Source organism: Acinetobacter sp. Root1280 (assembly GCF_001425285.1).
GTDB lineage: Bacteria > Pseudomonadota > Gammaproteobacteria > Pseudomonadales > Moraxellaceae > Acinetobacter > Acinetobacter guillouiae.
Window position 1 is genome coordinate 57672 of record NZ_LMED01000002.1, and the last position, 57671, is coordinate 115342.

49 protein-coding genes and 2 pseudogenes (2 of these 51 cut by a window edge) are annotated in these 57671 nt (G+C 37.7%); 14 read left to right on the forward strand and 37 right to left on the reverse strand.

Features of this window, described 5'->3' with window-relative positions; genetic code table 11:
* On the forward strand, positions 1-396 hold the 3' portion of the coding sequence (locus ASC84_RS04030; RefSeq protein WP_056512004.1) for a DUF2147 domain-containing protein. Its footprint begins 48 nt before the window's first position; only the last 396 of its 444 coding nucleotides appear in the window; its start codon lies beyond the left edge, outside the window; the stop codon is at positions 394-396.
* 86 nt (positions 397-482) lie between these two features.
* On the opposite strand, the gene ASC84_RS04035 is transcribed toward ASC84_RS04030, so the two are convergent.
* The 4 genes from ASC84_RS04035 to pheA all read right to left on the reverse strand — a co-directional run bounded on the left by ASC84_RS04035 (position 483) and on the right by pheA (position 4971).
* Positions 483-1040, reverse strand: coding sequence for a GAD-like domain-containing protein (locus tag ASC84_RS04035; protein WP_227515088.1), 558 nt, complete (start codon positions 1038-1040; stop codon positions 483-485).
* Between the two features lie 46 nt (positions 1041-1086).
* Positions 1087-1467: a hypothetical protein gene (locus ASC84_RS04040; protein WP_056512007.1), complete on the reverse strand. Its 381-nt coding sequence runs from the start codon at positions 1465-1467 to the stop codon at positions 1087-1089.
* 118 nt (positions 1468-1585) lie between these two features.
* Entirely contained in the window at positions 1586-3832 is a 2247-nt protein-coding gene (locus ASC84_RS04045; protein ID WP_056512010.1) for a bifunctional prephenate dehydrogenase/3-phosphoshikimate 1-carboxyvinyltransferase, read from the reverse strand.
* A 32-nt stretch (positions 3833-3864) separates the two neighbouring features.
* Positions 3865-4971: a prephenate dehydratase gene (gene pheA / locus ASC84_RS04050; protein WP_004719240.1), complete on the reverse strand. Its 1107-nt coding sequence runs from the start codon at positions 4969-4971 to the stop codon at positions 3865-3867.
* Between the two features lie 251 nt (positions 4972-5222).
* Here pheA and ASC84_RS04055 point away from each other — a divergent pair, with 251 nt between their 5' ends.
* Positions 5223-5741: a DJ-1/PfpI/YhbO family deglycase/protease gene (locus tag ASC84_RS04055; RefSeq protein WP_056512014.1), complete on the forward strand. Its 519-nt coding sequence runs from the start codon at positions 5223-5225 to the stop codon at positions 5739-5741.
* Positions 5742-5826: 85 nt separating this feature from the next.
* Here the strand turns inward: ASC84_RS04055 and ASC84_RS04060 are convergent, their stop codons facing one another.
* Both ASC84_RS04060 and sohB read right to left on the reverse strand, forming a co-directional pair.
* On the reverse strand, positions 5827-6969 hold the full coding sequence (locus ASC84_RS04060; RefSeq protein ID WP_056512016.1) for an acyl-CoA dehydrogenase family protein: 1143 nt from the start codon (positions 6967-6969) through the stop codon (positions 5827-5829).
* A 194-nt stretch (positions 6970-7163) separates the two neighbouring features.
* Positions 7164-8126: a protease SohB gene (sohB, locus tag ASC84_RS04065; protein ID WP_004822565.1), complete on the reverse strand. Its 963-nt coding sequence runs from the start codon at positions 8124-8126 to the stop codon at positions 7164-7166.
* 629 nt (positions 8127-8755) lie between these two features.
* Here sohB and ASC84_RS04070 point away from each other — a divergent pair.
* Positions 8756-10102 (forward strand): dicarboxylate/amino acid:cation symporter, encoded by a 1347-nt coding sequence (locus ASC84_RS04070; protein ID WP_056512019.1) that lies wholly within the window; start codon positions 8756-8758, stop codon positions 10100-10102.
* A 488-nt stretch (positions 10103-10590) separates the two neighbouring features.
* Here ASC84_RS04070 and pstB read toward each other — a convergent pair whose 3' ends face one another.
* From pstB to ASC84_RS04090, 4 genes are all read right to left on the reverse strand, one after another.
* Positions 10591-11502 carry a phosphate ABC transporter ATP-binding protein PstB gene (gene pstB, locus ASC84_RS04075; protein ID WP_004719228.1) on the reverse strand — a complete coding sequence of 304 codons (912 nt, stop codon included), beginning with the start codon at positions 11500-11502 and terminating at the stop codon, positions 10591-10593.
* Positions 11503-11519: 17 nt separating this feature from the next.
* Positions 11520-12914, reverse strand: coding sequence for a phosphate ABC transporter permease PstA (pstA, locus tag ASC84_RS04080; protein WP_004719227.1), 1395 nt, complete (start codon positions 12912-12914; stop codon positions 11520-11522).
* Positions 12911-14290: a phosphate ABC transporter permease subunit PstC gene (gene pstC, locus ASC84_RS04085; RefSeq protein WP_004719223.1), complete on the reverse strand. Its 1380-nt coding sequence runs from the start codon at positions 14288-14290 to the stop codon at positions 12911-12913. Before pstC ends, pstA begins: the two co-directional genes overlap by 4 nt.
* A gap of 103 nt (positions 14291-14393) precedes the next feature.
* The gene (locus tag ASC84_RS04090; RefSeq protein ID WP_004719220.1) at positions 14394-15401 is read right to left on the reverse strand and encodes a substrate-binding domain-containing protein; all 1008 of its coding nucleotides are present in this window, start codon (positions 15399-15401) and stop codon (positions 14394-14396) included.
* A gap of 859 nt (positions 15402-16260) precedes the next feature.
* Here ASC84_RS04090 and ASC84_RS04100 point away from each other — a divergent pair.
* Together ASC84_RS04100 and ASC84_RS04105 are read left to right on the forward strand one after the other, a co-directional pair.
* A complete protein-coding gene (locus ASC84_RS04100) occupies positions 16261-17313 on the forward strand; it encodes a Rieske 2Fe-2S domain-containing protein (protein WP_056512024.1) in 1053 nt (350 codons plus the stop codon).
* A 199-nt stretch (positions 17314-17512) separates the two neighbouring features.
* On the forward strand, positions 17513-18178 hold the full coding sequence (locus ASC84_RS04105) for an O-methyltransferase (protein ID WP_056512028.1): 666 nt from the start codon (positions 17513-17515) through the stop codon (positions 18176-18178).
* A 382-nt stretch (positions 18179-18560) separates the two neighbouring features.
* On the opposite strand, the gene ASC84_RS04110 is transcribed toward ASC84_RS04105, so the two are convergent.
* The 11 genes and pseudogenes from ASC84_RS04110 to ASC84_RS04155 form a co-directional block, all read right to left on the reverse strand.
* Positions 18561-19403: a universal stress protein gene (locus tag ASC84_RS04110; protein ID WP_004719212.1), complete on the reverse strand. Its 843-nt coding sequence runs from the start codon at positions 19401-19403 to the stop codon at positions 18561-18563.
* 131 nt (positions 19404-19534) lie between these two features.
* Complete coding sequence (locus tag ASC84_RS04115; protein ID WP_004719210.1) at positions 19535-20152, reverse strand: DapH/DapD/GlmU-related protein; 618 nt, start codon at positions 20150-20152, stop codon at positions 19535-19537.
* Positions 20145-20741 carry a YigZ family protein gene (locus ASC84_RS04120; RefSeq protein ID WP_056512032.1) on the reverse strand — a complete coding sequence of 199 codons (597 nt, stop codon included), beginning with the start codon at positions 20739-20741 and terminating at the stop codon, positions 20145-20147. Before ASC84_RS04120 ends, ASC84_RS04115 begins: the two co-directional genes overlap by 8 nt.
* A gap of 114 nt (positions 20742-20855) precedes the next feature.
* A partial coding sequence (locus ASC84_RS04125; RefSeq protein WP_227515087.1) for a type I secretion C-terminal target domain-containing protein occupies positions 20856-24161 on the reverse strand: 3306 nt, incomplete at its 5' end.
* Between the two features lies 1 nt (position 24162).
* Positions 24163-24917 (reverse strand): annotated as a pseudogene (locus ASC84_RS23545) (SwmB domain-containing protein); the annotation flags it as partial.
* Between the two features lie 11 nt (positions 24918-24928).
* Positions 24929-26584, reverse strand: coding sequence for an Ig-like domain-containing protein (locus ASC84_RS04130; protein WP_056512035.1), 1656 nt, complete (start codon positions 26582-26584; stop codon positions 24929-24931).
* Positions 26585-27196: 612 nt separating this feature from the next.
* Complete coding sequence (gene lptB / locus ASC84_RS04135) at positions 27197-27940, reverse strand: LPS export ABC transporter ATP-binding protein (RefSeq protein ID WP_056512038.1); 744 nt, start codon at positions 27938-27940, stop codon at positions 27197-27199.
* Positions 27940-28482, reverse strand: coding sequence for a lipopolysaccharide transport periplasmic protein LptA (lptA, locus tag ASC84_RS04140; protein ID WP_085942773.1), 543 nt, complete (start codon positions 28480-28482; stop codon positions 27940-27942). The genes lptB and lptA overlap by 1 nt, the downstream gene beginning before the upstream one ends.
* A 10-nt stretch (positions 28483-28492) precedes the next feature.
* The gene (gene lptC, locus ASC84_RS04145) at positions 28493-29038 is read right to left on the reverse strand and encodes an LPS export ABC transporter periplasmic protein LptC (RefSeq protein WP_004724340.1); all 546 of its coding nucleotides are present in this window, start codon (positions 29036-29038) and stop codon (positions 28493-28495) included.
* 39 nt (positions 29039-29077) lie between these two features.
* Positions 29078-29617 carry an HAD family hydrolase gene (locus ASC84_RS04150; protein WP_004724342.1) on the reverse strand — a complete coding sequence of 180 codons (540 nt, stop codon included), beginning with the start codon at positions 29615-29617 and terminating at the stop codon, positions 29078-29080.
* Between the two features lie 3 nt (positions 29618-29620).
* Entirely contained in the window at positions 29621-30613 is a 993-nt protein-coding gene (locus ASC84_RS04155; protein ID WP_004822585.1) for a KpsF/GutQ family sugar-phosphate isomerase, read from the reverse strand.
* Between the two features lie 198 nt (positions 30614-30811).
* Between ASC84_RS04155 and cysS the strand changes: the two genes are divergently transcribed.
* Both cysS and ASC84_RS04165 read left to right on the forward strand, forming a co-directional pair.
* Positions 30812-32233 carry a cysteine--tRNA ligase gene (gene cysS / locus ASC84_RS04160; protein WP_056512044.1) on the forward strand — a complete coding sequence of 474 codons (1422 nt, stop codon included), beginning with the start codon at positions 30812-30814 and terminating at the stop codon, positions 32231-32233.
* A gap of 721 nt (positions 32234-32954) precedes the next feature.
* A complete protein-coding gene (locus ASC84_RS04165) occupies positions 32955-33566 on the forward strand; it encodes a TetR/AcrR family transcriptional regulator (RefSeq protein WP_056512047.1) in 612 nt (203 codons plus the stop codon).
* Positions 33567-33621: 55 nt separating this feature from the next.
* On the opposite strand, the gene ASC84_RS04170 is transcribed toward ASC84_RS04165, so the two are convergent.
* The 7 genes and pseudogenes from ASC84_RS04170 to ASC84_RS04200 all read right to left on the reverse strand — a co-directional run bounded on the left by ASC84_RS04170 (position 33622) and on the right by ASC84_RS04200 (position 42056).
* Positions 33622-34572, reverse strand: coding sequence for a LysR family transcriptional regulator (locus ASC84_RS04170; protein ID WP_056512051.1), 951 nt, complete (start codon positions 34570-34572; stop codon positions 33622-33624).
* A 145-nt stretch (positions 34573-34717) separates the two neighbouring features.
* A complete protein-coding gene (locus ASC84_RS04175) occupies positions 34718-35545 on the reverse strand; it encodes an NAD(P)-dependent oxidoreductase (RefSeq protein ID WP_056512053.1) in 828 nt (275 codons plus the stop codon).
* 450 nt (positions 35546-35995) lie between these two features.
* Positions 35996-37252 carry an acyl-CoA dehydrogenase family protein gene (locus ASC84_RS04180; protein ID WP_056512056.1) on the reverse strand — a complete coding sequence of 419 codons (1257 nt, stop codon included), beginning with the start codon at positions 37250-37252 and terminating at the stop codon, positions 35996-35998.
* 32 nt (positions 37253-37284) lie between these two features.
* A pseudogene (locus ASC84_RS04185) lies at positions 37285-38535 on the reverse strand (SfnB family sulfur acquisition oxidoreductase).
* 231 nt (positions 38536-38766) lie between these two features.
* Positions 38767-40158: an LLM class flavin-dependent oxidoreductase gene (locus ASC84_RS04190; RefSeq protein ID WP_056512060.1), complete on the reverse strand. Its 1392-nt coding sequence runs from the start codon at positions 40156-40158 to the stop codon at positions 38767-38769.
* 298 nt (positions 40159-40456) lie between these two features.
* Entirely contained in the window at positions 40457-41365 is a 909-nt protein-coding gene (locus ASC84_RS04195) for a DMT family transporter (protein WP_056512063.1), read from the reverse strand.
* A 190-nt stretch (positions 41366-41555) separates the two neighbouring features.
* Positions 41556-42056, reverse strand: coding sequence for a YaiI/YqxD family protein (locus tag ASC84_RS04200; protein WP_154130113.1), 501 nt, complete (start codon positions 42054-42056; stop codon positions 41556-41558).
* 245 nt (positions 42057-42301) lie between these two features.
* Between ASC84_RS04200 and ASC84_RS04205 the strand changes: the two genes are divergently transcribed.
* The gene (locus ASC84_RS04205) at positions 42302-43231 is read left to right on the forward strand and encodes a hypothetical protein (RefSeq protein ID WP_004724362.1); all 930 of its coding nucleotides are present in this window, start codon (positions 42302-42304) and stop codon (positions 43229-43231) included.
* 869 nt (positions 43232-44100) lie between these two features.
* Here the strand turns inward: ASC84_RS04205 and serC are convergent.
* Positions 44101-45180, reverse strand: a complete 1080-nt coding sequence (serC, locus tag ASC84_RS04210; protein WP_056512066.1) for a 3-phosphoserine/phosphohydroxythreonine transaminase — start codon at positions 45178-45180, stop codon at positions 44101-44103.
* 348 nt (positions 45181-45528) lie between these two features.
* Here serC and ASC84_RS04215 point away from each other — a divergent pair, with 348 nt between their 5' ends.
* Positions 45529-46341 (forward strand): AraC family transcriptional regulator, encoded by an 813-nt coding sequence (locus tag ASC84_RS04215; RefSeq protein ID WP_056512069.1) that lies wholly within the window; start codon positions 45529-45531, stop codon positions 46339-46341.
* 39 nt (positions 46342-46380) lie between these two features.
* On the opposite strand, the gene ASC84_RS04220 is transcribed toward ASC84_RS04215, so the two are convergent.
* Entirely contained in the window at positions 46381-46977 is a 597-nt protein-coding gene (locus ASC84_RS04220) for a LysE family translocator (protein ID WP_056512125.1), read from the reverse strand.
* 85 nt (positions 46978-47062) lie between these two features.
* Positions 47063-47473: an SRPBCC domain-containing protein gene (locus ASC84_RS04225; protein WP_056512074.1), complete on the reverse strand. Its 411-nt coding sequence runs from the start codon at positions 47471-47473 to the stop codon at positions 47063-47065.
* Between the two features lie 198 nt (positions 47474-47671).
* Between ASC84_RS04225 and ASC84_RS04230 the strand changes: the two genes are divergently transcribed.
* The 5 genes from ASC84_RS04230 (at position 47672) to gltP (ending at position 54240) form a co-directional block, all read left to right on the forward strand.
* Positions 47672-49165: a TolC family protein gene (locus ASC84_RS04230; protein WP_056512128.1), complete on the forward strand. Its 1494-nt coding sequence runs from the start codon at positions 47672-47674 to the stop codon at positions 49163-49165.
* Positions 49166-49178: 13 nt separating this feature from the next.
* On the forward strand, positions 49179-50435 hold the full coding sequence (locus tag ASC84_RS04235) for an HlyD family secretion protein (protein ID WP_056512077.1): 1257 nt from the start codon (positions 49179-49181) through the stop codon (positions 50433-50435).
* Between the two features lie 2 nt (positions 50436-50437).
* Positions 50438-51571 (forward strand): ABC transporter permease, encoded by a 1134-nt coding sequence (locus tag ASC84_RS04240; protein ID WP_056512080.1) that lies wholly within the window; start codon positions 50438-50440, stop codon positions 51569-51571.
* On the forward strand, positions 51564-52673 hold the full coding sequence (locus ASC84_RS04245) for an ABC transporter permease (protein ID WP_056512083.1): 1110 nt from the start codon (positions 51564-51566) through the stop codon (positions 52671-52673). Before ASC84_RS04240 ends, ASC84_RS04245 begins: the two co-directional genes overlap by 8 nt.
* 277 nt (positions 52674-52950) lie before the next feature.
* Positions 52951-54240: a glutamate/aspartate:proton symporter GltP gene (gene gltP / locus ASC84_RS04250; RefSeq protein ID WP_004724381.1), complete on the forward strand. Its 1290-nt coding sequence runs from the start codon at positions 52951-52953 to the stop codon at positions 54238-54240.
* 136 nt (positions 54241-54376) lie between these two features.
* On the opposite strand, the gene ASC84_RS04255 is transcribed toward gltP, so the two are convergent.
* From ASC84_RS04255 to purL, 6 genes are all read right to left on the reverse strand, one after another.
* Entirely contained in the window at positions 54377-54790 is a 414-nt protein-coding gene (locus tag ASC84_RS04255) for a hypothetical protein (protein ID WP_056512087.1), read from the reverse strand.
* A 64-nt stretch (positions 54791-54854) separates the two neighbouring features.
* A complete protein-coding gene (locus ASC84_RS04260; protein WP_004724385.1) occupies positions 54855-55265 on the reverse strand; it encodes a hypothetical protein in 411 nt (136 codons plus the stop codon).
* 4 nt (positions 55266-55269) lie between these two features.
* Entirely contained in the window at positions 55270-55800 is a 531-nt protein-coding gene (locus tag ASC84_RS04265; RefSeq protein WP_056512091.1) for a hypothetical protein, read from the reverse strand.
* 330 nt (positions 55801-56130) lie between these two features.
* Entirely contained in the window at positions 56131-56256 is a 126-nt protein-coding gene (locus ASC84_RS23470; protein WP_004724391.1) for a KGW motif small protein, read from the reverse strand.
* Between the two features lie 124 nt (positions 56257-56380).
* Positions 56381-56875: a hypothetical protein gene (locus ASC84_RS04270; protein ID WP_056512132.1), complete on the reverse strand. Its 495-nt coding sequence runs from the start codon at positions 56873-56875 to the stop codon at positions 56381-56383.
* A gap of 85 nt (positions 56876-56960) precedes the next feature.
* Positions 56961-57671, reverse strand: the final stretch of a protein-coding gene (gene purL, locus ASC84_RS04275; RefSeq protein ID WP_056512133.1) for a phosphoribosylformylglycinamidine synthase. It continues 3123 nt past the right edge of the window; 711 of the gene's 3834 nt are visible here — the last part of the coding sequence; the start codon falls outside the window, past its right edge; the stop codon is at positions 56961-56963.

Sequence of the window (57671 nt, forward strand, 5' to 3'; positions counted from 1 at the left end):
ACAGCTTTTGCGGAAGATATCGTGGGAACCTGGCGTTATATCGATGACAAAACTGGTGAAGCAAAGGGACTGGTTAAAATTGAAAAACAAAGTAACGGTAGCTATGCGGGTACAGCATTAAAAGCAACACCACGCCCAGGCTACACCCCAAAAGAATTTTGCACCAATTGCCCTGCACCTTATACCAACAAGCCAATTATTGGCTTACAGGTAATCTCTGGGCTAAAGACAGATGATCATGTGAGTTATACTGATGGGAAAATTATTGACCCAGTTTCAGGTAAAATCTATCGATTAAAAGGTAAAGTCAGCCCAAATGGCAAGAAACTATTTCTTCGTGGATATTTAGGTATTTCAGCGGTAGGTCGTAGCCAAACATGGTTACGTGTCGAGTAATAGCATAATTTAATTCATAATAGACATGACAGTTTTATCTCAATCAAACTGTCATTTCTAAACATCTATTTTGAATGATTTTTAAATCAGTTATTCACAGCAAGTTGATATAAAAAATCTAAATGTGTGGCTGCATCACCTTTATCTAAATTGAGATCACTGGCACGCCCACCCAATCTCAGTGCAGGAAGATAACAATACATTTGATTATCAGATAATTTATCATATTGAGTTTGTGCCTTTGCTAAGGCTGATTTTTCTAAAAATTGCTCAATGATCTCATCACCACAAATCCAGTCATTAAAAAAATCTGTTAATGACCAAGCTGTTACCCCAATATCCGAGTTGTGCGGGTCGATAAAGGATACATCCTCATCGCCATCTTCGCTTAATAAACGATAATAAAACACCAAACCAAATGCCGAAATAGCAATGGGTAATCGGGTCATATCAGGTTGATCTTTCATTAACCATGACCAAAGCACATCTTGATAAAGCTCAGGGTTAATGATCTGTAGCAAACCGTTGCCATAGAAGCCAAAACCATGATTTTGCCAAAGCTCTAAGAGCGCTTCAGGTAAATATGCTTGATATTTTTTTACAGTTTCGGGCTTACTGTATTTCCCGCCTGATCTACTGAAAATTTATCGATAAATGCTTGTAATTGCATAGCTATCCCCTAGGCTCTGCTTATACTTTCGATTCAAATCCACTAAACGCATCATCTTCTTTTAATGTATTTTCTACAGCATTTGCCAATTGCTTAATCATGCTCTGGGTTGCAATCTTCTTAAACCACGCTTGTTCTTCATCAGCATGGGCTGAAATTTCACAAGTTAATAAGCCCTGATCATTTAAATGACAATTAACTCCCAAACCAATTGGATGATTTTCTACGCTGACAGCAAGGTCTTCATCGGAGTGTGTTGTTTCCGCTTTAAAGCCATATTGAGACAGTTGTTTTAACAACAAAGTCGTCACGTATTCCTGAGTGACATAACATACATTTTCACCATGATTGTGACTGTTACTATGATTCTCACAGTTTGCTGTAAATTGTAATGTTCTCATTGCTTCATCCAAAAGGCTTTATAGTTGTATGGTTTTAGAATAAGCAATATAAACAAAACAGCCAAGCATTTGCTTGGCTGTTTTTAATTAATTATACAAATATTAGACAAGGACTGATTTATTCGCTGACTTGAATCTGAAGCCCCGCCTGATTAGTGAGTTCAGTAAATGTTGGGAAACTTGTTGCTACAGTTTCAGTACCGATAATCTTAATCTCGCCAGAGTTACGTAAACCCGCCATCGAAAAACTCATTGCAATACGATGGTCATGGTGCGATTCAATTTCACCGCCAGAAAAAATAGCAGACCAGTCGCCCGATTTACCTTTTCCTTCAATGATGATGCCATCATCAGTTGGCGTACAATCAATCCCCATGGTTTTTAAACCATCTGCCATCACTTGAATACGATCAGACTCTTTAACCCGTAATTCAGCAGCTCCTGTCAACACCGTTTGCCCTTCAGCACATGCAGCAGCAATAAACAAAGATGGAAACTCATCAATTGCCAAAGGTACTTGATCTTCTGGCATATGAATGCCTTTCAATGTACGGGTACCACGGATACGGATATCAGCAATCGGCTCACCGCCTGCAATTCGTTCATTTTCAACAGTTAAGTCTGCACCCATTTGCTTAAGGATTTCGATTACACCTGTACGAGTTGGATTAATCCCAACAGCTTCAAGGGTAATATCTGAACCTTCAGTAATGGCAGCACCCACCATAAAGAATGCAGCAGAAGAAATATCAGAAGGTACTTGAATCTCTGTCCCAACCAACTTACCACCACCGTGTAGTGAAATACGATTACCTTCCGTTTCCACAGCATAACCAAAAGCACGTAACATACGCTCAGTATGGTCACGGGTTGGTTCAGGTTCAGTCACAGAGGTTTCACCCTCTGCCCATAAACCTGCCAATAAAATCCCAGATTTGACTTGCGCAGATGCCATTGGCAAATCGTAGTGAATGCCTTTCAATGCTTGAGCGCCAGTGATTGAAACAGGCGGAGTACCACGTTCACCCGTGGTTTGAATTTGCGCACCCATTTCACGTAAAGGTTTTGCAATACGCTCCATTGGACGCTTAGACAAAGACGCATCACCCGTCATCACAGAGTCAAACTGTTGTGCTGAAAGCATGCCTGAAAGCAAACGCATCGACGTACCAGAGTTACCCATGTACAGTGCCGTTTTTGGCGCTTTTAAACCATGAATACCCACACCATGAATGGTCACTTCACCATTTTTAGGGCCTTCAATACTGACCCCCATATCGCGAAATGCTTGAAGTGTTGCTAAGGCATCTTCACCTTCAAGGAAACCTGTAACGTGGGTTGTACCTTCAGCGATTGCACCAAACATGATGGAACGATGTGACACTGACTTGTCACCCGGCACGGTAAATTTACCTTTAAATGTCTTCTCACCCGGCAAAATGGTAAATTGTTGTGTCACCTTATTTTTCTCCATCAAAGGTTTATTGGCGAGCATATGATTGAAATGCTGTCGTGCCGCTTGTGCATGTCCTAGCAATCCCATCAGGGCTTGTGAATTCTCATCTTCAATCAGTTGACGTAATGTCGCAAGTTGCGTTTCAAAACCATCAACTGCTTTCAATATGGCTGTTTTATTGGCAAAAAATATATCATGCCACATCTGCGGATCACTGGCAGCAATACGTGAGAAGTCACGAAAACCTCCAGCGGCATAACGAAAAATATCTAAGTTATCTTCACGATTTGCAAGCTGTTCGACCAGATTAAATGCCATCAGATGCGGTAAATGACTGGTATGTGCCAACACTTCATCATGTTTATCCACATCCATACAAATGACTTCTGCTTTTGCAGCCTGCCAAAGCTGAATCAGTTTTTCAACTGCCCAATCAGCACTGCTCGGCAACGGCGTTAGAATCACTTTATGATTCACAAACAAGTCAACTTTACCAGCATGGACACCTGTATGTTCTGCACCAGCAATTGGATGACCAGGCACAAAACCTACAGGAAGATTTTCACCATAGACAGCATGTGCTGCTGCCACCACATTCCCTTTGGTACTTCCGACATCGGTAATAATGGCGTTTTCAGAAACATAAGCTTGAATCGTTTCAAGCACTTTCTGTGTCGCGCGAACGGGCAAAGCCAGAACGATTAAATCTGCATCTTTTACAGCTTCGACAGGATCACTAAAACCCGCAGAAATAATTCCTAAAGCTTTGGCATCTTCCAGCGTTTTTTTTGAGCGCGTTGACGCAACAACATTTTCAGCAAGATGTTCGGCTGCAATTACACGGGCTAGACTTGAACCAATCAGTCCAAGTCCAATAAAAGCAACTTTTTTAAATAAAGGTTGTGACATAACGATTTTGAACTACCTATTTCACAACGACATCAAAGCACAGCAATCGGATATGAACCCAGTACACGTACTTCTTTAACCAGTGGGCGAATATCTTCAATCGCCGCTTTAACATTGTCCTGTTCCACATGACCTTCAAGATCAATGAAGAATACATAAGCCCATTTTTCAGGTAATGCAGGACGCGTTTCAATACTGGTCAAACTAATATTGTGTTTTGCAAATGGTGCAAGAATTTCCAATAAAGCCCCTGCACGGTCATGTGCTGAAATCAGTAATGAGGTTTTATCATTACCACTTTGTGGTACCTTTTCACGACCAATGACCAAGAATCGTGTCGTATTTTCAGGATTATCTTCAATATTGCCGTGGAGAACTTCTAAGTCGTAAATACTTGCAGCCACATCAGATGCAATTGCTGCTGAATGCCATTCATTGCGAATACGGCGAGCAGCCTCTGCATTTGAGCTTAAAGCTACACGTTCTACACCCGGATAATGTGCATCCAACCACTTACGACATTGCGCAAGTGTTTGTTGATGTGCATAAATTTGTTTAATACTGTCTTTACGAGTATTTGAAGAAATCAGGAATTGGTGATGAATACGCAATTCAACTTCACCAATCACATTTAAATGCGATGCTTTAAAACAGTCTAAAGTATGGTTGACCACACCTTCAGATGAGTTCTCAACAGGAACTAAACCATAATGTGCACTACCCGCTTCAACCTCACGGAACACTTCATCGATCGTTGGTAATGGGCGAACCACAGCATCCTGACCAAAATGTTTTAATACAGCAGAATGAGTATAAGTGCCGACTGGACCTAAAAATGCAATACTTTGTGGTGCTTCAAGTGCCAAACATGCAGACATAATTTCACGGAATAAACGTGCCATGGTTTGATCTGACAATGGCCCCTCATTGCGCTCCATAACTTGACGTAAAACCTGTGCTTCACGTTCAGGACGATAAAATAACGGATTCTCTTCTGCTGCAAATTTTGCTTTAGCAACTGATTCCGCCAGTTTTGCCCGGCGATTGATAAGTTGTTGGATTTGCTGATCTACAGAGTCAATATCTTCACGGATTTGAGCAAGATCTAGAGAAGTCGTTTTTTGATCATCGTTGATCATTGTTATGTCGCCCTTTAAAGTCGAGAATTACGAGAAGTCTATGTTTTAGACCACTGACAGTATAACAATAGTTCAGTTTAATTTGTTGGGCAATAGTGCATTTTTCAATGTTTCACTTTCAACTTATATATTGAATAAAATGTCATCACTTTATAACTTTTCTGACCACAAAATGAATTACAAAGCAGCTATAGAATTTTAAGCATTGCGCTCTATGATAAAAAGCATAAGCGCATTTCGAGACATAGAATATGAATAAAAAAATCGCTGTTCTCATTACCCATGATTTCGAAGATGCGGAATATCATCATCCCGTTGAAGCTTTTCGAGCTGCAAGCCATTCTGTGAGCAATATTGAAAAGTCTGCGGGGAATATTGTGTATAGCAAACAAAGAAAATCTTCGGTCAGTATAGATTTAGGCATTGATGAAATCTCTGTTCGGGATTTTGATGCGCTAATGATTCCTGGTGGATATTCCCCTTATCATCTTAAAGAAGATGAACGATTTATTGATTTTTTACGTAATTTTGCCAACGCACAAAAACCTATTTTTTTATGTTGTTACAGTAGCCATTTGCTTATCGATGCACAAATTGCCATTGGACGGCGCTTAACTTCGATTGAAGATATCCTCAAAGAACTTAAAGACGCTGGCGCTGTGGTTTTTGATCGCGAAGTGGTAAACGACAACAATTTATATATTTCTTCACGCTCGACTTTTGAACTGCCTATCTTTATTAATGAATGTTTAAATGTATTAAGTGCTTAATCCCTGAACCTTGATAATAAAAAACCTTCTTTAAATAAAGAAGGTTTTTTATTTGAATACTTTATCGTTGCTATTTATTTATGCATTATCGACCAATGATGCCACGTGCCACGATCTCTTTCATGATTTCATTTGTTCCACCATAAATACGTTGAATACGTGCATCTACAAAGAAACGAGAAATTGGATATTCCGTCATATAGCCATAACCACCAAACAGTTGTAGCAAGCTGTCGATGATTTTCATCTGCATATCCGTACTAAAACTTTTTAAAGCCGCTGCTGTTTCAACATCCAATTTACTTTGTTTATATAAAGCTAAATTTTGGTTATAGAATGCTGCTGTTGCCAACTCATCAATTTTTGCTTGAGCCAAAACAAAACGAGTATTTTGGAAGCTGCCAATTTTCTGACCAAACGCTTGACGTTCCTGTACATACTGAGTAGTGATATCGATTGCACCACGAATTGCACCAAGTGCCGTTGCTGCAATTGCAGTACGTTCACGAGGTAACTCCTGCATCAAATAGGCAAAACCTTGACCTGCGCTACCTAACAATTGATTTGCTGGAACTTTAACATTATCAAAGAACAGTTCTGAGGTATCTTGAGAATGCAAACCAATTTTATCGAGGTTGGTACCCTTTTTAAATCCATCTAGATGTGTATCAACCAATAAAAGTGACACACCTTTTGCACGCGCTTGCGGGTCAGTTTTTGCTGCCAATACCACTAAATCTGCATGTTGACCATTTGAAATAAATGTTTTAGAACCATTCAAAACATAATGATCACCATTTAAAATCGCACTACTACGCATGCCCTGTAGGTCTGAACCTGCACCCGGTTCCGTCATCCCAATTGCGCCCACCACTTCACCTGACACCATTTTAGGTAACCAGTATTGTTTTTGTTCTTCGTTGGCAATATGCAAAATATAAGGAGCTGCAATTTCTGAATGGCATGAAATCGCGGTAGACAATGCACCATAGCCTGCACGTGCAGACTCTTCAACCAACATCAATGAATATTCAGTTGGAACGCCGTAACCACCATACGCTTCAGGTACATCAACACAAAGATAGCCATTTTCACCCAATAATGACCATACTGAACGTGGCATTAAACCTTCTTTTTCCCATTGCTCATAAAATGGAGCAACGTTTTCACTCATAAAACGTTTAAAGTTATCACGAAAAAGTTCTAAATCTGCATCATATGCCAACATGTCTTGTATTCCTTTCAATCTGAGTTTTTGATTTTATGATCCCTAGCATGCTAATCATTTTTTGCAGACTTGTCATGACCACATGAGGTCATTTTTTCTGAGCATTTTTGCGAATAAAGAAAAGACTTTTCCATAAAAAAAGAGTAATCGGCTTTCGCCAATTACTCTTCAGGTTGTCAATAAGCAATTAAAACTTAGAATTTATCATCTTTAAACATCGGTAAAGAGGAATTTAGCTTCGTAATCTCACTCATCAATTTATTCACAACTGATGGAATTAAGGCATCTGCCATTTGTGCAGCTTGTAAACCTAACTTCTCGCCAAGTGTTGGCTTACGACGTGTTTGAATCACATATACGTCATGTTGTGGCAATAAGCTCAGCAAATATTCATCTGAAGTTTGCAATTTATCCACTAAATTTAAATTGCGCGCGTCTTCACCATACCAGTGTTCACCTGTTGCAACTTTTTCGACATTGAGTTGCGGGCGATATTTTTCAACAAAATGCTTAAATAGTTGATGCGTTTGTTGTAACTCTTCTTCAAATTTTGCTTTACCTTCTGGGGTGTTTTCACCAAACATCGTCACAGTACGCTTAAACTGACCTGCGGTATATAGCTCAAAATCAACATGATGTTCTTTTAACAGTCGATTAAAATTAGGGACTTGGGCAACAACACCAATCGAACCAACCACAGCAAATGGTGCAGAGACGATTTCACTTGCGATACACGCCATCATATAACCGCCACTCGCAGCCACTTTATCCACACAAATCGTCAGATTAAAGCCTGCATCACGTAAACGAACCAATTGTGCAGCTGCAAGACCATAACCATGCACCATACCACCGGGGCTTTCTAAACGAACAATGACACGATCACGGCCTGCTTTTGCTGTCGCAAGAATCAATGTAATCTCTTCTCTTAAGTTTTCTACAGCTGAAGCCTGTACATCTCCTTTAAAATCTAGGACATAGATTTTTTGATTATTTTTTTTACGTACTCGCGCTTCTTTTACAAACTGTTGAGTCAGTTGAAACAGTTCCAATTTCGATGCAGTAGATTGAGCAATTCTTTTTCTTTGCTCATTTATTCGGGCATTTAAATGACTGATACGAATTTCTGCGGGTACTTTGGGTAAATGAAATAACATAGAATTTATAATCTCTAATATCTAAGGAAATGCTTTTCTAATAAGATGCGGACGGATCAGCTAAATTTCAATACACTTTTTGAAAAATTCGACAAAGCTCAGTCCACTTAGTCTTTATGCATGATAAAAAGCTTTGTCTACACACTTTTAACAAACAACAATAATTAAATTTTAGTTATAGAATACATAGCTTTTTTTTATAGTTAAAAACGAATGAAAATTCGAGTAAAGATACGCGTTTTGAATAAATTATGATTTTATTAATAGTTTTTACATCTAAGTTAAGCCTTGCTGATTTCAGCATATTTAGTGACTTTACCTCGAAAATAACGCAAATGCCACTTAGTAGAACTTTTGCTGGCTTTTCTTATGACAAATTCACATAAAAAAACATAGACATGTTTATATCAAACAGATAATACAAATAAACATATATCACACATTTTTAAAATTTATATTAGGTTATTTACCAACTCTTTTTATCTAAATAACATATTTGTTATTTTGATTAAACTATTTAAAATCAACACGTTAAAAAGAATAATTACATTTTGCAAATTTATGAACATTTATGTGTCATTTTTTTAAAAAATGTTTAATTTTATCAACATCAAGGATAAGGATTGAGTATGGATATCTCCTCACACGATGAACACCTACCCCCTAAAAAACAAAAGTTTTATCAAATCCTCTATGTTCAGGTTATTTTTGCCATTGTACTTGGTATCCTTCTTGGACACTTTTGGCCAGACATTGGTGCAAGTTTAAAACCATTAGGTGATGCATTTATTAAACTGGTCAAAATGATTATTGCACCTGTTATTTTCTTGACGGTTGTCACTGGAATATCAGGCATGAAACATATGGGAACTGTAGGGCGAGTAACGGGTAAAGCGATGCTTTATTTCCTAACATTCTCTACACTCGCATTAATCGTCGGGATGATTGTTGCCAATATTATTAAACCAGGACAAGGTTTAAATATTGACCCTACATCATTAAAATCAGAGAAAGTTGTTGAGTATGCTGAGAAAGCACATGACGCTTCTATTGTCGACTTCTTACTGAATATTCTTCCAACAACCATCGTTAGCCCATTAACAAGTGGCGACATTCTACAAGTTCTATTTGTTGCCGTATTATTTGGTTTATCCTTGGCTGCGGTAGGCGAAAAAGGTCAACCGATTGTAGACTTCTTAAACAATCTTACAGCACCCGTATTTCATTTAGTTGGAATGCTGATGAAATTTGCTCCGATTGGTGCTTTTGGTGCAATGGCATTTACAATTGGTAAGTATGGTATTGAAAGTATTGGAAATCTTTTACTTTTAATTATGACATTCTATATCACTGCCTTACTCTTTATTCTGGTTATTTTGGGTGCAGTGGCGCGCTATAATGGATTTAGAATTACAGATCTGATTCGCTATATCAAAGATGAATTATGGTTAGTTTTAGGGACCAGTTCATCTGAAGCCGCACTTCCATCATTGATGCGTAAAATGGAAAAAGCAGGCTGCGAAAAATCTGTGGTTGGCTTGGTTATTCCTACTGGTTATTCATTTAACCTCGATGGTACCAACATCTATATGACGATGGCGGCGCTCTTTATTGCACAAGCATGTAATATCGATTTGAGTATTCAAGACCAAATCTTATTATTGCTCGTTGCAATGCTGAGCTCTAAAGGTGCTGCTGGTGTTACAGGTGCTGGATTTATTACCTTAGCTGCAACATTATCTGTTGTTCCAGCAGTTCCTGTTGCAGGTATGGCTTTAATTCTAGGTATTGACCGCTTTATGTCTGAGTGTCGTGCACTGACCAATTTAGTCGGTAATGCGTGTGCGACGATTGTTGTGGCACGTTGGGACAATGCTTTAGACAAAGACAAACTGGCTACTGCATTCGCTCATCCGAGTAAAGCGCACTATGATGCTAAAGCAGTTGAACAACATCGTGAAGATCCAATGGATTAAAACATCCTATAAGCAATATTTGTAATAAGAAGGAGCTTTTGAGCTCCTTTTTTATATAAAGCAATTATGAATAGATCAGAAAATTAGAAATAACAATCAACTGCTATTTGCATATAAAATGAAGAACTAACTGAAAAATATGTTTAATACACAAAGCTTAAAATGATGTATTTCTTAAAAAAAGCATTTGTCTAATTTACCCATTCTCAATAGATTGGTTTTATTCAGACAATACCAGACTTAAACAAAAGTACTTCATTCAAAAGACTTAACGAAAACCGTATTGCATCCCTATTTCAGTACCCATCAAAGAAAAGATTTAGACGTTCCATTCATTATTTTAAAGCTTAAATTTTTAATTGTTTTTTGATCTACCATTTTCGTCAATTTGATTCATTACCACAGATGTTCATATACTTTATCTATAAAAAAAAGAGCCTTTCGGCCCTTTAATTTCACATCTAAACTTATCTTGATCAATATTCTACTTAACCGAAACGGCCGGTAATATAAGCTTCAGTCAATTGGTGATCTGGTTGAGTAAAGACTTTCTCTGTAGAGTTAACTTCGATTAAGTCACCTAAATGAAAGTATGCTGTACGATCAGAGACACGCGCTGCTTGTTGCATGGAGTGGGTTACAATTGCGATTGTATATTGCGTAGAAAGCTCAGAGATTAGCTCCTCAACTTTTGCTGTTGCAATTGGATCGAGCGCAGAACATGGTTCATCCATTAAAATCACTTCAGGGCTTACCGCAATCGTACGTGCAATACACAAACGTTGTTGCTGACCACCTGAAAGTCCTGTACCTGGCTGACTTAAACGATCTTTTACTTCATCCCACAAACCTGCTTTACGCAAACTATTTTCAACAATCTCTTCTAAATCATACTTATCTTTGGCTAAACCATGCAGTTTAGGACCATAAGCAACATTATCAAAAATTGATTTAGGGAACGGGTTTGGTTTTTGAAATACCATTCCAACTTGAGCACGGAGCAACACAACATCTAGATTTGGATCATAAATGTCTTGGTTGTCTAAACGCACTTTACCTGTTACACGGCAAGTATCAATCGTATCGTTCATACGGTTCAAGGTACGTAGAAATGTTGATTTACCACAACCTGATGGTCCAATAAATGCAATCACTTCATTTTCATAAACTTGAAGATCAATACCTTTAATCGCTTCTGCGTCACCATAGTAAACATGCACATCTTCAGCACTAAGTTTCACAGTTGTATTTTTTTCTTTCTTCGGTGTCGAAGACTCAAACTGGGAGACAAAAGAAGTGCTTGCTTGCTTTTGCTTACTATCAGTCGATGTAAATTGAGATTGTTCAGAATTCACGGTTGTATCCTGTCTTAAGGAATTTTTAGTTTCTACAGTATTCATCTCTATTCTGCCCTCTTTTACCAGCGAACTTCAAATTTCTTACGTAACCAAATTGCAAAGCTGTTTAGACCGACCATAAGTGCCAATAACACAATGATAGCTGCAGCCGTACGCCCTTCGAAGAAGTTACGCAATTCATTACCTTGCCATAAGTAAACTTGAACAGGTAAAGCCGTAGATTGATCTAATGGAGATACTGGAATATTTGCAACGAAAGCGCTCATACCAATTAATAGTAATGGTGCGGTTTCACCCAATGCATGAGCAATACCAATAATCGCACCTGTCATAATCCCCGGTAGAGCCAAAGGCAATACATGGTGGAATACTGTTTGTAAACGAGAAGCACCAATACCTAACGCCGCTTGGCGAATTGATGGTGGTACTGCCTTCAATGAAGCACGTGTGGTAATAATCACTGTAGGCAAAGTCATTAAACTTAAGACCAAACCACCAACCAAAGGTGCGGATATAGGTAAATGCATCCAACCAATAAAGATGGCAGCACCTAACAGACCAAATACAATCGATGGAACTGCTGCAAGGTTATTGATATTGACTTCAATGATGTCAGTAATAAAGTTTTTCGGTGCAAACTCTTCTAGATAAATCGCACTTGCTACACCCAATGGAATAGAAATCGCGATCACAATTAACATCATGAACAATGAACCCATAAATGCACCAGCCAAACCTGCTGTTGCTGGTGAGCTGCGTGAATCTGGGTTGGTGAACATTTGCGTGTTAAAAGTACGGTTAATAATCCCTTTCGCAGCTAAGTCATCAGAAAGTTGACGTACTTCTGGACTAAGTTGTTGTTGCTCATCAGGCAATGAACGATCAATATGACCAGCTAACCACACATCAATGTTGGCATCAGCAAGGAAATTGAGCTCTACTGTTTTACCAATCAATGCTGGATCTTTAAAGACCATATCACGGATACGATATGCCTCTGAACTGGTATAGATGCCAGAAAGATCATCACGACGACTTTCAAGTGCTGGGTCTTTTGCAATGATTGCATTTACAATCAATGCATCCCAATCAACCATACCCATTTTAGTTTGCCAGTCGACATAACGTTCTTGAAATACAGCAGGAGATTCACCTACTTTTTGTGTTGGTTTTGGTCCTGCATCAATCATACTTGGATCAAAATACACAGGTACAGTCATACTTGCTTGCCAAAATGCTGGCAACCCTTTGTATAAGATACTTCCAAATAAAATTGCAACAAATGCCAAACCAATAATCACTGCTGAAAAGCCAGCAAAACGGAAGGTCTTTTCTTTACGATGACGTTTTGACAATGAGCTGGCGATTCTAGCTTTACGTTTCTCTCGCAACTCAGCGGCAGCTTGAGGATCAAATACATTTTGATCCACAGGAGATGTATTTGATGTACTCATTCGTATTGCTCACGATATTTACGCACAATATAAAGTGCGACAATGTTTAAACACAATGTAATGGTAAATAAAGTTAAACCCAGTGCAAACGCAACCAATGCCTGCGGACTTGCAAAGTCTGTATCGCCTGTTAATTGTTTTACAATCGTTACAGTGACTGTTGAGACAGCTTCTAGTGGATTGATATGTAACAGTGGACTATTACCAGCAGCGAGTACCACAATCATGGTTTCACCGACTGCGCGAGATACTGCAAGTAAGAATGCACCCGTAATACCTGGTAAGGCCGCTGGAAGAACCACTTGACGAATAGTTTCAGATTTGGTCGCACCTAAACCTAAAGAACCATCACGTAAGGCACGTGGCACTTGAGTGATAATGTCATCTGACAAAGAAGATACAAATGGGATAATCATAATACCCATTGCAAAACCTGCTGTTAAAGCACTGGTCGCATTAACCTCAACGCCAATAGAGTCGCCAATAGATTTGAAGATTGGACCAATCACCATCATGGCAAAAACACCATAAACAATGGTTGGAATACCCGCCAAAACTTCAATTGTTGGCTTTGCCCATGAACGGAATCGAGGTGATGCATATTCAGCAAGATAAATTGCAATCATTAAACCCAGTGGAACAGCAACCAGTAGTGCAATACCACTGACCATGAGTGTTCCCCACAGTAATGGTAATAAACCATAACTTCCTTCAGCATTACCTGAAGTACTAAAGCCAGGATTCCACTCTGTACCAAAGAAGAAGTCGATTGGACTGACAAACTGGAAAAAGTGCATCGCTTCACTGAACATCGACATCACAATACCCACAGTCGTGAGGATCGCAACACCTGAACACAGGATCAAAACAACGTTAATGGTTTTTTCAACTTCGTTACGTGCACGAAATTGTTGACTAATTCTTTTTCTTGCCCAAATCAATCCAAGGATCGCAGCACACGTTACTACAGCAAACTTTGCAAACGAGCCAATTCTTTCAAATTTTGAGAGTTGTTCTGCAGCTGCAACCTCATAAGCTGCTGGCGTATCTGTCACACCAAAGCCAGAGGCAATTGCTTTAATACGATCCACCAGTACATCTACCCCAGCTGTATCTAGCGTTGAAGCAATATTTGCTGGAACATTTTTTAAAATTAGATGTTGTAAAACACTTGGTTCTACCAAGTTCCAAACTATCAAAATTAAAAAAGCTGGAATTCCACACCACAACGCCACCAAAGAGCCATAATAGCCAGGACGTGAATGTAAAATTGCAGTGTTATTTCCCTTACCTGCTAGGCTTCGGCTTTTTCGTAGCCCGATTTGATATGCGATAGCGATTAAAGCCAATAACACGCCAATGAGTAGCAGATTCATGTATTCTCCACCGTTTTTTCAATTTCAATAATTTGAAAAAACTCTACTTAGCAAGGAAAGCCGATGGTAGTCACCCACCATCAGCTCCATTATTGCGGTTTTATTATTTACCAGCTTTAAAACCAGCCAATACTTTTGCACGTTCAGCGTCTGACAATGAAATCAAACCAGCTTTATCTAACTTAGAACCTTTACCAGATACCTTCTTGTTAAGGAAGTATTCAGTATATTCTTTTAAGCCTTTGATTGACTGTAAGTGTTCACCTTTTACATAGAAGTATAAAGGACGAGATACAGGGTAAGTACCATTTAAAACAGTTTGCTCAGAAGGAACAACATTGTTCACTGTAGCAACACGTAATTTATCTTTATTTTGATCATAGAAACCTAAGCCAAATACACCTACCGCACTTGGAGATGTTTTTAAACGCGCTAGAGTTTCAGTATAATCACCTGCAATTTCAATTACTTTACCGTCTTTACGGAAGCTAGAACATGCTTTTTTCTGAGCATCTTTGTCTAACTTTTTAAAGTAATCATAACTTTCACAACCCGCTTCAACCATTTTTTCTTGGAACACTTCACGTGTACCGTGGTTAGAAGCAGGAACAACTAAAGTAATTGGCTCATTTGGAAGCGATTTATCAATTTGGTTCCAACGTGTATATGGGTTTGGTACCAATTTACCATTTGATGGTAATTCAGCTGCTAGGGCTGCAAATACGTGTTGTGGACGTAATTTATAAGCTGCTTTGCTTGCATTCGAAGCAAAAACGATGCCGTCATAACCGATTTTTATTTCTTGGACTTTATTTACGCCAGCTTTTTTACACGCTGCGATTTCAGTATCTTTAATTTTACGTGAAGCATTTGCGATATCAATTGTGTTATCGCCCACACCTGAACAGAACTGTTTAAGACCAGCAGAACTACCGCCTGAGCCAACTACAGGTGCTTTAAATTGAGGGAAAGTATTACCAAATTCTTCAGCAACAATACTCGCATAAGGAAGTACAGTAGAAGAACCAGCGATTTGGATGGTATCACGAGCGTTTGCTGCTACTGCTGCCCCTGAAACTGCTAATGCAAGTGCGATGTGATTAATGCGCATTCTTTTCTCTCTTAAATAAACTGCAATTTTGAAGTACACCACTTCTTGTTGTGTAGTACTTTTCGGATAACTGCATTTTGATTTTAAAATATGACAAATAAGTTACAGCTTTATGACGCTTTTATGATATTTGATAATTCACATTTGATTTTATTAAAAATCTTTTAAATTCAATATGTAATTAACTGTGTTCTATTTTTTAAAATTGAGGATATTACAATTCAAATTGTAATATTTCATGTGTATGTCACAAAAGTTGTATTAAGGTTTACCCATTTCAAACGACACGTTACGTCGTGATAGCCTTATTTTTCCATCTAAAAACCCTTAAAATAAATAAAAAAGAGCAATTTAAATGATCAGATTAAATCGTAAAGAATGGCATGAAACTTTTCTAAAGATGGTGGCCTCGGCCAGCATGATTACGTTCATTATCTATATGAGTTGTTGGATCATTTACTTTTTATTGGCACAAACTAGTCAATACAATCTGATCCAAAATATAGTCATTAGTTTTAGCTTCATCAGTTTATTTATATTAACCATGCAAACCTTACGTTCAATGTATCAAGTCTACTATTTACCTTTAATGAATAGTTGCAGGTTAAATTATCAAAAAATTATTTTCTTTTGCAGCAGTTTCTCCATCGCACTTATTGTAGTCAGCTCATTTTTATTAAATTTTGGAAAAATGTTAAAAGATTATTACAGCTAAGCCAATACAAAAGATCCACCGCTTAGCATGTCCACTATTCAATCAAGTGTTCTATTTTTCTTAATCATTCAACACAATAATTGAAATTTCAAAGAACACGGCATTGTTTTATATTCAAATGAGCACTCCATAAAAGATTTGAATATGAATAGCAAAACGTCTAGCAGCTTCAATCCTGACCTCCCCGTTCATATGAGCTTCTCCGAACATGACTGGCAGCTCTTAGCCCAATATTGGTATCCAATTGCATTAGCAAGAGACATTACTGAGCAGCCTCTAGGAACCATGTTGCTGGATATGCCATTGGTCATTTATAAAATAAATTCTGAAATTATTGTTGCCAAAGATGCCTGTCCACATCGCGGTGTTCCTTTAAGTATCGGAACAAATGATGGCCAAGGTATCGTTTGCCGTTATCATGGTTTACGCTTTGGTGAAAATGGAAAATGTAATCGTATCCCTGCGCATCCCAATCATAAAATTTCGGACCGCTTCCACCTAAAAACCTATGCTGCAGTTGAACGTTATGGATTAATCTGGTGTTCACTTTTAGCAAAAAAGCAAGATATACCCAATATCCCAAACATGCCGCATTGGGATGAGACCACGTACCAACAACTGGTTTGTCCTCAAGTCGATTTAAAATGCTTTGCTGGTCGACAATTGGAAGGCTTTATCGATGTTGCTCATTTTGCATGGGTACATCCAGAAACTTTTGGTGACCCAGAAAATACTGAAGTGCCTGATTACACCACGCAAGAAACAGACTATGGTTTTAGTGCTGATTATATCAGTAGTGTAGGTCGTTACCCGATTGGTCTAGATCAATTAGGACAAGCGGATTTTCAATGGTTACGCCATTTTGAAATTCATTTGCCTTTTACCGCAACATTAACCATTCATTTCCCCAATCAAGCGAAACAGGTCATTATGAATGCTGCCTCGCCCATGACAGCACGTAGTACTCGATTATTTGCCCCAATTTGTCGTAACTATGATCAAGATTTACCAATAGAAGATGCTTATGAATACAACCTTAAAATCTTTGAAGAAGACCGTTTGATCGTTGAGACTCAAAAACCAGAATATCTACCTTTAGATTTATCCATTGAGGCGCACTTCCCTGCTGACCGCAGTTCAAGTATGTATCGCCGTTTATTAAGAAAAATAGGATTTAGCCCATTATTCGCCGCATAAATCAGTTTCATGCCATGTTTTATAGAAGTTGATCAGGCTTCTTTAAAACAATAAAACCTGAACGTATCGCTCTATATATTTATAATTTTTTCAAGTTGATTAAATTTAACTCAAAAGTTTCTATTAAAATTGCACTCTTCGATTAAAAGATTAAAATGCACATTACATAAATGAAGTGACTCCAATTAGGTGGTATAACATGCAACAAATGTGGTCAGACATCGATGCCTATATCGAATCACATTTAATTCCTGAAGATCCAATCCTCATACAAACATTAAAAAACACTGAGGATAAAGGATTTCCAGACCACCTTGCTGTTGCCGCAAATCAGGGCATGTTATTGCAAATGTTGATTCAAATGAACAAATGCAAACGTGTTTTAGAATTAGGTACTTTTGCAGCTTATAGCACTATGTGGTTAGCCCGTGCCTTACCTGATGATGGCTATATTTTAACGATTGAAGGTCGTGATACGCATGCTGCTTTAGGTCAAGAAAATATAGATCAGGCCAAGCTCAAACAAACCGTTGAATTAAAGTGTGGTCGTGCAGCCGATATTTTAAAAGCGTTGCCTGAAGCTACAGAACCTTTTGACTTTATTTTTATCGATGCTGATAAACAAAGCTATCCTGAATATTTAGAATTAAGCTTAAGTCTGTCACATTCAGGTACAGTGATTGTTTTGGACAACGTGATTCGTGCTGGTGACATTCTTGACCCAGACAATGTCAAACCAAGTATTGAAGGGATCCGTGCCATGTATAAAGCCATGCAAAACCATCCTAAAATTCTGTCATGTACGGCTTTGCAAACTGTAGGTAGCAAAGGGCATGATGGTTTTGCCATTGCAATTGTAAAATAAAGCATGCTGATTTAATTTTTAAAGCTGCTATTTAGATAGCAGTTTTTTTATAGCTAAAATTTTAACAAGTCCAGCTTAGCTTCAATCATTCTCCTTAGAGTTATCCCCTGAACTTGTTTGTAGAATTGTGGATAACTCAATAATGCTTTAATAAACCCATGAAAATAAAATACTTTTAATCGTCGATTAATTTTCAACCAGTTAAATTCATGGTTCATAAAAAAGTGCTTGCATTTCAAAATGCAATATTTTTATCAAATTTTTTAATCAAAAAAAATGCCACAAATCATATTATTTGTGGCATTTCATCTCTTCTGTTTGATCGGTCATTTAACTCAATCTCGATTGCTTAATCGCGTTGTCTTTCATCTTCAAATCAAACTTATTTTGCGACCAACAATGGAACTGCAGCATTTCTAAAAATAGTGGTGGTTACACTACCCAAAAAGAACTGATGAATTTTACTATGACTAAATGCACCTAAAACAATCAATTGAATTTGATGCTGATCTTGATAATCCAAAATATTTTCAGCAACATCACCATAACGGTACTCTACCACCACATCCAAACCCGCATCTTTTAAACGTTGCGCAGGCTCATTAAGAATTTCAGGATGATCACCAACATAGAGTAAATGGCATTGCAAAAGTTTAAGCAAATCACTTTTTTCAACACGTTTTAGCATTTTTTGACATGTTTCTGAAAGCTCATAAGCAAAAATAAACCGTGTAGGTGGTTTAAATGTTTGCCCAACGGTTAATACCGTACTTTTCGTTCCACGAATAAAGTTTTCAACATTACTGCCCAGTATTTTATTCTTCTCAGCTGAACGCTCACCCACTCGACCGATGACAGCGATATCATCTTCAGTCAATTCATTGAAGCTTTGTTCGAGAAAATCACCTTTGGCTTGAATTTGAATCGGTGTGATATTGTATTTTTCTTGAATCATTTCAGAAATATGCTTGAGTAAATTATTACTGTAATCCAGTGCTAACTCACTTTGCTTTTGTTCAAGTTCAGCCAGCTCTTTAAGTAACATCGCATTACTTTCAAAGCCAATTACCCCACTAATTTCCCCTAAATGATAACTTGCAGGGTAATAATCCAATACTTGCAATAAAACCAGTTCACGACCAGTTTTTTGAGCAATCCATGCGGCTGCTTCTGCCAATGCATTGATGCACGGAGAAGAGTCAATACAAGCCACTACTCTGTTCATTTTAACCTCGCTTTAGCTTTACAGCTTTGGGTCTATATTATTGTTTTAAATTAGCATAAGTTTTTATAAGTTTGGACAACTTTATGTAATTAATCCCATAATTTAATTATGTATTTGTACAAACTGTGCGTTCATTCACGATAACGAATAAAACGCGCTGGGTTCCCTGCCACAATTTCTCGTTCAGCTACATTTTTAGTAACCATACTATTCATTCCAATCACCGCATGTGAAGCAATTTTTACACCATCTTTCACACCAACATGCGCGCCCAACCAAACATCCTGACCAATTTCAATGCCTTTGGAAGTCACAGCTTGTTGATAAACAGGAATACTCAAATCCATCCCATGATCAAAAGCATAAAGATGACAATAGGCGGCTATACGAACTTGATCATGCAATTTAATACCGACTTTACCCCCATCCAAAATACAATGATGGTTGATCGCGACTTCATTACCAATCTCTAACGGTCCATGCAAGGTACAATCTGCCGCAATAAAAGTATCATCCCCAATGACAATTTTCCGTCCAGGCTCAGCAAATATATGCGCCAATGGTGAAATAAAGCAATTTTGACCTATTTCAACGGTTTCCATAGCCATTAAATACGCTTGATACTGCTGCTGCCACTGCTCCGCCCAAACTCGATTTTTCGGTTTAAGTGAATAATACAGCCACGGCATATAATTTAAGCGATGCTTATGTTGTTCGCGATATTTCAATAATGGGTCTTGTTCAATCATCAACGTCTTCCAACAATTTAAGTTGCTCACGCCCACGCGTTACATCTTGAATTTTTAACTTAAGTGGATCAATTTGATGTATTTGTAATAATGCCTCAACTTCAACCCCATCAGCAGTATATTGTTCTTTATATTCAATGTCTTGAGTATTCAATTCATACTGAAAAATTGACCATTCGCTGAATTGGCATTGAAAATAAATTTTCTTCTTTTCAATCAGTTCTATTTTTTCAGCCAAAAGCAAACATTGCCCTGCACAGCCACCATAAGCACGAACTAAACCGCCTGTACCCAACTTGATACCACCATACCAGCGATTGACCAATACAATTGCATTGGCTAAATCATTGCCCTCAATGGTCGCAAGGATTGGGCGACCTGCTGTACCTGAAGGTTCACCATCGTCATTAAAACGAACATTATGACCTATTTTCCATGCCCAGCATTGATGTGTTGTTGTTAGATCTAAATGTTTTTCCAGAAACATTTTAACTTGCTGTTCATTTTCAACAGGCGCTGAAATGGCTTGAAATCGACTCTTTTTAATATCTTCCTCAAAAATCGTTTCGGATACAAGTGTATAAACCATAATGAAAATAAAACATTCAAACTCAATATATTACCATTATAACGTGCTTTTAAAATACATTGGATAATAAAAAACCCTAAGCGAACTTAGGGTTTTTTCTATTCACTCAATAAATTACAGGACAAGCTGATGATTTTGGAGCAAGAGTTTCAAAATATCATCTTCAGTTTTGCCGTTAAATGCAGCACCTGATTGCGCCAAATTATCCAATTGGAGTAAATCAGTTTTACCAGTGTATGTAGTTCCTGCACCATCACGATCTAGGGTGAGTGTGACATTATTACCATCAACTCTTACACCAAGATAGTTTTTCAAATAGTTTGCCGATGCTGTTAAATCAGCTGTGATATTGGCACTGTTAAAACCAATCAGTAAATCAGAAATATCAATGATGTCTGCATTCGTATCAGTGTTCACATTTCCAGAATGGAAGTCTGACCAATGATCGACGCCATTTCCACCACTAGCACTTGCACTTTCTAATACATGATATACAAGCACATCTGAACCACCATTACCAGTAAAGGTATCATTCAGTTCACCACTAATCAGTGTATTGCGTAGAGCATCACCAGTGGTTATTGCATCAACAGTTACTGTAAGAGATGCTGTATGATCTTGACCAAAAACAGAGAGTTTATAATCAAATACTTCTTGACGACCAATTACGTCAGCACTCGGTGTATAAACATAGCTTCCATCACTTTTCACGAACAGACTGCCATGCTCACCTTGCACCGTCACACCATTATAACCCACCTCTACAAACTGCCCATTACCAGTATCAATACTGAATTTAGCATAAGATGAATTATAGATATCATCTGTCAACATATTGCCAGTAATTGCAGCAGCAGTTACTGGGGCAATTTCATTATAGTGAGTAATGTCTTGCGCTAAGCTCACTGTAGCATTAAATCCTAAACCTATATTACCCGATGCAGATGCCGTAATTGTATAGGTTCCTGGGCCTAAATTAGGCATGTCGACAGTTATTGAACTTCCAAGTGCGTTGAGAAGAGGCTTACCGGTTATCGTCCCAACTACTGTACCATTTTGATCTTTGATTGTAAGAACAATCGTTGGCAATAGAGAAACTGAAAGTGGTGGGATATTTACTTTAACTACAACATGCGAAGAGTCTGTATTTGCTACATTAAATGTCGTCGGAACATAAGTACCACCACCACCACCTAATGTACCTGCCACTGCAAAACTAGCACCTTGATTCGCTTCACTTACTGTTTGCACCACATTCGATACAGCACCAATAGCCACATGCTCTGCATTATCTAGAATGATTGGAGCTGGGAGAGATACATCATTTTCTGGATTTGTATTATCCCAAACTACACCTGAGTTATCACCATCAATACGAATATTCAAATTCGCTGTTGCTTCACTACCATTGAAGTCCCTAATCGTATAGGTGAATGTATCTACCTTGCCAATATCCGCAGGATCACCATTACTTACATATTTATAATGTCCGTTTGGAGAAATATAAAGTGTTCCGTAAGCACCAACCACAACCGTGTTTGCACCAGATAATGTGACTGCAGGATCACCAACCTCATTGGCCACTTTAGTAACAAATGTTGTTGTATTTACTTCATCTGCACCATCCACACTTGAAATTACATTTCCTTCTATGGTACTTGAACCCAAATATTTATTGGTTTGATCTTGCATGGTTAGTTCAACACCACCAAATAACTGGGCAGATGCTGTTGAATCCAATAAATTCAAGATTTGTTGTAATAAACCAGAATCCGTTGGTTTCTCTTGCAGTGCGATGGTATAAACACCTGGTGGTAAATTATCTAAATTAATCTGACCAGAATAATTAAAGATAATGCCCAACAATCCAGGTGGTGTTAGCTTTACAGCATCTTCCACTATGAAGTGTTCTTTTTGTATTACACCATTTTCATCCACATATTGACGTTCAAGTACAGCATTGAAAAACTTATCTGCCGTACCCAATAAAGCACCAATAAGACCGCCTATCGCAGCACTTACAACGCTACCGCTTACATTGACATGAATACTTGACGTGCAGTTTTCTTCAACTTCAAAATTAAATGGTACGGTATTACCTAAAGAGATATTTAATCCAAGTAAATTTACGCCCAGCAATTGTGAAGCTCTGCCATGTACACCAACATCATCACCCACGGATTCATGATAATTTTTAACAGTTGCAAGGTCGTCACGGGCAACAACTTGATCAACATAATCTGGAGGTGTTAATTCACCTGGATCTGCTGGTGTTCCTGCAATATTAATAATGATTTGAGCCGTATCAGATGTTGATCCATTGGACAGTTTATAATCAAATATTTCAGTTTTTCCAACAGCCGCTTCTCCTGCTGTCACAGTATAAGTAAAGACTCCAGTTAGTGTGTTAATTTCAAGACTTCCATACTCTCCTTGAATCGTAACACTACCTTGTGCAACAGACGCACCATCTATTTCAGTGATCGAACCACCACCAACTACATCTTGACCATTTCCATTATCAGCAAAAACATTACCTGTCACTGCATAGTTCGCAAAAACCTCTTCAGTTCCAGTTACGCTAATATTTGTTTTTTCGTAAATCGTTAATAAGTTTGATAATAAAGGTGCAACAGCCGCGTCAACAATGTAATCAATTACGCTAATTGGCAATACATTTAATAGTTGGTTAACGACACTTGAAAGCGGTAAACCGAGTGTATTTACAGGAATTAAAATTGTATTGACTAAAGCGAGAACTGGAGCACCTAATGGGCCAAGTACTGTATTAATTGCTGCCCCGATAGCTGCCGCATTTGAAGCACCAAGAATTTCTCCTTCACCACCAAGGTCAGTAATAGCAACATCTTTGAGTAAAGTTGTTAGAGCACTATCATCAGCCTGAACTGCAACCGTATAATCACCTTCAGGTAAATTAGTGAAATCAAGCTTAATTGAGTCGTTACTATTTACGACACCAATGATTCCAATACCACCCACAGTGACAATACCACCTTGACTGGTACCACGTGCAACCTCCACCGGTCCATTGGTAGTTTGCTGATAAATAACAATTTGAACAGCCTCACCGACCGAAATCAGATCTTGTTGTGAAACTGTGACAGAAATATTACCTGTCGCTCCCTTACCTGCACTTCCTGTCGTTTGTGGAATTGAAAAATCTAGACCAGTAGCATTATTCCCCAAGATATCAACAACTGCGATATCTGAACCTGCAACTTCTGTACGATCTAGACGAGTTTCCTGACCTAGATCTAATGCAAATTCATCATTTACAGCATTAAGTGGTGGAAGAACAATCGAACCATTGGTCACTGAAGTTGGTGGAAGGGTTACTGCATCATTGCCCGCAATGTCTTGAATCGCATTCGGATCATTACCTGCTGTTGGATCGGTATANGAACCATTGGTCACTGAAGTTGGTGGAAGGGTTACTGCATCATTGCCCGCAATGTCTTGAATCGCATTCGGATCATTACCTGCTGTTGGATCGGTATAACCYACTTGCACCGCTTGACCTAAGGTCACTGGAGCACCCAAGGTTAACACCACGCTACTGCCCACCACTAACACACCCGTGATCGCAACCACTTGACCATCCGCTGTCACTGCGAAGTCGCCTGCAACTGGTGGATTTAATGGATCAAGTGCTTCATTGTAGTTCAGCGTTAAGGTCGTACCCAATGGATCAACTGTCGCATTGACAAATGTTGGTGCTGTAGTATCGCTCGGAATAACCGAACCATTGGTCACTGAAGTTGGTGGAAGGGTTACTGCATCATTGCCCGCAATGTCTTGAATCGCATTCGGATCATTACCTGCTGTTGGATCGGTATAGGTTACAGGTACCACTTGACCGTCTGCGGTGACCACGAAACTGTTTAATGGCGGCAAGTTGTTACCGTCTAGTGCTTCACTATAGGTCAASGTGAGCGATGTGCCGGCTGTATCTAGTGCTGCACTGACAAAGGTCGGTGCTGTGGTATCACCACCAGGCACAGTTGAACCATTATCCACTGTGGTGGCTGGAAGTGTTGCGGCATCATTRCCCGCAATGTCTTGAATCGCATTCGGATCATTGGCTGCCGATGGATCGGTATAACCCACTTGCACCGCTTGACCTGCTGTGACTGGTGTACCCAAAGTCAACACCACGGTAGAGCCATTTACTGTAACACCACTTGCACCGCTTGACCTGCTGTGACTGGTGTACCCAAAGTCAACACCACGGTAGAGCCATTTACTGTAACACCRGTTACAGGTACCACTTGACCGTCTACAGTCACTGTGAAGTTACCAGCAACGGGTGGATGTAATGGATCAAGGGTTTCACTGTAGGTAAGGGTCAATTGTGTTCCTGTACTATCCACATGCGAAGATTGGAATTGTGGATTTGTGACATCACCTGCTGTAATTTCAATCGCTTTTGGATTACCAGCACCATCTGTCACAGTGACCGTAATTTTTTCACCATCTGTAAGTGGTCGTGTTAACTGGATGTTATCAACAACACCATTCCCCGTTGCCGTTCCTGTTCCAATCACATTACCTGAACTATCTGTGATTTTAACTTGACCTATTTCATTTGAAATAACTTCAACATGGGTCGCATCTTGAATGGTTGTAGTGATCACTGGTGCAGTTACATCACCTGCTGTAATTTCAATCGCTTTTGGATTACCAGCACCATCTGTCACAGTGACCGTAACTTTTTCACCATCTGTAAGTGGTCGGGTTAACTGGATATTATCAACCGTGTTATTACCTGTGATTGTACCCGTACCAATTACATTACCATGACTATCCGTGATTTTAACTTGACCAGCTTCATTTGAAGTAACTTGAATATGGGTTGCATCTTGAATAGTTGTACTAATATTTGGCGGTGTTACATCGCCTACTGTAATTACTTTTTCTGTTTGATTACCTGCAGCATCAATAACATCAACAATAATTTTACTGCCATCATTTAAAGGGGTATTTAAATCAACTATTAATTTTCCATCAGGTCCAATTATCCCCTCAGCAATTGTTTGTCCTGCTTCATTTTTAATTATAACTTTACTGCCAGGTTCATTTGAATTGACCTGAATAGTGTCATTATCAACAATATTTATTTCGACTTCAGGTTTTGTAACGTCCCCAACATTTATTGTTTCAGTTGTTTTATTTCCTGCATTATCTATTGCTGTAATTGTAATTTTTTCATTATCAACCAAAGGTCTTGTTAAATTAATTTCAAGCCCACCTGCTTGATTTAGTTGTCCTGACCCAATTATTTTACCACTCGCATCGACTATTGTAATCTTACTTGCTTCATCTACAGTGATTTTAATTTTCTGATTATCTAAAATATCATAGGTAAGTTTCGGTCCAGTTTTATCACCATTTCCAGAATGGTTTGAACCACCACTCCCTCCTGACGCTGCTGCAATACCGATCACTCCTGCTCCAGCTGCAATCCATGCCCATGCTGGTGCAACAGAATGATCACCAACTAAGTATTCTTGAAAATCTGTAATCCCTAAATAATCAATTTTAGTAACTGTACCACTCTCATCAAATTCAAGAAAGTTAAGTAAATAATGCTTTCCATCTGAAGTTTCTATTGTAAATTCTTTTGGTTTTTCACCAATAAAGAAATCATCAATAACAACTTTTTCTCCATTTTGTAAATAAACCTCCAAATTATTATTAACTTTTACAATCTTGGCTATTTCTGCGCTATCAAGATTTACTTTATACACTGAGTAGTGTTTATTAACTAAATCTTGAGTAAGAACTTTAGCTGTTCCTTTTTCATAAATAGTGATGTTTTTCATAATATTTTTTCCGTCTTATAATTTACTGTTATGCAAAAAAGATAAATAAGTGAGATAAATTTCACAAGTGTATATTTTTAATATTAAAATCACATATACATATAAAAAACTGTGCTTGTCTATAATAGCTAAATGATTGAACTTTTTTAAAACCATTACATTGTGATGCAATTATCATTTAATTAAAATCTTACTTGTTTATTTTGCTAATTTATTGAGATTAAATTTAATTATCACTTTATATTCATTACTGACATTACCAACAATCACTTTTATAAATTTATTTAAATTTTATTAATAATTTTATCTACTTTAAAAAAAATAGCCTGTTATTTTTATACAACTCATAGCGTTTAAAAATATGAAATTCCCATTTAAATTTTATGGGTATTATAGAAACTTAAGAATTTAGCTTAGATTAAAATTTAAACAAAACATGTAACACATTTCTTTATCTGTGACAACCATCACATTAAAACTATGTTGTTAAATTTTAATGAAATAATAATTAATGAAATATTGAATAAAAACTGATTTTTTTTAAAATATACCTCACAAAAAGCAAAAAAAAAGATGAAGGAAGTCCTTCATCTTTTTAAAAACGCTGAGTCGTTAGACAGTAAAATCATCACCCAAATACACTTGGCGCACGGTTTCATCTGCCAACACTTCTTCTGGCGTACCTTCCGCAATCACAGCACCTTCACTCACAATATAAGCATGCTCACAAATCGCTAAGGTTTCACGAACATTATGGTCGGTAATCAAAACCCCGATCCCACGATCTTTTAACTGGCGAATAATATCTTTAATATCACCTACCGAGATTGGATCGACACCTGCAAAAGGTTCATCCAAAAGCATAAATTTTGGATCTGCTGCAAGTGCGCGTGCGATCTCTGCACGGCGGCGCTCACCACCTGACACACTCATTCCAAGAGAATCTTTAATATGGGTAATTTTAAAATCTTCTAATAATTCTTTGAGACGTTGTTGACGCTGCTGTTTATCTAAGTCTTTGCGTGTTTCAAGGATGGCCATGATATTTTCAGCAATGGTTAGCTTCCTGAAAATTGAAGCTTCCTGTGGAAGATAACCAATCCCTTTACGTGCACGCTGATGCATAGCTAAATCAGAAATATCTTCATTATCAAGATGAATTTCGCCTTTATCCATTCGCACCAAACCAACAACCATATAGAAGCTGGTGGTTTTACCCGCACCATTCGGCCCAAGCAAACCCACAATCTGTCCACTTTGCATACTAAATGAAACATCTTTGACCACCCAGCGTTTACTATAAACTTTTGCTAAATGTTTGATACAAAGTACTTGAAGCTGATTCGATGCTGTCATTAATCACGCGCTCCAGGGAAAGACTTGGTGCTATTTGGCGGAATAATAATTTGTACACGTCCTTTCGCTGAACCTGTGCTATTTGAACTACCCGAAGCCTCAATATCACCTTTGTTCATACTGTATTTTAATGAACTACTGCGAATACTTGCTCCATCTTGATATAAATAAGCATTACCAATCAGATTAATAATACCTGTTTCAGCATTATAAATAATTTTTTGCGCTTCTCCACGAGCAACACCCTTAGCCGTATCAACTTGTTGTTGAAACTTTGCTGGGCCCCCAGTGGCAGTAATGGTACTAATTTGCTTATTTTTATTCAATTGAGCCACAATTGAAGCAGCTTGAAGCTTCATAGTACCTTGCTCAATGATGACATTACCGGTATATGTCGTTACACCCGCAGCTTCATTATAGGTTGCTTTATCTGCAACCAATGAAATTGGCTGATTACGATCTGACGGTAATGCAAATGCTGCTGCAGACAAGCCCATTAAACCGGCAGTGCAGATCGCTTTTATTAGGAAAGATTGTTTCATTGAAAAAGGCTTAGTTAGGTACATACTTTCCTCGAATATGTGCAAATTCATATTGACCTTGGTTTAAATCAGCTTTTAAACCCTGACTAATAAATTCTGCATCAGGTGCATTAACAGTCACTTGGTGAGTCGTTTCAAACTGACGTATTTTAGGGTAACCCGTTAACTCGTCTGTTTGAAATTCCATGGTCCCTCGTTCACCAATCTTGGTCGCTTTAACTTGTCCAGATAAAACGACTTTTTCATTGTCATTAAATCCTCGTGCTTCTTTTGCAAAAAAAGTTGAATCTACTTTATTTTGATGAAACATCGAAGCATTGAGATTACTCAATGTTGAAGTTTTTCTTTGTAAATCCTGCTCTAAACGATCCACTTGAGCACGAACATAAAGATTACCCTTTTCATCTGTTTGAACCAACTGGATACCCTCAGCAGTATACGTCATGCTTTTTGCTGAATTCGCATCCAACTTTTTGCCTTTTCCACTGTAATAGTAATAGCCACCACTGATTGCCGCGATGACAACTGCAGTCACATATAAAACCTTAGTATCCATAAATTACATTCAACATTTGATCAATCTGAATTTACGCTATTAATGCGGTATAGCTGTATATTTTTCAAGTAATTCTTGGTAAGTGCCTTTTGCCATCAGCAACATATCACAGACTTCACGCACAGCTCCACGCCCACCCATCGCCTGAGTGACTAAATCTGCTCGACGACGCACCTCAACATGCCCATTGGGTACAGTGACTTTCATTCCTGCAATTGCAAAGGCAGAAAGATCTGGCCAATCATCGCCCATATATAAACAGTCTTCAGGATCTAAATTGAATTGAGCACAAGCTTCTTTAAGTGCAGTCCCTTTGTCTTCACGACCTTGAAAGACCAAATCCACCCCCAGATCAGCCATACGTTTTTCAACAATATTGCTTTTACGTCCTGTGATAATGATGACTTTAATCCCAGATTTTTGCACCAGTTTCATGCCCAATCCGTCACGAATATCAAAGGATTTAATTTCATCCCCTGTATTGGTCAACGTCACAAAACCATCACTCAAAATACCATCTACATCTAAAACCAATGCTTCAATATGACGCGCTTGTTCCAGTAAAACATAAGAAGCCATTGATTAATTTACTCCAGCTTGAATCAGGTCATGCATACTAATTACACCAATCACTTTATTGGCATCATCGACGACAATAAATTGACTAATTTTCTTTTCATTCATTTTTTCTAAAGCTTCAACTGCACGTGCTTCTTTAGAAATGGTTGAAGGGTTTTGAACCATGACCGCGGAAACAGGCAAGTTCACATCAAAACCTTGCTGTCTATCAATTAAACGACGTAAATCACCATCGGTAAATATGCCCAATAAAGTATCATTTTCATCGACAACAGTGGTTAAACCTAAACGCTTGTTAGAAATTTCGTACAAAACTTTATTCATTGGTGTATCAGGAAATACTTTAGGTAAATCAGTGCCTGTACGCATCAAATGTTTAACATGTAACAACAATCGTTTACCCAACGCACCCGCAGGATGTGACATTGCAAAATCATCTGCAGTAAAACCACGTGCATCTAATAATGCCACAGCCAGTGCATCGCCCAATACCAATGTTGCAGTAGTACTTGAGGTTGGTGCCAAACCTAATGGACATGCTTCTTTGATATTTCCAAGTGTCAACGCAACATCTGCATTTTGTGGCATAGGTCCTTTGTCATCACCGCTGATGGTGATCAAAGGCACTTCCAAATACTTAATCAGTGGCATCAACATCATAATCTCATCACTCTTTCCAGAGTTTGAAATTGCAATCAACACGTCACCTTTGACCAACATACCCAAATCGCCATGCCCTGCTTCACCAGGATGCATAAAGAATGATGGTGTCCCTGTTGATGCGAAAGTTGCTGCCATTTTCCGCCCAATATGCCCAGATTTCCCCATACCCGTAATCACTAAACGACCTTGGCATTGTAAAATAATTTCACATGCGCGCGTAAAGCGTTCATCAATTTGAGTCGCTAAAATCTCTATGGCATGTTCTTCAATGCGTAAAGTTTCAAGTGCAACTTTTTGAAAATCAACTTGATTTGATTTATTTTCAGGATTCAAAATGGGCTAACCTTAACTCTAATAAAGAGTTTTGAATATCGAATGGAATATTTTTGCTATTTTAGCATAGCAATACAATAGGCTGCTTTCCTAAATGTATAAATTTCATTTTCTTAGAAAAATAACGTATAAAACTTTATGAAATATGGAGCTTAGGTTAAGATTAATCATCATTTTATTGAAGCCTTTAGAAAACCTATGCAACCATTTGTTCTTTACAACTCTGAGCAACGAAAAAAAGTTGAATTTGTTCCCCGTAAAGAAGGACATATCGACATGTATGTGTGCGGTATGACAGTTTATGATTACTGTCATATAGGCCATGCTCGGGTGATGGTTGCTTTTGACTACATTATTCGTTTTTTACGTAGCCAAGGTTGGAATGTTAAATACGTTCGTAACATCACAGATATCGATGACAAAATTATTGCGCGTGCCAATGAAAATAGCGAAAGCATTACAGCTTTGACCGATCGTTTTATCAAGGCGATGAATGACGATGCCGAAAACCTAGGATGCTTAGCACCTGATGAGGCACCACGCGCAACAGATTACATCGATCAAATGCAGAATATGATTGGTAACCTTGTCAATAAAGGCACGGCTTACCCTTCTGCAAATGGCGATGTGTATTTTGAAGTTGAAAAATTTAAGAACTATGGCCGACTTTCAGGACGTAAACTTGACGATATGCAAGCTGGCGCTTCTGAACGTGTTGATGTTGAAGTTGAGAAGAAACATCCATTTGACTTTGTGCTATGGAAACATGCTAAAGAAAATGAGCCATCATGGGCTTCACCTTGGGGTAATGGCCGTCCAGGTTGGCATATTGAATGCTCAGCAATGTCAACTTGCTGCTTAGGCAATCATTTCGATATTCATGGTGGTGGTTCAGATCTTTTATTCCCACATCATGAAAATGAAATTGCGCAATCAGAAGCAGCAACAGATGAACAATATGTAAACTACTGGATGCATGTTGGCTTTATCAATGTCGATGGTGAAAAAATGTCTAAATCTTTAGGCAACTTCTTTACCATTCGTGATGTGATGGAGAAATTTCATCCTGAAGTGATTCGTTATTTTATTGTGTCATCACACTATCGTAGCCCTGTAAACTTCTCGGACTTTGCACTAAAAGAAGCAAAAACTACGCTTTCTCGTTTTTATCATGCATTTAAAGCATATCAACAAGTCTATGGCGATAAAACCACAGATCTGTTAGATGAAACGCTCGTCGAGCGCTTTAATTCAGCAATGCGTGATGACTTCAATACATCTGAAGCAATTGCAGTTTTATTCGAAATTATTAAAGAATTGAATCGTGCGGTTAAAGAAGAGAATGCAGCGCAATCTACGCTTTATTATTCTACTTTACGCCACTTGACCAATATTCTTGGCTTGGTTCAATACAATGTAGATGAGTTTTTAAAATCAGACATTGGTCAAGAAGCACTTGGTTTATCCGAAGCTGATATTGAAGATTTCATTCAACAACGTGTTGATGCCAAGAAAAATAAAGACTTTGCCCGTGCAGATGAAATCCGTCAGTCTTTGCTTGCTCAAGGTGTAGTACTGGAAGATACACGTCAAGGTACCATTTGGCGCCGCGCGGATTAATTTCTAAGACCTTTATTAAAAAGAATAACCTGATCAAATGATCAGGTTTTTTTGTAAAGTCGTTGCTGACTAAAGCTGTTTTTAAACGGTACATCTCTTACAGTTTCTTTATATTCATTGTATGACCATACTTAAGTTTAGGTTTTATAAATTGTTCATTAATTTTTTTAACATCGCTAATTTGCTTATATAAAATCTAAATCAGTAGGGTCTGTTGACAATTCGTCTATGTTTGCGACGACGTGTGTTTTTTAGCCGATATGAGGCGCGAAATACGAAATTTAGTCATTCTAAATGAGTAGTTCGTAACGACGTAGCGGCAAAAAACACGCTAGTCCCCCGCTGCGCCTTGCGCTGCAAACAAAGCAGTGCTTTGTTCTTGCTCAGGGTTGTGGNACGTAGCGGCAAAAAACACGCTAGTCCCCCGCTGCGCCTTGCGCTGCAAACAAAGCAGTGCTTTGTTCTTGCTCAGGGTTGTGGCTAAAATTATCTCAGCCTACGTTATGAAACTCAAAAATAGTCTCGCTATTCTCTTCGTTTCATGCCTTGCCTGCTCAATTTTAACCTACAACGCAAGCCATTTATGAAATGTCTACAGACCCTAAATATATTGAAAAAATAAATATTTTATTGAATATGATGGACTATAGTTTTATTGAATCAGCAAAATAGCTGATATACTCTGAGTCCAGTTCTTCATCAGCGGTTTTGGATCAATAGAATGAGTTCAGTGCGCCAACAGAATTTTCTTCTTCGCAAAGAGAAAATTTTAGCGATGGCAGAAACCTTATTGCTTGATAATAATCAGGATATTACGTTAAGTGAGCTTGCTGCTGAACTTGATATCGCAAAAGGAACGATCTATAAACATTTTAAAAGTAAAAACCAACTGTATCTTGAACTGATTATTTTGAATGAAAAACGACTTTTAGATATTTCTAAAGCCTATCATCACGATATTAAAATCTATGTATCTGAATACATGTTATATAACATGTTAAATTCGAATCGAACAATTTTACTGCATGTGATTGAAGAGCGTCTAACCAATAACGAACGTAAACTCAAAGACTTATTCGAAGAACTTTATAGCATACGTGAGCAACGTATTTTAGAAATTAAAGATCTTTTCGGAGCACATCTCAAAGCCTTAAACAGTAGTATGTCAATCCGTGATTACTTGTCTTATATCTGGACAGTAACTTATGGCGCATCATTATTGTTAAATTCTACGCACTATCAAAAGTCTATTGGCTCTCGTGAACGCTTAATCAAACTCTATGTCAATCAAGCATTGATGACACCTGATAAGCTAACCGATTCAGAGCATTAAGCGAATTAATGTTAAAAGAATAACTGTTCTTAAGCTGTTAAGTTTTAAAAGTCCTCTAAACTTCAGGCTGATCAGCATGACCCAATAACTGACTGGGTAAAGGCATTGAGTTCACCTGACTAAAAATCTCATAACACATATGTCTTAACCACTGATGGCTAGTTTTATGGTGACATGACATATGCCAATACTGCTTAATCGAATAAGTCGGAAACGAAATTGGTGCTGGAAAAATTTGTAAGTTTCCTCGTGACAACAAGACCTCACTCAAATAATAAGGAACGGTTGCAATCGAGTCAGTATCTTGCACCACCAATCCAACACCAAGATAACTCGGGATACGCATCAATACATCACGTTTTAAATCCAAATTTAACAACTCATTGGCGATGTGATAATGCCCCACACCCGCATCAATATCGATGTGTGATTCACTCAAGTACTGCTCAACGGTCATGCTTTGTTGAGTTAATCGTGGATGGTCTTTAGATGCAATCACCACATAAAATTGTTCGAATAATTTTTGTTGATAGAAACCATTTTCTAATTGCGGTAAAAAACCAATCGCCAAATCAATTTCACCATTTGCCATCTGATAACTGGTTTCAGAGGTGATGGCGCGAACATTTAATTTGACATGCGGTGCATGTGCTTTGAGATATTGAGAGATTTTAGGCAATAAAACTAAGTGAGAAACATCCGTCATCGCAACTGTAAATTGTTGCTGTGATTCTGTTTCATCAAAATCCACACTAAAATTATTAATAATTTCAACTTTACTCAGTGCTTCACTGATCAAAGGATAAAGTTGTTTAGATAATTCTGTAGGCACCATTTCATTACCAATCCGTAAAAACAACGGATCGTTATAATGAACACGAATTTTGTTCAGAATATTGCTTACTGTAGGTTGGCTCATCGCTAAATGATCTGCGGCAACAGAAACACTTTTAAACTTGTAGATATAGTAAAAAATACTGAGCAACTTACAATCTAACTCATACACGAAATTACATCTCACTCATTTTTAGATTCAATATTATATATTCTGCTTTTTTATAAAAATTTCCAATGTTTTAATGTACCGATTTTAAACAATCAAACCAGGATTTTAAAATCGGTACGAATTATTGGCGCGATCCGTTCAGCAATTATTCTTTAACAAACAAATCAACCATCAACTCATCCTCTGAATCAGCATAGCGATATTCAGTAAAATCTGTAATACCCGACTCTCGTAGGATTTCTTCATCAATCAACAAACGTCCTGTTAAAGCACGTTGCTCACTGTTTAAAATACGATAAGCGGCGTCTGCCATAATGTTCGGTTTACGAGCTCTGCTAAATAATTGCTTACCGCCTAAAGAAAACTCAATTGCAGCTGTGGCAATAATCGTTCTCGGCCATAGTGAGTTTACACTCACTCCATAACTGGCAAACTCTTGATTCATCCCTAAAGTCAGCATACTCATGCCATATTTAGTAATGGTATAAGGTGCATAGCTGGCAAACCATTTTTCATCCAAGTTTAACGGCGGTGAAAGATTTAAAATATGTGGATTGTCACTGTTTTTTAAGTACGGTAACGCAGCTTGACTACATACCATCACAGCACGTGTATTAATCTGATACATTAAATCGAAACGGTTTGGATCAAGTGTCTCTACCCCAGACAGTTTAATCGCACCAGCATTGTTAATTAAAATATCAATTCCACCGAAATGCGCTGCTGCTTGTTTCATGGCAAGCGCAACCGCATCTTGATCACGTACATCCAGTTGAAGTGCTAAAGCTTGACCACCTTCCGCCTCAACTTCTTGAGCAACAGTAAAAATCGAGCCTCCTAATTTAGCATGCTCTTGTGTAGATTTTGCAGCAATCACAATGTTCGCACCATCTTGTGCAGCTTTTAGTGCAATCTCTCGCCCTATTCCTCGGCTTGCACCGGTAATAAAAAGTGTTTTTCCTTTAAGCGACATGATTTCCTCGTTGTATTTGTTTTTTGCTGTACTAGGGTCTGTTGATATTTCATAAATGGCTTGCGTTGTAGGCTAAAATTGAGCAGATAAGGCATGAAACGAAAAGAATAGCGAGACTATTTTTGAGTTTCATAACGCAGACTGAGATAATTTTAGCCACAACCCTACGGGACTAGTGTGTTTTTTGCCACTATGTCGTTACAAACTACTCATTTAGAATGACTAAATTTCGTATTTCGCGCCTCATATCGTCTAAAAAACACTCGTTGTCGCAAACATAGAAGAAGTGTCAACAGACCCTAATCTACTTAACTTTGTTTTCTCCTCATAGTACCAAATCTGCCATTTTGTATACTCATGAGTACAATAATTATTGTTTTTTATGGTCTTTATAAAAATCAAAAGCTTGCATAAGCAAGCCTTGGACTAAAGGTGGTTAAAATTTAAATTCTAGGCAGCGCCAACTTTTGGACTTGTTCCAATTTGCCAAACAAAAGGCAATGGTTCACGATTGACTTCCCAATCACCAATCACTTTTTCCTTATATACGACTGGATTATGTGAAGATACGACCCGCGCATTGCGCCAGAAGCGATCAAGTTGTTTTGTGGTGGTACTTGCAGATGCGCCAAGCGCATTAAATAACTTACTGGTTAACTCCAAGACTAAATCAGAAATAACCACCTGCCCTTGTGCTGCCTCTAATTCAGCATCATTATTTGCTTGAATATTTTTTACTTCGGATTCACTAAAGTGACTGATATATGCACGCTGCAAAGCTTCTGCTGTTTGAGTGGTAATACTTTCACTTGCATAGGCTTGTGCGGAAGCTTTACCAATCACTTGTAAAATCTGCGGATCATTACGTACTAAATCAGCATTGCCATGACTAAAAATACGATCACGCTTTTGTACTTCATGAATAAATGTTGCAACTGCTGACTGTGCAATACCCGATAAGGTCGCCAAATGAATCACTTGGTAGAATGCAGTTTGATATTTAAAACGTTGCTCAAAAGGCAAAATATGGTCTGCTTCGATTGCAACATTGCTTAACGTTAAAGTGCCACTCCCCGTAGTTTTTTGACCGAAACCATCCCAATCATCCTGTACTTCAACCCCAGAAGCATGTCGAGAAATCGCTGCAATAACATGCTGATCAGTACGTTCATCATAGGCAAATAAATCAACCCAATCCGCAAAGATTGTACCTGTTGAATAGTACTTCTTCCCATTGACCAACAATTGATTATTATTTTGAGTCACACGGGTAATCACATCACCAATTTTTACATGACCAATTTCAGTCCATGCATTCCCCACCAAATCCCCTTGCACAAAACGTTTAAACCATAATTCTTGATTCTTAAACTTATGTGCATTTAATCGATCTTCAACAAAAGCGAAATGCCCCCGCAATGCTTGTACAATATTTGAATCGGCCTGAGCTAGTTCAGTGAGCAATTGAAATAACTGAGGTAAAGACACCCCATCTCCACCAAACTTGACTGGCACACGTAATGCACCAAAACCCGCATGTTTTAACCAGTCTATTTGCTCATACGGCAATATACGCTGTTGCTCGCGCTCAACGACACCTTGTGAAATCTTTTCAAAAATTGCACGATATTTTGATGCAACCTTCTCATAGTCTGCTGAGATTGATAAATCTTCAATAAAACGGTTTTGAATATCTAAGTTACCCATTTTTTCTCTCCATCTGTTGGTTATTTTTATTCTTAACTCCACGCATGGCGTGGTAAGTGAATGTTATTGAGATAATAATTACCGACTAAATTAAATTTCCAACGTACAGGATCATGCAAAGTATGAGTACGTGCATTACGCCAATGGCGATCTAAATTTAATTCAGACAATGTTGAACGAGTACCTGATAATTCAAATAATTTATTAGAAGCCAGAATGGCAATTTCAGTTGTTAATACCTTGGCTTATGCGACCAGTAATGCCGCCTGATTAACATTCTCTTCAGATGGATCGGCGATTGCTTGATCAATTGCATCACCAGCCAAGTCTAAAACAGCTTCGGCTGCACGTAATTTGATTTTTAACTCCCCTATACTTGCAATGGTATACGGATCATCGCTGGCTTTTTCTAAACCTGAGTCAATCCAAGGGCGTGAATGTAAGCGTACATATTGAATCGTTTCATCAATTGCACCACGAGCAATACCAGCATCTACTGCGGCTTGAATAAATTGAGAAATAGCACCTGCTGCTGTAGGTCTTTCAAAGGCTTTGTGAATCGGCACAATATATTTTTCATCGACTTGAACTTGTTTCAATAACACAGTTCCACTCGCTGTGGTTCTTTGTCCAAATCCAGACCAATCATTAACAATTTCCAGACCTGTACTGGTTCGTGGCGTTAAGGCAACCACAGGCAGCCCCTCTTCATTAACTGCTACGACAGGTACCCAATGTGCCAATAAAGCCCCAGTAGCAAAGAATTTTTGACCATTAATTTCATAACCTTGGGCTGTTTTATGTATTTTGGTTTCTAAGTCAGCAACGGTCTTGCTACCTTTTTCTGAAAACGCATTGCCCAGACGCCGACCTTTTAAAATTTCAGCAAAGAAAAATTGTTGCTGCTCAGGACTGGCATCTAAACGGAGATGCTCAATAAAAGCCCAATGATTTTGAGCAATTTGTCCAAGTGAAGGGTCTACACTAGAAATGGTCTTCACCACTTCCGCTAAAGTACGATATTTCACTTCAGCCCCACCAAATGCCTGAGGAATATTAATTCCCCATAAACCACTTTGTGAATAGAGCTGTATCTCCTCAAGTGGCAAACGACGTTCATAATCACGTTGCGATGCTTCTTTGGCAAACTCTTTGGCCAAATTTTTCGCTACTTGAATGGCTTCCGCATCCGATTGAATAACATGTGCATCATGATTCAATTCAAAAAATTGCAAAGGAACCGCTGTCTGAGAAGAAAAGTTTTTTTGGTTTAAATCCGTCATTGTTGTTACTCTTTTAAATAAGCATAGATTTAAACTAGCACTATTTTTTTATACTATTTATACGAATAAATGCATTTATTATTCAAAACAAAATCATAAATTTATCATTAAAATTCATAACTATTAAAATCATAAAAAAGCCCACATTATGTGGGCTGGGCTCTAACTAATAAGCTCAATCAATATGCAATAAATAATTATTTAAAATGCATATTTAAAATTAAATTTAAACTAACTTGCTTGTGCCAATCTATCCGTATTCTCTTTACGATATTGTGCACCTCGATGATTCTCTGGCAAATAAGCACTTTGTTGAAATAGTTTTTCTCGTAAAGTCCCCTGACGATATTCTGTTTGATAAACACCACGGCGTTGTAGCTCAGGTACAATAAAATCTACAATATCAATAAAAGTTTGATGAGCAAGAATATAAGCTAAATTAAAACCATCGACATCGGTATCTTCTACCCATTGTTGTAACTCATCTGCAACCGTTTGTGCTGAACCGACCAATACAGGACCATTTCCCCCCACACTATTCCAATGGGCAATTTCTTCAATTGTCCAAATACGGTTAGGATCTGCATTGACATAAGCATCTAACATCGATTGAATCGCATTGGTTTCAATATACTCAACTTTATCATGAGGTTGATACTGTGAAAAATCCACACCAGACCAACCAGACACCAATGTCAATGCACCATCATAGCTTCCATAAGACTGATATTCTTTAAATTTCGCCTGTGCCTTTTGATCCGTTTCATCGGTTACAATTGACAATAAGGTATAAATTTTAACCGCACAAGGATCTCGTCCTTCCTGCTTTAATTTTTCACGAATACTTTGAACAATTTTCTTGGCTGCTATTTTTGACGGTGGTGCAATAAAAATACATTCTGCATTTTGGCTTGCAAATTTTTGTCCCCGAGCTGAAGCACCTGCTTGGTACAGTACAGGCGTGCGTTGTGGCGAAGGTTCACAAATATGAATACCAGGAACTTTAAAGTATTTCCCCTCATGTGAAATAGGATGAACTTTTGTATGATCTGCAAAGATCCCAGCCTGCTTATCTCTTAAAACAGCATCGCTTTCCCAAGACCCTTCCCACAACTTATATAGCACTTCTAAATACTCATCGGCAATATCATAGCGATCATCATGATTTAATTGCGTATTTAGACCCAAGTTTTTAGAACCACTTTCCAAATAGGAGGTGACGATATTCCATCCCACCCGACCTTTGGTAAGATGATCTAATGTACTGATTCTTCGTGCAAAAGGATAAGGATGTTCAAAAGATATTGATGTAGTTACACCAAAACCTAAATGCCGTGTTACCGCAGCCATCGCCGGGACAATTTGCAAAGGATCATTGACCGGGACTTGTACTGCACCTGTTAATGCATGTTCTGCACTGTGATGGTAAACATCATATATCCCGAGTACATCCGCAATAAAAATGCCATCAAACACGCCCTTTTCCAAGATTTTAGCGAGATCAGTCCAATACTCAATATCTTTATATTCTGTCGAACGATCTGAAGGATGACGCCATAAACCAGGAGATTGGTGGGCAATACAATTCATTTCAAAGGCGTTAAAGCGGATCTGCTTCGTCATTTCTCTTCAACTCATTTTGGTTATTATTTTTATCCTATGCCATTTATCTTTATTCTTTTATCTCAATATCTTCAATTATTATCATGATTGCTTTTATCTAAAATGGTGAAGTGAATATACTATTTTATAAAAAGTGCTTTATTTAAAATGACTCATATTGGCCTTCATCATTCTGTAAGTATCATGATTAACTTTGTATAAAAATTAAAAACACATCTTATTTAAAAAGCATGAATCCAAACTTAGTTTGAGGTTAATCACTCTGCATAAAACCTAAAGGAAAAAGAAAAAATCGATGCTAATTTTCAATCTTTTTAGCCAGCAATTGACGTGCTTTAAAATCTTTATAAAAGTATAAAATTAGTCCAAAGATCAAAACCGCCGCACCAATAAATACACTCATTGTCGGTTTCTCATTATTGAGCATCGCACCTAAAAACATGGCAATCATTGGGGTCATCACAGTCGTCAATGACAAGGTTGTAGCTTTAATATTTTGCACCAATTTAAAATAACAAAACATCGCCAGTAATGAAGCCATCAATACGGTATAAATCAACGCCAATAATGATTTGGTTTCGGGAATATGCGTAGGTGCATACTGCCAAATAAAAGGAATAATACACATTGCAGCCAAGGTAGAAACCAAGATTGAACCTGTTGCTTGCGCCATTGGAACGACATCTGCATTTACTTTTTTTACCCAAAAGATGGAAAAAGCATAGGTAAATACACTCATCAACATCAACAAAATTCCAACAGGATGAACATGTTGACTTGCCCCGCTACTGGTACAAATAATGGCAAGGCCAACAACAGCAACCAGCATCCCAAGCCATTGAATCCCCAGTAATCTTTGACCAAAAACAAAACGACCAATAAGCCCTGCCATAATTGGAGCTAACCCAAACATCAAAGCAATAATACCTGAACTTAAATAACTGGTTGCAGCATAGGTAAAAATTTGCGAACCAATCAGACTAAATGAGCCTGCTAAATAACTATGTAAAGCAATTTTATTGCACGGTAATTTAACTTTTAAAATCAGCAATAGAATTAAAGCAATCGGCAAGGCGATAAAAAACCGCAAAACCAAGGCCCACATCATATGTAAATCTGCCACACTCCATACAATTGCCAAAGGCGTACTTGCCCAAATGAAGACCAATAAAATATAGGTCGTCATCAGGTTGGATTTGGAGGGCATATAGATTCCTAAATGACTGCTGGATGTGAATTAAAATGTGCTGGGTTTAAAAATGAATTTCTACATTGATCTTTGCAAATTCACTTAAATCTTAATCAAGCAATGTGAAGATCTATTGAAAAGCAAGGTCGAGTCATTCAAAAGGTCGAAAAAATCAGTCGCAGATGATTATTCAAAGCATGAGTTAAACTTATATCGAAGTCTTACGTTTCTGCTTGAGAATGGTTTGGTCTAGGCTACTCGAAAATTCACGTTTATCACGCTCAGAAATCGGTGGTGGTCCACCTGTTTGTACACCTGCACCGCGCAAAGTATCCATAAAATCACGCAAATGTAAGCGAGCTTTGACATTGGCTGAAGTGTACACCTCTCCACGTGGGTGAATTGCCACACCACCCTTTTCAATAACCTGTGCTGCTAAAGGGATATCCTGAGTAATCACAATATCATTCTCCCCCATACGATCAACAATTTCTTGGTCAGCTTGATCTGCACCCGACATTGCTTGAATTGAGTTGATCCGTACAGACGGCGTAATACCTACAGGCTGGTTTGCAACAAAAGTAACTTCCAATTGATAACGGTCTGATGCACGTAAGATCACTTCACGAAGAATTTTAGGTAAAGCATCTGCATCGACCCAAAGTTTAAATGGCAGCACACAACATCTCTGATAAAGATTTTTCAACATTTTAACAAAATGCCGCTTCGCTGTCCTATGCATATTCTTTTATTTATCGCGAAAATCTTTAACAACTTCGAGATCCAATCAAACTTTGCATCTCGCTTTTGGTGATTAAAAGTACAATTTAGGGCGTGGTTTATGGCAATTGAGTTTAATATTCTGGTTTTTCTTATGATTTTACATTTCAGGACTTGAAATCTAGCAATCATCCTCGATTTAATAGCATAAGAGAGGCATTTAAAATCGTGAAAATGAACAATCAAAACAGACCTGAAACAATTATCATAGAAGATCAGAATTTTGGTAGCCATGTCGAACATTGGAGTCTATTGACTGAAAATCCAACGTCCGAAGTGCCCAAATGGTTAGGTTTGGCTTTGGATGCACCAGTGATGCCCATGGGGCTTTGTTCAAAAGAATGCGATATGGATGTATCAACTTGGTTAATCCAAGGTCCAAGCGGTTCTTCTGTACAGCTCTGTCAAGTGATTGATGTTGAGAATAACAAACCTAAAGCTGTAAAAACGGCTTTCCCAAGTTTTGAAAGTCCCTATCAATTAAATGCTTCTATTGACCGTATTATTACCTGTAAAACCAATACTCAAGCAGTACTTAGCTTAAAAGTAGGAACAAATAGTGTAGTTTATGCATTTGACAGTTTGTACAGTGTAAACGGCCATCAATATTTGCAAGATCAACAATATAAAGTTCAACTGAATGCATGGGCCTATGAACTTGAAAAAGTTTCTGACCATGAACAAATCATTGTTGATGATCCTGCTTCAATCAAACACCATCGTGCGTTGAACGATATTCTTTCACAAAATAATGGTATTGCACCTGAAAACCTTCAAGAGCAAATTGATGCATGGGAAGCAAAGTCAGAAGATGATAAAGCGCCTGTTACTGTTGATTTTTCTAAAATGGTGGCATACCTCTATGGAGAAACCCTAGGGCAAGAGGATGAGGCTTGGTTTCAAGGTAAAGTGGTCGGTAAAACTCAAATGCAGTTTATGCAACAAGACTATACCCTTTATGATGTGACTTTAATTCTTGAAGAGAACCAACCCGCAATCTTAGTCCGTATCGCAACCAAGGATCCTGCTTTCAAAAATTTTGAAATTGGACAATATATTCGCGGTAATATCTGGATTCAAGCAAACATTTATTCTGCTGCTTGATTCAAAAAACACATGATCAGCATGATGGAAAACCCATCATGCTTTTTTATTACATGTTTTGTAACATTTCTATTATATCTAAATAGAACCTCGCACTTTTTATCTTTTTGAATTCAAATTTACCAGTTATCCACAGTTTAAATTCAAAATTAAATAATCAGGCCTTTTTAAAACTATTTAAGTTGAAGAATATCGCCTGTTTATTTAAATAATAAATACATTCCCCTATTTGAAAAATCCCAAGAAAACGAATTCAAAAATAAATTTAAAAACAGCAGCTTAAGTATAAAAATTAAACCAATAAATATCATGATCTTGTTAAAAAATAGACTTCTTTTTTATACTTAAATCATATTATTTTCCATATAAAGACTAAAAAATAGTCAAGTTATCCACAATGTATCCACAAAATCATGATTATAAATTCATAATATTTTTATTAATCGGGAGATAATAAAAGCCACAACATATTAATAATGTAATTTAGCACTTTATTTAACCAGTCAATTATGTTAAAAATACGACGAACCAATAGGATTTAAACAATAATTTAAAAATCTAGGCTCAGTAATGAAAATTATACCTGAACAATCGACTAGTCTAATCAATCAAGTTAGTGGTTTTCACTTACGCTTGGATAAAGGAGCCTGCTGCTTTTTTGTTCTGGGTATGTTTTTAGCTGCAATGATGATCCATATATTAGGCATATTCCCAACGACTTAATGTTTTACGACATTTATCTCACATAAAAAAACCCCTCACTCTGGAGGGATTTTTTTATGTCTAGGGCTTTACCTGTTTACTCAATCAAAGGAGAAAATTAGGTCCTGATCGACCACAACAAATCATTTAAATGTTTTGAAGTGAGATTAGCCGTTACGTTGAGCAAAGTCATCCATAAAGTTGACAAGTGCTTGTACGCCTTTCAAAGGTACAGCGTTATAAATACTTGCTCGCATACCACCCACTGAACGATGACCCGCAAGATTGAGCAAATGATTTTCTTCAGCTTCTTTCAAGAATAATTTATCCAATGCTTCATCTGCCAAAGTAAACGGTACATTCATGATTGAACGGTTTGGAAGTGCGATCGGGTTATTATAAAAATCACTAGAATCAATATAACCATATAGCAATTTAGATTTTTCAAGGTTGGTTTTATACATTGCGTCTACACCGCCCTGCTCAAGTAACCATTCAAAAACCAAACCAGATAAATACCAAGCATAAGTTGCTGGCGTATTCACCATAGAATCATTCTTCGCTTGTGAACCATATTTTAACAAGCTTGGAATTTCAGGTTTTGCTTGATCCAATAAATCATCACGCACGATCACAAGGGTTAAACCTGCTGGGCCAATATTCTTTTGTGCTCCAGCATAGATCAAACCAAACTTAGATACGTCTAATGGTGCAGATAAAATACTTGATGAAAAATCAGAAACTAAAGGTTTATCTGTTTCTGGAATATTGGCAAATTGAATACCACCAATTGTTTCATTTTCAGCATAATGGACATAAGCCGCATCGTCTGACAAGTTCCATGTACTTTGCTCAGAAATTGCAAGCTTTCCATTTATGCTTGTTGCCGCTTCAACGATATTGATATCGCCATAACGTTGCGCTTCTTTAGTGGCTTTTTCTGACCAAATCCCAGTATGGATATAATCAGCTTTAGAATTTTTACCCAATAAATTGAGTGGAATTGCAGAAAACTGAAGTGATGCACCACCTTGTAAGAACAATACTTTATAGTTCTCTGGAATGTTCATCAATTTACGTAAATCTGCTTCTGCTTTTTCAGCGACAGCCACATAGTCTTTGCTACGATGGCTCATTTCCATGATGGATAAGCCTTTACCGTGCCAATCCAATAACTCAGCCTGAGCTTTTTCTAAAACGGCAGTAGGTAATGCAGCAGGACCAGCACAGAAATTGTACGCGCGCATGATTTTTCCCTTTTTAAAAGTGAAACGAATGAAATAGGCGCATTTAACCACAAATCGACCTTGCATGCAGTAGCTTTGTCAGTCAATATTTCAATATGTTTAGAGATTTAGAGTTGATAATTCAATTAACTATCGATATTGAGAGAAGCAAAATATTATAGCTAGACTGCTCACGGATATTTTAATCATCAGCCTGAAACATTGACTTATTGCGAACATGCTTTTCTAGCTGACTGCACAAGGCTAGAGCATCCGTTGCTCATATTCATATACGGATAAAACTCAATTTATAAGCTTAACTCAGTTATAATTTATCCAGCTTAAACTTTATTCATTGGTAGATGTTCAATGCCAACATCAAATCATCAGGATTGGATTCGCACAGCATCGGAAACAGATCGATTTGAACGTATCGAAGCATTTTTTAATGATCATGCCTATGAACCGCATCGGCATGATACCTATGCCATTGGTCGTACACTTTCAGGCGTTCAAAGTTTTCATTATCAAGGTGTCATGCAACATAGCCAGCAAGGTATGACGATGGTGCTGCATCCTGATGAAAAACATGATGGTGAATCAGGTACACAAGACGGTTTCCGCTATCGTATGGTGTATATAGAACCTGCAAAAATTCAATCTATTTTAAAGGGTAAACCTCTCCCCTTTATCGAACACGGGATCAGCACAGATCCTCGATTATTTAAAGCCACCAATACTTTTCTACAAAGCATTGAAAATCATATGGAAGTCTTGGAAGAAGAAGATGCGCTGTATGATCTGGCCATGGCTTTAAATGAAATTTCTGTTCAACCATTATCACAACGACTGAGTTTTGATTATCGTGCAGCAGAACAAGCTCGAGAATTTATTCATGCTGTATCTGAACGAAATATCAGCTTAGATGATTTAGAAAAAAATATTGGACGCGACCGTTGGAGTTTATCGCGCGACTTCCGCTTATTGTTTGGAACCAGCCCACATCGTTATTTAACCATGCGTAGGCTGGAAAAAGTTAAAATCAATTTAATCAAAGGGGCTTCTTTGGTTGCGGCTGCAACAGATGCAGGGTTTTATGATCAAAGCCATATGACCCGACATTTTAAACAAGCGTTTGGGCTCAGCCCTGCGCATTGGAAAAAGATTAATCATTTGCCTTAGGCGTAAATACACACAGATTCAGTTCAAGCTAGTGATTAATCACAGCAAATGCATTCCTACAATAAAATCGCGTAGCATTCCAAGTCCTGTAACAATCAGCATGATTGCCATAATTTTATTTAAATAATTAAACCATTTAGGATCAGAAATTTTATCTCCTAAAAACTTGCCCGCCAAAGCATATACAAATGGCGCTCCAGCAGCACCCATTGAAATAATCAAAGATACAATAAAAATCATTACGCCTGTAATTTTAGCCGCAGGATACATAATTGTCGTGACGGGTAAAATTACCAGAATCCCTTTAGGATTAAACAATTGAATTAAGAAACCATTTAAGAAGGTCAGTTGATGTTCGGCTTTTTCAGTACTTTCTAAATAGGCTGTCAACATTTTAACAGCCATATAAAATGTATACACCGCCCCGACCAAAGAAATATAGTGTAGCCAGTGGTGAGGAATAACAGCCTCACCAACATAGCCCAAAGTCAGAAATAGAAATAACATTGCACAACCCACCCCAATGAAAAAACCGATGGATTGTTTAAGCTGCCCAAGCAGTCCTGAATTCAATCCAATGAAATTTACAGGACCGGGGCTATACATCACACTCAAGGTATAAAGAAAGATTTCCACAACAACACTCAACTTTGATCTAAACGAATTTCAGAAGATCAAAGTAAGTCTGTGGAAATGTTTTGTATTGTACGTTTGTGCAGAACTAAACTTTATTTTCTACATAGCGTGCAAAATTATCTAAAATTGCTTGCCAACCTGCTTGCTGTTGCTCAATCGGATATATCGTTTCAGGATCAAAACTAATCCTCACCACAACAGCATCATTTTTTTGTTCAAAGTGAACTTCAGCATTTCGCTCGCCAAAAGAATAGGCAATTTTTTTATGGGGAATAATTTCAGTATATGTACCCGCAAAATCAAAGCCCATACTGCCATCTTTGGCTTCCATACGATTTGAGAATTGTCCACCTACACGTAAATCATTTTTAGAATTGACCGTGTGCCAATCCGCTGAAGCGGTATTCCATTGCTGTATATCCTCTGGATTATTATAAATATCCCAAACCAATTCGATTGGTGCTGTGACCACGGACTCAACGGTAATTCTTGCCATTTTTATTCTCCCTACATCTATTTTGAGATTCAATTTATTGATTGAATTATCATAATTTTGATTATAATTTAATCGGATTTATACTGATTATCGAAACTACAAAAACCACACATATTAAAGTATACATTTAGATTATTTATTCTAGTCATTCAAGGTTAGAATAGTCTCAAATTTAAACAAATGCTGATGATTTTTCAGATGAAATTTAAAACTTTCTATTCACTTAAAGCATTATCAAAATTGATACAAGTAAGCAGTTTTGCAGCCTTCAATACGGCCTTTGTATCTGTCACCTTTGCTGAAAATCTAAGCTATGTGCAAGCAGAACAATATTTACTTGAAAATTCTTATACCACTCAAGCCAATCAAGCACTCAATCAAGCGTCTAAACTTCAAGCAGAGGCTGTCAAAAATATTGGTCTACCTCGCATCGATTTAAATGTACGTGCCTATAAGTTTCATACTGAAACAGATATTCCGCTAAATGGGGTCAAAAATAATCTGGAACAGACGCTTTCACAAGGGGTGAATGATCGGGTTGATCAATGGCAATCTGAACAGAACATTCCCTCGAATATCACAGATCCTTTAAAACAAGGGCTAAACCAAGGAATTCATAGTGGTATTGGCCTAATTCCAGATACAGCCAATGTTGTCCTTGAAGATGAAGTTGTTCGTCCTACTGTTTCTGTGATGATGCCAATTTATACTGGCGGGATTACCTCGACAACAAAGCAGATTGCCAATTTAAAAGTTGAACGTAGTCAACTCGATACTAAACAACAGCAAGATACACAACGTTTTGAAGTGATTCAGGCGTATTTTAATGTGCAATTACAACAACAGCTGTTCAATGCCAGTCAATTCAATCTAAGTGCAATGCAACAACACTATGACAATTCACTCAAACTTGAAAAACAGGGATTTATTAGCAAAGGACAGCGCATGCAATTTGAAGTTGCGCGCAATAATGCCCAGCGTTCAGAACAAAATGCTTCAGCAAATTTACAAGCCAGTCAGTTCCAACTTCAAAATTTATTGCATAAATCCAAAATTGATCAACTGACGACACCCTTATTTGTCAATCGTCAGCAAAGCCAATCACTCAACCAACTCCTTACTTCTTATCCTGAAACTTCAAGCCTGGTTCGAAAAATGCAAATGGATACGCAGCTTGCCAATCAGAATGTCAAAATACAGAGCGCCGCAAAAAAACCAACCCTTTTTGCGTTTGGGGAATATAGTTTAGATCAAAACCAAAACTGGATTGTGGGTGTTGCTGCTCGCTACAACCTATTTTCAGGGATTGATAAAAACAAAAATGTCCAAGCCGCTGAATTACAAAGATATGCAACAGAACTTATGACAGCGCGCACCCAACAAGAGATTGAGAATATTATCTACAAATCCTATAGTGAACTCGCCACAGCACAGCAGTCCAATCAATTACTGCAACAAAATGAACAAGCAGTGTTAGAGAATTTAAGAATCCAACAATTATCATTTAAAGAAGATATGGGCACCGCCACTCAAGTCATCGATGCACAGAATCAACTCAGCCTACTCAAAACAGAAAAAGCACTCAATGCCTATAAATACGTACTCTCTCTAGCAACTTTGCTACAAAGCCATGGTTCTATTGAACAATTTAAAGACTACGTCAATCAAACTAATACAGATTATATTCGTTAAGATGGAGCATAAAATGACAAAACAGCATGACCATCACAATGGACAAAATGATTCATCTTCAACTTCGCAAGCTGATGCAAACTCAGATATTTCATCAAATGAAAATTTAGTTCATCCAGAAATGAATACACAAAACAATACAGATCCGACTGCTTTATCTGATGCAACTGTAGCGCAACAACCTACAGCCGACCAAATTGAATCTGAAAAAGAGACACCAATCAAAGATTCAGCACAGGAACAAAGTGCCGCAACAAACATCAACAACGATCAAAAACCATCTAAAAAGAAAACAATTCTGGTCATTGGCGCAATAATTTTAATTCTATTATTGGGATTGATTGCGTTTGGTCTATGGAAAAGTTATCAACCTAAAACAGTAGATGTTCAAGGACGTGTTGAGGCTGAAACATTACATGTCAGCACTAAAGTTCCAAGTCGAATAGAAGGCATCTTTGTCAGCGATGGTCAAAAAATTGAAAAAGGACAACTGTTAGTTACTCTAAGCAGCCCAGAAATTGCTGCCAAAAAACAACAAGCGCTGGCAAGTTTACAATCCGCCTTAGCCTTACAATCGACGGCAGACAGAGGTTCTCAACAAGAAAACATTGATACCTTATATGCCAATTGGCAAAGTGTAAAAGCGCAAGAAAATCTTGCAAAAATGACCTATCAACGCGGTGCTAACCTCTTTGCACAAGGGGTAATTTCACGTCAACGCCGTGATGAAATGCATGCCGCTGCACAATCAGCCACTCAAATGAGTGAAGCCGCTTATCAGCAATATGCACGTGCAAAGCGTGGCAGTACCGCTGAACAAAAATCTGGGGCTGATGCACAAGTCGAGATTGCAAAAGCCGCTGTTGCGGAAGCCAATGCTTTAGAGGCAGAAACCAAACTATATTCTCCTGTAAACGGCACAGTATCTAAAACTTATGGTAAACCCTCAGAACTGGTGGCTATTGGTGTCCCTGTTGTGAGTATTATTCAAGATGAAGAAAATTGGGTCAGTTTAAATGTCCGTGAAGATCAATACACCCAAGTTTATCAAGCAAAAAGCTTAGATGGTTTTATACCCGCACTCAATAAAACAGTGTCATTTAACATCAAAAATATAGATGCTGAGGGTGAGTTTGCAACTATTAAAACCACACGTCAGACAGGTGGATATGATATTCGTAGTTTTAAAGTCAAGCTTACACCCGCTGAAGCCGTGCCTGAATTAAAAGTAGGCATGAGTGTGATCTTTAAATTAAAAGAGAGCCAATAAGCATGTGGACGGGCATGTTAAGAGAGCTTCAATATTTGCTCAAGCATAAATGGGATTTATGCTTAGTCACACTTGCCCCGCTCTTTGTGATTATTTTATTCAGTAGTATGTTTTATGCAGGAAAAGCTGAACATTTACCGATTGCAATTATTGATCAAGATCAAAGTGAACTCAGTCGCAATATAGAAAAGTATCTTAGTCATAATCACACGCTTTCAATCTACACTGTATCAGACAATCCCAATGAAGTTGAACATCTGCTCAATCAGACCAAGATTTGGGGATATGTGCATATTCCAGCAGGTGCTGAACAACGTATGGTTCAAGCACAAGATGCACAGATCAGTATTGCTTTTAATCAGTCCTATTTTAGTATTGGCAATGGGATCTCTTCAGCGATGCTTCTCTCTACGGTTGAAGCGATTGCTGATTTTGCAAAGAATTCTTATTTTGAAAATAAAATTCCTTATGCTGAACTTTCCACAGCAAATATAAAAATTTCTCCCCTATTCAATCCGAATCTCAGTTATGAGTTCTATTTAGAACCCTTTATGATTCCAGCAATTTTGCACTTATTGCTGTGTTGTTGTGTAGCCTTTGCTGTGGGTCAAGAATTGAAATACGGTACCTTAAATCAATGGGTCCAAGGCAAGTCTGTATTGAGTGCGCTTTTGGCAAAAAATATGGTCTATGTGTTAATTTTCTGTTTTTGGACTTGGGCATGGTTGTTTTGGCTGGTGGTGATCCGAGGTTGGTTCATTGCTGGCAGCCTATGGATGATTTTACTTGGACAATTCTTACTTTATTCATCCTATGCACTGATCAGTAGTACAGTCGTTCTCGCAACTAGAAATTTATCTAAAACTTTTGGATTTATTGCAGTCTATGGTGGCTCCTCGCTGAGTTTTGCAGGCGTAACGCTTCCCTTAAATAATGCACCAATTTTTACCAAATTTTGGGCCAACATTATTCCTTATACACCTTATGCGAAATTACAAACTGAACAATGGGTTGTTGGCAGTCCTAGTTTTATTTCGATGGTTCCTTTAGCTATCCTTGCCGCATATTGTATTTTCTATTTTGCATTATCAAGTTTACTCCTCAATAAAAATTTAAAGGGAGCAAAACATGATTAAATTCTTTAAAGAACTCGCTCGATACTATGTAGACACTTTTAAAAATATTGGGAAAAACTCGTCTATTTTGACCACCATGGTGCTTTCAGTATTTTTTTATAGCATTTTTTATCCCACAGCCTATAAAGCGCAAACGGCTGAAAGCTTACCGATTATTATTGTAGATGAAGAACAAAGCTATCTGAGCAATACCATCATTACTGAAGTTGCCAAAAGTCCCAATGTAAAAATTACTGAAATTACTGGAAATTTTGAACAAGCAAAACGTATGGTTCAAGAGCAAAAAGCCGATGGTATTTTATTATTACCTGAGAACCTATCCAATAGTGTGGTTCGAGGTGAAGCTGGTGGTATTGGTTTATATTTAAGCAGTGCTTATTTTCTTAAAACCAAACAGATTGGTTTAGGCTTAGCCACGGCAATTGAAAATGCAGTGGCAGAACAAGCCGAAAGGTTTGGCAAAATTTCACATTTCCAAGTCGCCCTTCCAATCCATCAAATTCCGTTGTTTAACACGCTTTCAGGATATGGCAGTTATATCTTTCCTGCAATTGCACCGCTGATTATCCATCAGACTATTGTTCTGGGCTTGTGCATGTTGATTGCTGGGTATCGTGAGCAACGATGGCGAGCCACAACCGCTGAATTTCTTGGAATCTATCTAGCAGCACTCACGATTGGCTGCCTCGGCTGCTATTATCTATTTGGTTTCACTTACTGGATCAATGACTACCCAAGAGGTGGCAATTTCTGGGGCATGCTGTTTTCTGTTCCGATTTTTATTAGTTGCGTGATTACAATGGCAATGCTTTTAGCCAGCTATCTAGATATTTCAGAACGTGCTGGACATCTGATCGTTTTCACCTCAATTCCATTATTTTTACTCTCAGGTACAGCTTGGCCCCTGCAAGCAATGCCGACTTGGATGCAGTATTTTGCTCACCTCTTCCCGTCTACTCAAGGAATTAACTTATTTATTCAGCTAAATCAAATGGGTGTGCCGATTCAGGTGATTATTCCTAAGTTAATTTATCTTGTATGCTTAACAGGAGTTTTGATGATATGGGCATATATACGCCTGACCAAAACACATAAAAAATAAGAATAATTGTGTGAAATTTAATTTATATAATGAATTAAAATTAACAATAAAATCGAATATTTTAATCAAACTGAACTATTTTTAATCATTTGAACGCATTTTTGATAAAAAAGTTAGTACTGCTGACGCAAATAGCGTCAGAATAGGCCATTTTCGAAATACTCTGAATACTCAGAATCTCCCACCCTAAGGCACCCACATGCTTTAGCGGGATTTCTTTTGTGTTTTTTTGATAGAGTTTTCCTTTTCGCCAAAATCTGAATTTTAAGGGCTCAGTATGAAGAAAATGAAAATTAGCCTCGCTTGGCAAATTGTTATTGCGCTCTTCTTAGGTATTCTTGTTGGTGCTTTTTTGCACAACGCACCTGAAATTCGCGGTGACATCATTGCAAACTTTTTACAACCATTGGGTAAGATTTTCATCAATCTGATCAAAATGATTGTAATTCCACTTGTGCTTTCCATGCTGATTTTAGGAATTGCCAATGCGGGTGACAGTAAAAGTGTCGGTAAACTTGGTTTTAAAACCATTGTTTATTTTGAGATTATTACGACAGTTGCAATTATTGTAGGCTTAGTTGCTGCCAATGTATTCCAACCTGGTGCAGGCATTGATATGTCTACACTGACAACCTCTGATATTTCGCAATATAAAGAAACGACACAGGAAGTCAGCCATGAAGCTCATGGCTTAGTGAATACAGTTCTTTCACTTATCCCACCGAATATTTTTGCTGCAATGGGTGATGGGCACATGTTGCCGATTATTTTCTTTGCAGTCATTTTCGGTATTGGTCTAGGTTCATTGTCTAAAGAAACCAAGCAACCGTTAATTGACGTGTTAAAAGCTGTTTCTGAAACAATGTTCAAAGTAACGCACATGATCATGATGTTTGCACCGTTTGGTGTATTCGGCTTGATTGCAGCGACTGTTGCAAACTTTGGTTTTAGTTCATTATTACCGTTAATTAAACTAGCAGTTTTAGTTTATGGGGCAATTTTGTTCTTTATCTTTATTGTGCTTGGTTTTGTGGCTAGATTCTGTGGTTTCAGTATCTGGACAATTATCAAAATCTTAAAAGATGAACTTATTCTGGCCTACTCCACTGCAAGCTCTGAAACCGTTTTACCACGTATGATGGAAAAAATGGAAGCTTATGGTGCGCCTAAATCAATTACCAGTTTTGTTGTTCCTATCGGTTATTCATTTAACTTAGATGGTTCAACACTCTATCAAAGTATTGCTGCCATCTTTATTGCGCAACTTTACGGTATTGATTTAACCATCACTCAACAGCTTGTTTTGGTCTTGACCCTGATGATTACCTCTAAGGGTATCGCAGGCGTTCCTGGCGTGTCTTTCGTGGTTCTATTGGCAACTTTAGGCAGCGTGGGTATCCCACTAGAAGGCTTAGCATTTATTGCGGGTATTGACCGTATTTTAGATATGGCTCGTACTGTATTGAATGTGATTGGTAATGCACTTGCTGTTCTCGTGATTAGTAAATGGGAAGGTAAGTTCGATACTGAAAAACAAAAATCTTATAATTTTGATGCCACACATTAATTTTTAAGATCAGAAAAACCACCTTCGGGTGGTTTTTTTGTACATGCTTGACTGAGATCACCTCCCTTTTAGACTGCATTCAATTCCACCAATCGCTCAAAAGATTGAATATATGATATGCAGAATAATTAACCTTCTAGCATTGATAAGGGTACTGTTTTAATGGCGTTTTACCTTTCTTTAAAATGATTTTAATCTGCGCTTTTTTACCTACATCGACAAATTCTTGGGTGATATAGCCATCTTTTGCAAGGCATAAATTCCAATCGTACACTTGCACCCCATGAATCATTAAGCTTTCAACTTTCCATTGGGCCTGTTTTTCAAAATTCACTATCCCCAATTTGTTTGTGAACTTTTCATCATACTGGTCATCTATTTTTGCAGGATGTACTGCCGTTACTAACACGACTTTTACATCAGAAATTGCTACTCCCTGCTCATTTACAACAGTCACAGTCACTTGAGGCTTCTGTGTTTTATATATCGGATAACAACTACTTATACTTAAAGAAATCAGGATTGGTACTAGAAATATGCTTCTTTTCATAAACTCATCTATTTAAAAATTTTTTGATTTTTCTAAATTAATTTTGACATGTGGGAAATTATAGTCACCTTATTCTAAGTGTATTGTTCTGGCATTTTTGATTCACTTTTGGATCTTCTAATCTTTCTAAATGTATATCAAAAATACTTTTATCTGAAATACTGTAATATTGCTTTTTATAGCCTTGTTTAGATACACAGAGCGACCATGTATACTTTCTATCCAACCCCATATTCAGTGCAAAAGATCTATTGATATCAAAATACGCTTTGCCATTTTTAGTATATTGAGTCTTGTAGTTTTTGATCGTTTTACCCTCTTTAACTGTCGTCGTTAAAACGACATAAGCAAGATCCACCATTTTCCCTTCAGAATCTTTTACAGTTACTTCAATTTCAGGTATGGTTTTTTCTATATATGGATAACATGCGCTAAGTGAAAATAGTATTGGTATTAGAAATATAAATCTATTCATTCATTTACCTTGTATATCCACAGCTCAACTTTGAGTTTCCTTGTGGTGTTTCATCTAAAGCGTTCTCAATATTCCAATCATCACCCACAACCTTACGTAAATGATAGAGCACCGTTGTCGGTGTACCCTTAAATACAAAATAGTAACCATTGGATTGAGTTTTACCCGATTTATATTTTTGTAATGCAATTTTGATCAGTTGTGATCCAAAAACATTACTATCTACGGCTAAGTCATCCTGTTCAGTATGTGCAGTTTTATAATAGCGATAACCTTGCACACCATAATATGTATTATTACCAACAATCATCGTCTGTTTAGATTTATTCAGCTTTACATTTTTCTGCCCATCACGGCTAAAATCTTGTAAAAGTACAGCTATTTTACTTTCAGGATGTTGAAAAAGTGCATAACAATTGATCGCTTTAGTATCGATAAGCGTGTCTATCTGAATATTCTGAGCATTTACCAATTGCGTAAAAATCAAACCAACTATTAGTAAACTTATTTTATTTATATTCTGAAACTGTTTCATAGGTTATTTTCCAGCAGTCGTTTGCGAAAGCAATAAGTTTTATAAGGACTCTAAAGTCACGATTAGGTCATTTATTTTTATGAAAAAAAATTATAAAAATTCATAATAGACTTCTTTCATAAGTCCTTTTTAAAACCATAAATCAACATAAAAGCACCCTCATCCTAACCTTCTCCCATAGGGAGAAGGAACTTTCAATTCCAATATAATTCACTTCACATGATCATTTTTTGATTCATGAAATATCTTTAATACACAAAAACCACAATAAAGTGGCTTTTGTTATTAGCATCTAAAATTATCAATCAGAGAATGTACTCGCATCTTTAGCTATGCAATTAAATATGCACTGAGAATAATCAGCATTTGTACAACTAAAATAACACTAAACCATTTCCAGCCTTTTTGGCGAAGGATGACCTTATCTGCTGTTGAATAATTGACTGTTCTTATCATTTTATCACCTCATTCTTGCTACATCATGGAACATTTTTGGGGCAAAACATTGGTCTTTTAATAGACAATGTATAACATGCAAAAAATAAACCAACCCTAAAAGTGTAACAATTTTCCAATACCTTCATTGATGTTCATTCGAGGCTTCCCAGTAAAATTTTTTTTGTTCTAATGACAATGAGTCAATCAATTTTCTTTGTTGAACCCATTCAATATGAGGAAAACAATAACCATCCGACTCAGCAAAAAAACGCTGACCTTTTTGATCTATCAACTCGACTTGCACACAAAAATAATCCCCATATAACGTCGAGGCCTTTAAAAGATGATCGCGATCGAAGTCAATTTTAACCATGGCTACACTTAAATCAGTCAGAAATTTATGATGGATACTTAAATAATGAACTAAATATTTAGAGAATTTTTGATGGACTTTCTCTAAAAAAATACCGTTAATGTCATGGTGTTGATTCAACAATTTAAAAGTAAAACTCGATGTATTTAAATGCCTTGCATGGGTATACAGTACGCTTATGCCCCAAAAGCCATAATAATCATGATAGCGATTGATAAACTTATCCAAAATAACTCTTGTCACATCCAACAGTCTTTTTTTCATTTTTAGTAAATATGCAATATTTTCAATCATCATAGATTAAAAAAGCCCCTTACGGGGCTTTTACAATTCATTGGTCTAGATCTAATTAACCAATAAACTTACGTGCATTACGGAACATACGTAACCATGCACCATCTTCTGTCCACTCTTCAGGTTTCCAAGAATGTTGAATTGCACGGAAATTACGTTCAGGATGCGGCATCATAATCGTTGCACGACCATCTTTTGAGGTCACCCCAGAAATCGCCTCAGGAGAGCCATTCGGGTTCAATGGGTATTGTTGAGTTGCATTACCCAAGCTGTCTACATAACGTAAAATTACTTGATTACCCGCATTTAACGCAGCAAAGTTTTCAGCAGAAGTTTCTGCACGACCTTCACCATGTGCAACAGCGATTGGTAAAATAGAGCCTTCCATACCTTCTAGAAGAATCGATGGAGATTTCTCAACTTTCACATTCACAACACGTGCTTCAAATACTTCTGAAGTATTACGGCGGAAACGTGGCCAGTTGTCTGCACCTGGAATAAGTGGTGCAAGCTGAGCCAACATTTGACAACCATTACAAATACCCACAGAGAAAGTATTGTCACGGTTAAAGAATTTCTCAAATTGATCACGAAGTTTAGGATTAAACAGTACAGACTTGGCCCAACCACCACCAGCACCTAAAACATCGCCATAAGAGAAACCACCACAAGCAACCAGCCCTTCAAAGTCGTCTAAATCTACACGACCTGAAAGTAAATCACTCATGTGAACATCAACAGTATTAAAACCAACTTTATCGAATGC

Excerpts from the sequence above, each read along its gene's own strand:
- ASC84_RS04040 (WP_056512007.1), bottom strand. The coding sequence starts at position 1,467 with ATGAGAACATTACAATTTACAGCAAACTGTGAGAATCATAGTAACAGT.
- ASC84_RS04045 (WP_056512010.1), bottom strand. The coding sequence starts at position 3,832 with ATGTCACAACCTTTATTTAAAAAAGTTGCTTTTATTGGACTTGGACTG.
- pheA (WP_004719240.1), bottom strand. The coding sequence starts at position 4,971 with ATGATCAACGATGATCAAAAAACGACTTCTCTAGATCTTGCTCAAATC.
- ASC84_RS04055 (WP_056512014.1), top strand. The coding sequence starts at position 5,223 with ATGAATAAAAAAATCGCTGTTCTCATTACCCATGATTTCGAAGATGCG.
- ASC84_RS04060 (WP_056512016.1), bottom strand. The coding sequence starts at position 6,969 with ATGTTGGCATATGATGCAGATTTAGAACTTTTTCGTGATAACTTTAAA.
- sohB (WP_004822565.1), bottom strand. The coding sequence starts at position 8,126 with ATGTTATTTCATTTACCCAAAGTACCCGCAGAAATTCGTATCAGTCAT.
- ASC84_RS04070 (WP_056512019.1), top strand. The coding sequence starts at position 8,756 with ATGGATATCTCCTCACACGATGAACACCTACCCCCTAAAAAACAAAAG.
- pstB (WP_004719228.1), bottom strand. The coding sequence starts at position 11,502 with ATGAATACTGTAGAAACTAAAAATTCCTTAAGACAGGATACAACCGTG.
- pstA (WP_004719227.1), bottom strand. The coding sequence starts at position 12,914 with ATGAGTACATCAAATACATCTCCTGTGGATCAAAATGTATTTGATCCT.
- pstC (WP_004719223.1), bottom strand. The coding sequence starts at position 14,290 with ATGAATCTGCTACTCATTGGCGTGTTATTGGCTTTAATCGCTATCGCA.
- ASC84_RS04090 (WP_004719220.1), bottom strand. The coding sequence starts at position 15,401 with ATGCGCATTAATCACATCGCACTTGCATTAGCAGTTTCAGGGGCAGCA.
- ASC84_RS04100 (WP_056512024.1), top strand. The coding sequence starts at position 16,261 with ATGAATAGCAAAACGTCTAGCAGCTTCAATCCTGACCTCCCCGTTCAT.
- ASC84_RS04105 (WP_056512028.1), top strand. The coding sequence starts at position 17,513 with ATGCAACAAATGTGGTCAGACATCGATGCCTATATCGAATCACATTTA.
- ASC84_RS04110 (WP_004719212.1), bottom strand. The coding sequence starts at position 19,403 with ATGAACAGAGTAGTGGCTTGTATTGACTCTTCTCCGTGCATCAATGCA.
- ASC84_RS04115 (WP_004719210.1), bottom strand. The coding sequence starts at position 20,152 with ATGATTGAACAAGACCCATTATTGAAATATCGCGAACAACATAAGCAT.
- ASC84_RS04120 (WP_056512032.1), bottom strand. The coding sequence starts at position 20,741 with ATGGTTTATACACTTGTATCCGAAACGATTTTTGAGGAAGATATTAAA.
- lptB (WP_056512038.1), bottom strand. The coding sequence starts at position 27,940 with ATGACAGCATCGAATCAGCTTCAAGTACTTTGTATCAAACATTTAGCA.
- lptA (WP_085942773.1), bottom strand. The coding sequence starts at position 28,482 with ATGAAACAATCTTTCCTAATAAAAGCGATCTGCACTGCCGGTTTAATG.
- lptC (WP_004724340.1), bottom strand. The coding sequence starts at position 29,038 with ATGGATACTAAGGTTTTATATGTGACTGCAGTTGTCATCGCGGCAATC.
- ASC84_RS04150 (WP_004724342.1), bottom strand. The coding sequence starts at position 29,617 with ATGGCTTCTTATGTTTTACTGGAACAAGCGCGTCATATTGAAGCATTG.
- cysS (WP_056512044.1), top strand. The coding sequence starts at position 30,812 with ATGCAACCATTTGTTCTTTACAACTCTGAGCAACGAAAAAAAGTTGAA.
- ASC84_RS04165 (WP_056512047.1), top strand. The coding sequence starts at position 32,955 with ATGAGTTCAGTGCGCCAACAGAATTTTCTTCTTCGCAAAGAGAAAATT.
- ASC84_RS04175 (WP_056512053.1), bottom strand. The coding sequence starts at position 35,545 with ATGTCGCTTAAAGGAAAAACACTTTTTATTACCGGTGCAAGCCGAGGA.
- ASC84_RS04180 (WP_056512056.1), bottom strand. The coding sequence starts at position 37,252 with ATGGGTAACTTAGATATTCAAAACCGTTTTATTGAAGATTTATCAATC.
- ASC84_RS04190 (WP_056512060.1), bottom strand. The coding sequence starts at position 40,158 with ATGACGAAGCAGATCCGCTTTAACGCCTTTGAAATGAATTGTATTGCC.
- ASC84_RS04195 (WP_056512063.1), bottom strand. The coding sequence starts at position 41,365 with ATGCCCTCCAAATCCAACCTGATGACGACCTATATTTTATTGGTCTTC.
- ASC84_RS04200 (WP_154130113.1), bottom strand. The coding sequence starts at position 42,056 with ATGTTGAAAAATCTTTATCAGAGATGTTGTGTGCTGCCATTTAAACTT.
- ASC84_RS04205 (WP_004724362.1), top strand. The coding sequence starts at position 42,302 with ATGAACAATCAAAACAGACCTGAAACAATTATCATAGAAGATCAGAAT.
- serC (WP_056512066.1), bottom strand. The coding sequence starts at position 45,180 with ATGCGCGCGTACAATTTCTGTGCTGGTCCTGCTGCATTACCTACTGCC.
- ASC84_RS04215 (WP_056512069.1), top strand. The coding sequence starts at position 45,529 with ATGCCAACATCAAATCATCAGGATTGGATTCGCACAGCATCGGAAACA.
- ASC84_RS04225 (WP_056512074.1), bottom strand. The coding sequence starts at position 47,473 with ATGGCAAGAATTACCGTTGAGTCCGTGGTCACAGCACCAATCGAATTG.
- ASC84_RS04230 (WP_056512128.1), top strand. The coding sequence starts at position 47,672 with ATGAAATTTAAAACTTTCTATTCACTTAAAGCATTATCAAAATTGATA.
- ASC84_RS04235 (WP_056512077.1), top strand. The coding sequence starts at position 49,179 with ATGACAAAACAGCATGACCATCACAATGGACAAAATGATTCATCTTCA.
- ASC84_RS04240 (WP_056512080.1), top strand. The coding sequence starts at position 50,438 with ATGTGGACGGGCATGTTAAGAGAGCTTCAATATTTGCTCAAGCATAAA.
- ASC84_RS04245 (WP_056512083.1), top strand. The coding sequence starts at position 51,564 with ATGATTAAATTCTTTAAAGAACTCGCTCGATACTATGTAGACACTTTT.
- gltP (WP_004724381.1), top strand. The coding sequence starts at position 52,951 with ATGAAGAAAATGAAAATTAGCCTCGCTTGGCAAATTGTTATTGCGCTC.
- ASC84_RS04255 (WP_056512087.1), bottom strand. The coding sequence starts at position 54,790 with ATGAAAAGAAGCATATTTCTAGTACCAATCCTGATTTCTTTAAGTATA.
- ASC84_RS04260 (WP_004724385.1), bottom strand. The coding sequence starts at position 55,265 with ATGAATAGATTTATATTTCTAATACCAATACTATTTTCACTTAGCGCA.
- ASC84_RS04265 (WP_056512091.1), bottom strand. The coding sequence starts at position 55,800 with ATGAAACAGTTTCAGAATATAAATAAAATAAGTTTACTAATAGTTGGT.
- ASC84_RS23470 (WP_004724391.1), bottom strand. The coding sequence starts at position 56,256 with ATGATAAGAACAGTCAATTATTCAACAGCAGATAAGGTCATCCTTCGC.
- ASC84_RS04270 (WP_056512132.1), bottom strand. The coding sequence starts at position 56,875 with ATGAAAAAAAGACTGTTGGATGTGACAAGAGTTATTTTGGATAAGTTT.